At 67.2% G+C, this 55,462-nt stretch carries 54 protein-coding genes, 1 tRNA gene, 1 other RNA gene and 1 riboswitch (2 of these 57 cut by a window edge); of the genes, 32 read left to right on the top strand and 24 right to left on the bottom strand.

The window, feature by feature from the left end:
- From KR541_RS12895 to KR541_RS12850, 10 genes are all read left to right on the top strand, one after another.
- Nucleotides 1–642 carry the final stretch of an ATP-dependent nuclease gene (locus KR541_RS12895; protein ID WP_216089574.1) on the top strand. 1,179 nt of this gene lie to the left of the window's left edge, so the window shows 642 of its 1,821 coding nt (coding positions 1,180–1,821); its start codon lies off the left edge, out of view; it ends in the stop codon at nt 640–642.
- On the top strand, nt 624–2,405 hold the full coding sequence (locus tag KR541_RS12890; protein WP_080334157.1) for a UvrD-helicase domain-containing protein: 1,782 nt from the start codon (nt 624–626) through the stop codon (nt 2,403–2,405). Before KR541_RS12895 ends, KR541_RS12890 begins: the two co-directional genes overlap by 19 nt.
- A gap of 739 nt (nt 2,406–3,144) precedes the next feature.
- Nucleotides 3,145–3,420: a helix-turn-helix transcriptional regulator gene (locus KR541_RS12885; protein WP_235356156.1), complete on the top strand. Its 276-nt coding sequence runs from the start codon at nt 3,145–3,147 to the stop codon at nt 3,418–3,420.
- Nucleotides 3,417–3,941, top strand: a complete 525-nt coding sequence (locus KR541_RS12880; protein WP_050012086.1) for a hypothetical protein — start codon at nt 3,417–3,419, stop codon at nt 3,939–3,941. Before KR541_RS12885 ends, KR541_RS12880 begins: the two co-directional genes overlap by 4 nt.
- 330 nt (nt 3,942–4,271) lie before the next feature.
- A complete protein-coding gene (locus tag KR541_RS12875; RefSeq protein WP_017432173.1) occupies nt 4,272–4,448 on the top strand; it encodes a hypothetical protein in 177 nt (58 codons plus the stop codon).
- Complete coding sequence (locus KR541_RS12870) at nt 4,441–4,743, top strand: hypothetical protein (RefSeq protein ID WP_050012085.1); 303 nt, start codon at nt 4,441–4,443, stop codon at nt 4,741–4,743. The genes KR541_RS12875 and KR541_RS12870 overlap by 8 nt, the downstream gene beginning before the upstream one ends.
- Nucleotides 4,736–4,948: a hypothetical protein gene (locus KR541_RS12865; protein WP_050012084.1), complete on the top strand. Its 213-nt coding sequence runs from the start codon at nt 4,736–4,738 to the stop codon at nt 4,946–4,948. The genes KR541_RS12870 and KR541_RS12865 overlap by 8 nt, the downstream gene beginning before the upstream one ends.
- Entirely contained in the window at nt 4,941–5,288 is a 348-nt protein-coding gene (locus tag KR541_RS12860; RefSeq protein WP_011545898.1) for a hypothetical protein, read from the top strand. The genes KR541_RS12865 and KR541_RS12860 overlap by 8 nt, the downstream gene beginning before the upstream one ends.
- 9 nt (nt 5,289–5,297) lie before the next feature.
- Nucleotides 5,298–5,624: a hypothetical protein gene (locus tag KR541_RS12855; protein ID WP_011545897.1), complete on the top strand. Its 327-nt coding sequence runs from the start codon at nt 5,298–5,300 to the stop codon at nt 5,622–5,624.
- Nucleotides 5,625–5,751: 127 nt separating this feature from the next.
- On the top strand, nt 5,752–8,613 hold the full coding sequence (locus KR541_RS12850; RefSeq protein WP_050012083.1) for a DUF927 domain-containing protein: 2,862 nt from the start codon (nt 5,752–5,754) through the stop codon (nt 8,611–8,613).
- Nucleotides 8,614–9,229: 616 nt separating this feature from the next.
- Here KR541_RS12850 and KR541_RS12845 read toward each other — a convergent pair.
- From KR541_RS12845 to KR541_RS12830, 4 genes are all read right to left on the bottom strand, one after another.
- On the bottom strand, nt 9,230–10,444 hold the full coding sequence (locus KR541_RS12845) for a tyrosine-type recombinase/integrase (protein WP_050012082.1): 1,215 nt from the start codon (nt 10,442–10,444) through the stop codon (nt 9,230–9,232).
- Between the two features lie 172 nt (nt 10,445–10,616).
- Nucleotides 10,617–10,701 (bottom strand) — tRNA-Leu (locus KR541_RS12840).
- A 95-nt stretch (nt 10,702–10,796) separates the two neighbouring features.
- The gene (locus KR541_RS12835) at nt 10,797–11,972 is read right to left on the bottom strand and encodes an ABC transporter substrate-binding protein (protein ID WP_216089573.1); all 1,176 of its coding nucleotides are present in this window, start codon (nt 11,970–11,972) and stop codon (nt 10,797–10,799) included.
- A 64-nt stretch (nt 11,973–12,036) separates the two neighbouring features.
- Nucleotides 12,037–12,978, bottom strand: coding sequence for a CysB family HTH-type transcriptional regulator (locus tag KR541_RS12830; protein WP_006478072.1), 942 nt, complete (start codon nt 12,976–12,978; stop codon nt 12,037–12,039).
- 214 nt (nt 12,979–13,192) lie between these two features.
- Here KR541_RS12830 and KR541_RS12825 point away from each other — a divergent pair, with 214 nt between their 5' ends.
- The 6 genes from KR541_RS12825 (at nt 13,193) to cobA (ending at nt 19,370) form a co-directional block, all read left to right on the top strand.
- A complete protein-coding gene (locus tag KR541_RS12825) occupies nt 13,193–14,872 on the top strand; it encodes a nitrite/sulfite reductase (RefSeq protein WP_050012080.1) in 1,680 nt (559 codons plus the stop codon).
- 25 nt (nt 14,873–14,897) lie between these two features.
- Entirely contained in the window at nt 14,898–15,440 is a 543-nt protein-coding gene (locus tag KR541_RS12820; RefSeq protein WP_050012079.1) for a DUF934 domain-containing protein, read from the top strand.
- Nucleotides 15,437–16,183, top strand: coding sequence for a phosphoadenylyl-sulfate reductase (locus KR541_RS12815; protein WP_050012078.1), 747 nt, complete (start codon nt 15,437–15,439; stop codon nt 16,181–16,183). The genes KR541_RS12820 and KR541_RS12815 overlap by 4 nt, the downstream gene beginning before the upstream one ends.
- Nucleotides 16,184–16,258: 75 nt before the next feature.
- Nucleotides 16,259–17,221: a sulfate adenylyltransferase subunit CysD gene (gene cysD / locus KR541_RS12810; RefSeq protein WP_050012077.1), complete on the top strand. Its 963-nt coding sequence runs from the start codon at nt 16,259–16,261 to the stop codon at nt 17,219–17,221.
- A 22-nt stretch (nt 17,222–17,243) separates the two neighbouring features.
- Complete coding sequence (locus KR541_RS12805) at nt 17,244–18,560, top strand: sulfate adenylyltransferase subunit 1 (RefSeq protein WP_050012076.1); 1,317 nt, start codon at nt 17,244–17,246, stop codon at nt 18,558–18,560.
- 60 nt (nt 18,561–18,620) lie between these two features.
- Nucleotides 18,621–19,370: a uroporphyrinogen-III C-methyltransferase gene (gene cobA / locus KR541_RS12800; RefSeq protein WP_050012075.1), complete on the top strand. Its 750-nt coding sequence runs from the start codon at nt 18,621–18,623 to the stop codon at nt 19,368–19,370.
- A gap of 84 nt (nt 19,371–19,454) precedes the next feature.
- Here the strand turns inward: cobA and KR541_RS12795 are convergent, their stop codons facing one another.
- From KR541_RS12795 to lptF, 3 genes are read right to left on the bottom strand one after another with little or no spacing between them, the layout of a single operon-like run.
- Nucleotides 19,455–19,835 carry a sirohydrochlorin chelatase gene (locus tag KR541_RS12795; RefSeq protein ID WP_050012074.1) on the bottom strand — a complete coding sequence of 127 codons (381 nt, stop codon included), beginning with the start codon at nt 19,833–19,835 and terminating at the stop codon, nt 19,455–19,457.
- 27 nt (nt 19,836–19,862) lie between these two features.
- Nucleotides 19,863–21,011 carry an LPS export ABC transporter permease LptG gene (gene lptG, locus KR541_RS12790; protein ID WP_050012073.1) on the bottom strand — a complete coding sequence of 383 codons (1,149 nt, stop codon included), beginning with the start codon at nt 21,009–21,011 and terminating at the stop codon, nt 19,863–19,865.
- Nucleotides 21,012–21,014: 3 nt separating this feature from the next.
- Nucleotides 21,015–22,109 (bottom strand): LPS export ABC transporter permease LptF, encoded by a 1,095-nt coding sequence (gene lptF / locus KR541_RS12785; RefSeq protein WP_050012072.1) that lies wholly within the window; start codon nt 22,107–22,109, stop codon nt 21,015–21,017.
- 122 nt (nt 22,110–22,231) lie between these two features.
- Here lptF and KR541_RS12780 point away from each other — a divergent pair, with 122 nt between their 5' ends.
- The 3 genes from KR541_RS12780 to KR541_RS12770 are packed head-to-tail and all read left to right on the top strand — an operon-like array spanning nt 22,232 to nt 24,975.
- Nucleotides 22,232–23,743 (top strand): leucyl aminopeptidase, encoded by a 1,512-nt coding sequence (locus KR541_RS12780; protein ID WP_050012071.1) that lies wholly within the window; start codon nt 22,232–22,234, stop codon nt 23,741–23,743.
- A gap of 34 nt (nt 23,744–23,777) precedes the next feature.
- Nucleotides 23,778–24,194, top strand: a complete 417-nt coding sequence (locus KR541_RS12775; protein WP_050012070.1) for a DNA polymerase III subunit chi — start codon at nt 23,778–23,780, stop codon at nt 24,192–24,194.
- A 25-nt stretch (nt 24,195–24,219) separates the two neighbouring features.
- The gene (locus tag KR541_RS12770) at nt 24,220–24,975 is read left to right on the top strand and encodes a DUF2486 family protein (RefSeq protein ID WP_050012069.1); all 756 of its coding nucleotides are present in this window, start codon (nt 24,220–24,222) and stop codon (nt 24,973–24,975) included.
- A gap of 145 nt (nt 24,976–25,120) precedes the next feature.
- Here the strand turns inward: KR541_RS12770 and KR541_RS12765 are convergent, their stop codons facing one another.
- Together KR541_RS12765 and ilvD are read right to left on the bottom strand one after the other, a co-directional pair.
- Nucleotides 25,121–25,447, bottom strand: coding sequence for a c-type cytochrome (locus KR541_RS12765; RefSeq protein WP_050012068.1), 327 nt, complete (start codon nt 25,445–25,447; stop codon nt 25,121–25,123).
- Between the two features lie 125 nt (nt 25,448–25,572).
- Complete coding sequence (gene ilvD, locus KR541_RS12760) at nt 25,573–27,246, bottom strand: dihydroxy-acid dehydratase (protein ID WP_050012067.1); 1,674 nt, start codon at nt 27,244–27,246, stop codon at nt 25,573–25,575.
- A gap of 136 nt (nt 27,247–27,382) precedes the next feature.
- Between ilvD and KR541_RS12755 the strand changes: the two genes are divergently transcribed.
- Both KR541_RS12755 and lgt read left to right on the top strand, forming a co-directional pair.
- Nucleotides 27,383–28,297, top strand: a complete 915-nt coding sequence (locus KR541_RS12755) for a LysR family transcriptional regulator (RefSeq protein ID WP_050012066.1) — start codon at nt 27,383–27,385, stop codon at nt 28,295–28,297.
- 89 nt (nt 28,298–28,386) lie between these two features.
- Nucleotides 28,387–29,283 (top strand): prolipoprotein diacylglyceryl transferase, encoded by an 897-nt coding sequence (gene lgt, locus KR541_RS12750; protein ID WP_050012065.1) that lies wholly within the window; start codon nt 28,387–28,389, stop codon nt 29,281–29,283.
- A gap of 144 nt (nt 29,284–29,427) precedes the next feature.
- Here lgt and KR541_RS12745 read toward each other — a convergent pair whose 3' ends face one another.
- From KR541_RS12745 to KR541_RS12725, 5 genes are all read right to left on the bottom strand, one after another.
- A complete protein-coding gene (locus KR541_RS12745; RefSeq protein WP_050012064.1) occupies nt 29,428–30,168 on the bottom strand; it encodes an SIMPL domain-containing protein in 741 nt (246 codons plus the stop codon).
- A 181-nt stretch (nt 30,169–30,349) separates the two neighbouring features.
- Nucleotides 30,350–30,811: an EVE domain-containing protein gene (locus KR541_RS12740; protein ID WP_006478090.1), complete on the bottom strand. Its 462-nt coding sequence runs from the start codon at nt 30,809–30,811 to the stop codon at nt 30,350–30,352.
- 252 nt (nt 30,812–31,063) lie between these two features.
- A non-coding RNA gene (gene ssrS, locus KR541_RS12735) (6S RNA) lies at nt 31,064–31,245 on the bottom strand.
- 81 nt (nt 31,246–31,326) lie between these two features.
- The gene (locus tag KR541_RS12730; RefSeq protein WP_006478091.1) at nt 31,327–31,641 is read right to left on the bottom strand and encodes a cell division protein ZapA; all 315 of its coding nucleotides are present in this window, start codon (nt 31,639–31,641) and stop codon (nt 31,327–31,329) included.
- Nucleotides 31,638–31,988, bottom strand: coding sequence for an ATPase (locus tag KR541_RS12725; RefSeq protein ID WP_006478092.1), 351 nt, complete (start codon nt 31,986–31,988; stop codon nt 31,638–31,640). Before KR541_RS12725 ends, KR541_RS12730 begins: the two co-directional genes overlap by 4 nt.
- Before the next feature lie 154 nt (nt 31,989–32,142).
- Nucleotides 32,143–32,391: riboswitch (cobalamin riboswitch) on the top strand.
- A gap of 42 nt (nt 32,392–32,433) precedes the next feature.
- Between KR541_RS12725 and KR541_RS12720 the strand changes: the two genes are divergently transcribed.
- The 5 genes from KR541_RS12720 to cobC all read left to right on the top strand — a co-directional run bounded on the left by KR541_RS12720 (nt 32,434) and on the right by cobC (nt 36,816).
- The gene (locus tag KR541_RS12720) at nt 32,434–33,549 is read left to right on the top strand and encodes a FecCD family ABC transporter permease (RefSeq protein ID WP_050012063.1); all 1,116 of its coding nucleotides are present in this window, start codon (nt 32,434–32,436) and stop codon (nt 33,547–33,549) included.
- Entirely contained in the window at nt 33,546–34,364 is an 819-nt protein-coding gene (locus KR541_RS12715; protein ID WP_050012062.1) for an ABC transporter ATP-binding protein, read from the top strand. Before KR541_RS12720 ends, KR541_RS12715 begins: the two co-directional genes overlap by 4 nt.
- A 61-nt stretch (nt 34,365–34,425) precedes the next feature.
- On the top strand, nt 34,426–35,481 hold the full coding sequence (gene cobT, locus KR541_RS12710; RefSeq protein ID WP_050012061.1) for a nicotinate-nucleotide--dimethylbenzimidazole phosphoribosyltransferase: 1,056 nt from the start codon (nt 34,426–34,428) through the stop codon (nt 35,479–35,481).
- 13 nt (nt 35,482–35,494) lie between these two features.
- Complete coding sequence (locus KR541_RS12705) at nt 35,495–36,247, top strand: adenosylcobinamide-GDP ribazoletransferase (RefSeq protein WP_050012060.1); 753 nt, start codon at nt 35,495–35,497, stop codon at nt 36,245–36,247.
- Nucleotides 36,232–36,816 (top strand): alpha-ribazole phosphatase, encoded by a 585-nt coding sequence (gene cobC / locus KR541_RS12700; protein WP_124631627.1) that lies wholly within the window; start codon nt 36,232–36,234, stop codon nt 36,814–36,816. The genes KR541_RS12705 and cobC overlap by 16 nt, the downstream gene beginning before the upstream one ends.
- Nucleotides 36,817–36,920: 104 nt before the next feature.
- Here the strand turns inward: cobC and KR541_RS12695 are convergent, their stop codons facing one another.
- Genes KR541_RS12695 through cobU form a run of 4 tightly spaced genes read right to left on the bottom strand, consistent with a single transcriptional unit; the run spans nt 36,921 to nt 40,339 of the window.
- Nucleotides 36,921–37,838, bottom strand: coding sequence for a cobalamin-binding protein (locus KR541_RS12695; protein ID WP_050012058.1), 918 nt, complete (start codon nt 37,836–37,838; stop codon nt 36,921–36,923).
- Nucleotides 37,835–38,854 (bottom strand): threonine-phosphate decarboxylase CobD, encoded by a 1,020-nt coding sequence (cobD, locus tag KR541_RS12690; RefSeq protein ID WP_204383363.1) that lies wholly within the window; start codon nt 38,852–38,854, stop codon nt 37,835–37,837. Before cobD ends, KR541_RS12695 begins: the two co-directional genes overlap by 4 nt.
- Entirely contained in the window at nt 38,847–39,791 is a 945-nt protein-coding gene (cbiB, locus tag KR541_RS12685) for an adenosylcobinamide-phosphate synthase CbiB (protein ID WP_050012056.1), read from the bottom strand. The genes cobD and cbiB overlap by 8 nt, the downstream gene beginning before the upstream one ends.
- Nucleotides 39,785–40,339: a bifunctional adenosylcobinamide kinase/adenosylcobinamide-phosphate guanylyltransferase gene (gene cobU / locus KR541_RS12680; protein ID WP_050012055.1), complete on the bottom strand. Its 555-nt coding sequence runs from the start codon at nt 40,337–40,339 to the stop codon at nt 39,785–39,787. The genes cbiB and cobU overlap by 7 nt, the downstream gene beginning before the upstream one ends.
- A gap of 74 nt (nt 40,340–40,413) precedes the next feature.
- On the opposite strand from cobU, the gene KR541_RS12675 reads away from it, so the two are divergent.
- From KR541_RS12675 to KR541_RS12660, 4 genes are all read left to right on the top strand, one after another.
- The gene (locus tag KR541_RS12675; protein WP_050012105.1) at nt 40,414–41,916 is read left to right on the top strand and encodes a cobyric acid synthase; all 1,503 of its coding nucleotides are present in this window, start codon (nt 40,414–40,416) and stop codon (nt 41,914–41,916) included.
- Nucleotides 41,917–41,998: 82 nt separating this feature from the next.
- On the top strand, nt 41,999–42,136 hold the full coding sequence (locus KR541_RS12670) for a hypothetical protein (protein WP_162838115.1): 138 nt from the start codon (nt 41,999–42,001) through the stop codon (nt 42,134–42,136).
- Nucleotides 42,137–42,288: 152 nt separating this feature from the next.
- A complete protein-coding gene (locus KR541_RS12665) occupies nt 42,289–42,702 on the top strand; it encodes a DoxX family protein (protein ID WP_050012054.1) in 414 nt (137 codons plus the stop codon).
- Between the two features lie 146 nt (nt 42,703–42,848).
- Nucleotides 42,849–43,511 (top strand): ParA family protein, encoded by a 663-nt coding sequence (locus KR541_RS12660; RefSeq protein WP_050012053.1) that lies wholly within the window; start codon nt 42,849–42,851, stop codon nt 43,509–43,511.
- 132 nt (nt 43,512–43,643) lie between these two features.
- Here the strand turns inward: KR541_RS12660 and panD are convergent, their stop codons facing one another.
- From panD to KR541_RS12640, 4 genes are all read right to left on the bottom strand, one after another.
- Nucleotides 43,644–44,030 (bottom strand): aspartate 1-decarboxylase, encoded by a 387-nt coding sequence (panD, locus tag KR541_RS12655; RefSeq protein ID WP_006484038.1) that lies wholly within the window; start codon nt 44,028–44,030, stop codon nt 43,644–43,646.
- A gap of 43 nt (nt 44,031–44,073) precedes the next feature.
- The gene (gene panC, locus KR541_RS12650; RefSeq protein WP_089488927.1) at nt 44,074–44,913 is read right to left on the bottom strand and encodes a pantoate--beta-alanine ligase; all 840 of its coding nucleotides are present in this window, start codon (nt 44,911–44,913) and stop codon (nt 44,074–44,076) included.
- A gap of 259 nt (nt 44,914–45,172) precedes the next feature.
- Complete coding sequence (locus KR541_RS12645) at nt 45,173–46,045, bottom strand: segregation and condensation protein A (protein ID WP_021164248.1); 873 nt, start codon at nt 46,043–46,045, stop codon at nt 45,173–45,175.
- Nucleotides 46,046–46,049: 4 nt separating this feature from the next.
- Nucleotides 46,050–46,238: a DUF3460 family protein gene (locus KR541_RS12640; RefSeq protein WP_006478107.1), complete on the bottom strand. Its 189-nt coding sequence runs from the start codon at nt 46,236–46,238 to the stop codon at nt 46,050–46,052.
- Between the two features lie 249 nt (nt 46,239–46,487).
- Between KR541_RS12640 and KR541_RS12635 the strand changes: the two genes are divergently transcribed.
- Both KR541_RS12635 and KR541_RS12630 read left to right on the top strand, forming a co-directional pair.
- Complete coding sequence (locus KR541_RS12635) at nt 46,488–48,302, top strand: autotransporter assembly complex protein TamA (RefSeq protein ID WP_050012051.1); 1,815 nt, start codon at nt 46,488–46,490, stop codon at nt 48,300–48,302.
- 39 nt (nt 48,303–48,341) lie between these two features.
- Nucleotides 48,342–52,382, top strand: a complete 4,041-nt coding sequence (locus KR541_RS12630; protein WP_216089572.1) for a translocation/assembly module TamB domain-containing protein — start codon at nt 48,342–48,344, stop codon at nt 52,380–52,382.
- A 90-nt stretch (nt 52,383–52,472) separates the two neighbouring features.
- On the opposite strand, the gene metG is transcribed toward KR541_RS12630, so the two are convergent.
- Together metG and KR541_RS12620 are read right to left on the bottom strand one after the other, a co-directional pair.
- Nucleotides 52,473–54,629 carry a methionine--tRNA ligase gene (gene metG, locus KR541_RS12625; protein WP_050012049.1) on the bottom strand — a complete coding sequence of 719 codons (2,157 nt, stop codon included), beginning with the start codon at nt 54,627–54,629 and terminating at the stop codon, nt 52,473–52,475.
- Nucleotides 54,630–55,008: 379 nt separating this feature from the next.
- Nucleotides 55,009–55,462 carry the 3' portion of a YiaD family glycine zipper/OmpA-like lipoprotein gene (locus KR541_RS12620; RefSeq protein ID WP_050012048.1) on the bottom strand. The gene runs 194 nt beyond the window's last position, so the window shows 454 of its 648 coding nt (coding positions 195–648); the start codon falls outside the window, past its right edge; the stop codon is at nt 55,009–55,011.

The raw sequence follows: 55,462 nt of genomic DNA, 5'->3' as shown, positions 1-55,462 counted from the left end.
TTGGATGCAACCAAATCGGGCCTGCTTTTCGCAAGAAAGGTGATCTTGGTCGAGGGGCCCGCTGAACTGCTCTTGATTCCCGCCCTAGTGAAGCAGGTGCTGGGGCGCGACCTAGACCGTGAAGGCATTACCGTAATTCCCATCTACGGGGTTCACTTCGACGTCTACGCAAAGCTCTTCTCAAAGCATGGGCTACCGAAGAAATGTGCAATCATCGCCGATGGTGACCTAACGCCTTCAGACGCCGCCGAGTCGGGGCTCAGTGAAGAGGAGGCCCCGTTTAACGCGCCGGACCTCTCTAGACTCGAAAGCAAGTACGTAAAGGTGTTCGCGAATGCCACCACGTTTGAGCGTGCCGTTACGATGTCTGGAAATATCGAGATGTTCGCGCTGACGGCTTCATCGCTCGGCGCAGTCGCGGTGGCGGCACAACTGCGCCGTTGGCGTGAGGAATGGAAAGCGCTCGAATCTGGAAGTGACGGGGCGAAAGAGCTTGCCGAAAGATGCAGGGTCAAGGTCCTTAGCACAGCGAAGCGGTATGGGAAGGCTCGCTTCGCGCAAGTCGCAGCGCGAAACATCGCGGCAGCAACGTCCATTCCCGCGTATATCCGGGACGCTGTTGAATGGTTGTCTCAACCATGAGACTCACGAACGAACAGCGTGACGCCGTTGGGTGCGATAGCTCGGTGTTCCTCACCGCGTGTCCGGGTTCCGGAAAGACGAGTGTAATTACCGCCAAGCTGGGGCGCTGTCTCGAGGAGGTGGAACCCACTCCACGGAGCGTTGCCTGCATCACGTACACAAATGCGGCAGTTCACGAGATTGAATCGCGTGTGAGAAGATCGTTGGGCGTCCGCGACGAATGGGCTTTAGACATTTCTACTATCCACGCGTTCTGCCTTAACAACATTTTTCGACCATACTCACACCGACTCCCTCACTTTCAGCACGGATTCAAGGTCATCGGGCAAGATAGCGAAGAGTTCGAAAGTCTTGTCCAGGAGACGCGATCTGCGTTTAGTAAACGTGCTACTGGGCGCGATACCGATGAATTCGGCCAACTCCGAATCACCGCTGAAAAACTTACTGTCGGTCCTCCCATCGTGTCTGGGACCATCAGCGCCGCAGAAGCTAGCCATTTTTGGCGGTTAATGTATGAGCGTCGACAGGTCGACTTCGCGAGTCTGTTGTATCACTCTCTGACACTCTGCCTAACTTATCCGGAAATCTGCGACCACCTTTCGGCCCGCTTTGCCTGGATCCTGGTGGACGAGTTTCAAGACACAACGGACCTCCAGGTTGCCATCTTCGAAGAGGTTCACAGGCGAGGGAACACCAAGTTCTTTTTGGTGGGGGACCTTTACCAGTCCATTTTTGGTTTTGCGGGTGCCGCACCGGCTCTGGCGGAAAGTTTTGCTGAGCGCATCGGCGCGCTTCGCGACTTCGCACTGTCGGGAAACTTCCGGTCTGCTCCCGCAATCATTGACGATGCCAATGCGATTTTCCCCCGGGTCCCAGCGATGACGGCGGAGGGCCGACATAAAGGACTTGCTCTCCAGACGGAGTTAGTAATCGCCAGTAACCCAACCCAGGCCGTGACCGATTGTTTCTTACCGCGAATTGCGGAATTGGGTATCCCACTTGGTGAGTCGGCGGTTCTGGCCAACTCCTGGTTCAAGTTGATGCCAATCGCGAAAGAGCTGCGAATCCGGGGCATACCTGTTCTCGGACCGGGCGCTCGGCCCTACAGGCGACAGAGGTTATTCGCAACGGTCGCAGAGAGAATCTGCGGTCACCTGTGCGAGCCAGATTTTGAAGCACTGGTGGGTGTCGAACGGTCCCTCTACGACATGATATTAGAAGTCACAAATCGGGCACCTCACCGACTCTTCACATATGACGGTCGAAGGCTGATCTACCAAATTTTGTCTGATGCCGCCAATGCTAGAGATCGTTCTGCTGGCGGAATGGAGTTCTTGTATTTACTTGCTGCACGCGTATCAGCACACCTTTTGACCGAAAATTACATCCGCACACCCGAAGCTGAGACGCTTCGCGAGTCCGTGGAGGAAATGGAACGCGATGTCCGCAAAAACAATATTGATCCAGAGTCTCTCTCTATTGAGGAAATGGGGATTCTCGCGCGACCAAAGCGCGCGGTAAAGCTCTTGACGTTTCACGCCGCAAAAGGCCGAGAGTTCAGTGCAGTTGCGATGGTTGATCTGAACGAAGGGAGCATTCCCTTCTATCAACTCAGGACCGAAGAGGAGTTTGCTGAAGCTCAGCGACTGTTCTATGTAGGGCTGACTCGAGCTCAAAAATACCTGATGTACGCCCCAGACACACGCGATTACAGGAATACTCCAAGTCGGTTTGTTGGGACCGGATTTTTAGGCAAACAATGAAACATTGACCGTGTTGTCGGTAAGCTCGGCGCGCTTGGCGGATACTCCTGCTGTGACCACGGAGCGGGAACTCTCGAGGCCGATCCATAACGACGGGCATCTACGAATACTCCTCGGCGTTCGACCTGCTTTACATCGTCCAGGCCGCCGGCATCTACAACCTGATGGGTGGTAGTCGTGAACATGGCGGCCGCCGCAATTGTGACGCGGCCCGAACGTCAGCGAACGTAGATCAAAATATTCGTCCGGCTTCTCCCAATACGGGCGCAAACCTTGCGCGAGCATGCAAATCTATTGATCGAGCGAAGCGGCCGCTCGAGAGACCGTGTATTTTCGTTCACGGGCGGTCGTAACTGGTCGAACAGTGACACCATGTATTGCGGTCTTAGATAATCCGAGACAAATCTTTTGTGGGGGCAGACCTTTCGATATAATTGCGGTACTTGTTAGCACCTAATCGAACACGGTTCTAGGAATCTGTGGGCGATGCAAGGAAAAGGCGGGGAATGCTCAATCGTTGAGCATATTTCGTCGCGCTGACGAGAGGGTGCCGGGGGTGTGCTACCAACACATCCCGCCGGCGATTTTTGGCTTGGCTGCCTGTTCCATAATTGGAGGAACCACAAGAGCCACCGCGCCTAGGAAACGCATAGCTCTTGTTAGGACGAATGATACCGCGCGCGGCGCGCCGTGCAAAGTAACTTTGCAAAGTTACTTTGCGCGTCTCCCCCGAATTTCATTGCGCCCGTACTTTGATAGTACGGCGTGGTTTATTGCCGCCGCTTTCCTCCTTCTTGCGGAACAGGCCATTTCTGAACAGAAAATGGCTCTTAAGATTCTTCGACTTATTGGTGTGCTGGATTGCGTCGGCGTCAAGAAAACGACGCTGTATCGCTGGATTCGTGAAGGCAAGTTTCCAGCGCCGGTCCAGTTAGGGGCCAGGAGCGTCGGCTGGCGCGCGCTAGACGTCCAGAACTGGGTCGAATCCCGCCAATCGACGCGGGAGCAAGCATGAGCGCGCCCTCCCTTATGATCGATCGCGGCGGCCCGTATGGTCGCGCGATGGGCACGGCCGTCACGGCGCGCGACGCCGCGTTCGTGCGTTGCCGCGACGCCCGCCTCCGCAAGCTCGCAGGAATCCTCGATGACATCGAGGGTTGCTTCTGGAATCGTGGCGATGACGCCGGGAAGCTCGTAGCGATCGCCGTCACGCTCGCCTCGACGCTCGCGCTCGAAGCCCCGCATCTGACGACAAAGCAACTTGGCACCGCCTGCGAGAAGTTCGTCCAGGCGATCGCCGCTGCTGAACAGGATTCGGCGAACTATCGTCGTCGGCAGTATCGACAGCTGCGGAAAGCCTATCGTGCGCTTTACAACGACATCGATGCGCAGTGCACGGACGGGACGCGCCGCTTGCAAGTTAGTGCCCTGCTGCGGGGTGTCGCGCTCGGCCAATCACTGGCGCAGGGCAGCTCGCGACTGGATATCGAACAGCTCAAGCTGGCGACCGCCGTGCTCAAGGGGGAGGCCGCCTGATGCTCGCCCAAAGTCGCTTTGCACTAGGCAATATACGGCGTGGGCGTCGCGATTTGCGTCGTCCAGCATCGCGCGGTATCCTGTGCGCGTCGCTGAGACAACAGCGACCGGGATTTGCAGCCCGACAGTTCCAAGGCGGACGACCGCCGCAGTGCGGTTTTTTTACGTCCGTGTGCCTTCGCGCGCCTCTACGATCAATGGGTGGGCGACGGTGGGGAGGCTTCGGCCTGCCGGTTCCCTTGGACGCCGGTCTGCAAACCCTGCCGTCTGCCCGCCCACCCCAATTTGCAGTGGGGAGCGGGTTCAACCCGTCCAAGGAGGTCGCATTCAATGCGCCAGTCCACGCACGCCCGTACCGGGCAGCAATCCCACCTCATTCAATCCATCGTCCGCGCAGCACTGCGCGACGCGGCAACCGCCAGCACGTATCAAGACGCGCTCGACGCAACCGGCGCGGCACTGGCCGCGATCGCCGCGCTCGTCCGTGCGGAGGTGCGTCATGGCTGAGCTGCGCTGCAAGATTGGCGATCTGGCGATCGTCACGAAGTGCGATGCTCGCTCGCGTATCGGCATGCTGGTCGAGGTGGCATCGGCTCGCCCGACGCCCGATCACGATTGGCGCGTGCGGATCTTGGGCGGCCCTGTCTCGGGGCGTAGCGTCTGCGGTCGCCGGTCCGGCGATTTCGCGCACGCGGCCGTCTTTGACTGGAACCTCACGCCGATTCGCGGCGAAGCGGAGCTGGACTGCGCGATCGACGTCGGGCAACTCCTCGCGTCGATTCTGGAGGTGCGCCATGTCTAAATTCCGCCTGCCGAACGAAGTCACGATGATTGCCATGTGTGCGGCCCATCAGTTCGCCCAGCTCGAAGCGCTGTTCGATGCTGTCCGTTCGCATCTTGCTGAGGGCACCTACGAGCGCGCGCTCGTCGACATGGGGCAAAGCGTTGCGAGCCGCTATTCGGCCGAAATGCGCCGCACCGCGCAGCCGGAGGCGTGCCATGACTGACCAGCGCATCCGAACCGCGGTTATCAACGGATTCGACAACGCACCGCCACTCGATACCGGCGCACCGATCGAGCTGCAATTCGCTGTCGACCTGGGCGCGATCTGCGCCGACGCATGGCTCGACCTGAAAGGCGACGTGCGGCTGCACGACTACGCGGCGCATCAAGCCGCCGCGTTCGCACGCGGCATGGAATCCGCCATGCAGGACGCGGGCGACGTCGACGCGCACCGCGTGACGATCAGCCGTCAGGCGTTCGCGGCCGGCCTGATGGGGCGCGTGCAACAGCATCTGTTCGCGGCACTCGGGCTCGTTACGCGCGAACCGCGCACGACGCATTGAGGGGCGGCCATGGCAAAGACGAACAAGAATGCCGTGCAGCCGCTCGCGTCGCACTTCGTGGCCGAGGTGAACCGCCCCGATCACAACCGCATCGGCACGCGGATCAGCGATGCCATGGAGCTGCTGGACAGCCTGCATTGGGCGGCCGACAAGGCTATGTCCGATGACGACTACTGGCTTGTGCTGAGCCTGTTCCGTGCGTCCCTGCCGTCGATCGGCGCGGCGCTGGAGGCCGCCAACGACGCCCTTGGCGAGTCGCGGCTCGGCCGCTACGTCTACAGCAACGACGTCACGGCCGGCGGGGCGGTTCTATCGGTGCCTCGCGCGGCCGGCTGACGCTGCGCCGCTAGGCATCGTCACATCATTCAATTCTTCGCGCGTCGGGTAGCTGCTTACCCGATATGGACTACTAATCGGGAGTCTGCCGACGCGCGTCCAGTGGGAACCTATGAGTAACGCACCCATGTCCGAATTCGAGCGGGCGAGAGTCGCGCTCGGCTATGTTCCGCCCGACGACCGCGACACGTGGAGTCAGGTGGGGATGGCGCTCAAGGCCGAGTTTGGCGAGGAGGGCTTCGCTCTCTGGAGCGAATGGAGCCAAGGCGCGCAGAACTACAACGGCAAGGACGCGCGCGATGTGTGGAAGTCGTTCAAGGGCGGCAAGATCACCATCAACACGCTGTTTCACCTTGCCAAACAAGGCGGCTTCGATCCGCGTGCGCATCGAGCCAAGCCCATCGACCCAGCGGAGCGTGAGCGGCAGAAGGCCGAGCGCGCGGCCCGCGAAGCGGCCGAGCTGGCCGAACTGGCCGAGAAACAGCAAACCGCGTCGGCACTCGCTGAATCGATCTGGTCGGCGGCCGAGCCTGCGCCGGCCGATCACCCGTACCTCGTTCGCAAGCGCATCCCGGTCGACGCGCTGCGCGTCTATCGCGGCGGCTTGTGCATCGGCACGGCCGCATGCGACGGCGCACTCGTCATTCCGGCGCGCGACGCGAACGGCAAGCTGTGGACGCTGGAGTTCGTCCTCACGGACGGCCAGAAGCGCTATCTGCCGAACGGCCGCAAGGCGGGCTGCTTCTCGCTGATTGGCGGGCCGCTATCTTCCGCGCCGTCCACGCTGCTGATTGGCGAGGGTTACGCCACGTGCGCGACGCTCGCGGCCGCGACGGGCTATCCGGCCGCCGTCGCGTTCGACGCCGGCAACCTGCACGCGGTCGCGACGGCGCTACGCGGGCAGTATCCGGACGCCCGCATCGTCATGTGCGCCGACGACGATCACACGACGAAGGGCAATCCGGGCGTGACGAAGGCTCGCGCGGCGGCCGAAGCCGTCGCCGGCATCGTCGCGGTGCCGGACTTCGGTCCGAACCGTCCAGCGGCCGGGACCGACTTCAACGACCTGGCCGCGCATCTTGGCCCGGATGCGGTAGCCGCCGCCGTGCGCGCTGCGCTCGCGCCGGCCGGCTCGGCGGATGCTGGCAAGGGCAAGGCCGCTCCAGCCGCCGCGAAGCCCGCCAAGCGCCCGAAAACGGCCCGTGCGCAGGACGGCAAGTCGCGGTTCGTCGTCGACGACAAGGGCGTGTGGTTTCACGGCTTCAACAATCAGGGCGATCCGCTCCCGCCGCATTGGGTCAGCACACGGATCGACGTGATTGCGGAGACGCGAAACGAGATGAACAGCGAATGGGGCTACCTGCTCGAATTCACGGACCGCGACGGCATCCTGAAACGGTGGGCGGTGCCGGCCGGACTGTTTGCCGGCGATGGTACGGAGCTGCGCCGCATGCTGCTCGATATGGGCGTGAAGCTCGGCGTGACGCAGATCGCCCGCACGCAGATCGCGAACTATGTGCAGATGGCGCAGCCGGACGAGCGCGTGCGCTGCGTGCCGCGTGTCGGCTGGCATCACGGGGCGTTCGTGCTGCCGGATCGCGTCATCGGCACCGGCAAAGAGGCGCTGATCTATCAGGCCGACACGCCGATCCAAAGCCAATTCAAGGAGCGCGGCACGCTGGACGACTGGCAAAGGGAGGTCGCGGCCTACTGCGTCGGGAATAGCCGGCTGCTGTTCTGCGTCGCTACCGCCTTCGCTGGTCCGTTGCTGCATTTCTCCGGGCTTCAGTCGGGCGGCTTCCACCTGCTCGGCACGACGTCGAAAGGCAAGTCGACGGGCGGCGTCATCGCCGCGTCCGTGTTCGGCTCGCCGGACTACGTGCGGAGCTGGAAGGCGACCGACAACGCGCTCGAAGCGGTCGCCACGCAGCATAGCGACGCGCTGCTGATCCTCGACGAAATCGGGCAAGTCGAGCCGCGCCTGGTCGGCGATGTGATCTACATGCTTGCGAACGAGTCGGGCAAGGCCCGTGCGTCGCGTAGCGGCTCGGCAAAGCCGGTTCTCACGTGGCGGCTGCTGTTCCTGTCGAACGGCGAAAAGAGCGTGTCCGCGCTGATGGCCGAGGGCAACAAGCCTATGAAAGGCGGTATCGAGGTGCGCTTGCCCGCGATCCCGGCCGAGGTCGGCGAAATGGGCGTCGTGGAGAGGCTGCACGGATTCCCGACGCCGGCCGCGCTGATCGAGCATCTAGAGCGGCACGCCGGCATGCACTACGGCACGGCCGGCCCCGCGTTCATCGAGTGGGCGTCGTCGCAGGCCGGCGAGCTGGCCGAGCATCTGCGCATGCGCGTCGACGAGCTGGTCGGGCAATGGGTGCCGGACGGCTCGCATTCGCAGGTCGCGCGCGTCGCTAAGCGGTTCTGTCTCGTTGCGGTGGCCGGCGAGCTGGCGACGGCGCACGGCCTGACCGGCTGGCCGCGTGGCGAAGCGGTCGAGGCCGCACGTCGCTGCTTCGAAGGCTGGCTCGAACTGCGCGGCGGCACGGGCAACTCGGACGAGGCCGAAGCCGTGCGGCAGGTACAGCATTTCCTCGCCGCACACGGCGACAACCGTTTCGTGTGGATGAACCGTGCGCAGGACGACCATCGGCCGAACGTGCCGCATCGAGCGGGCTTCAAGCAGCACGTGAAGCGCGACGAGCGGCGCACGCCCATCGCATCCGATCGCGAGTATTACGCCGAGTTCGGCGGCAAGATGAGCGCCGACGATGCGGAAAGCGTCGAGACGGAATACCTGATCGAAGCAGCCGTATTCCGCAAGGACGTGTGCGCCGGCTTCGATCACAAGATCGTCGCCAAGGCACTGATGAAGCGGGGCGTGCTGATGCCGCGTAGCGACGGCTATCCGTACCGGCAGGAGTACATCCCCGGCCACGGCAAGTTCATGGTCTATCGCGTGCTGCCTTCCATCTTCACGCTTGAGCTGTGAAATGCACCGCCGCCGTCCGGGAGGGCGGTGGCGGGCATTCCTTTGCGCGGCATTTTTGGCCCGCGCGTCAAAGTTACTTTGATCGATGCGCACCAGATGGAACTGGGCGGGCGGCTGCCGCGAATCTTGCCGCAGCCGTAACAATTCAGCCCGGTTTATCTCCAGTATCTCCAGCGTTCTCCAAATCGTTTGGAGACACACGAAGCCTTACCCCACAAGGCTTTGCGGCCGATTCAGGCGTTTATCTCCAAATCTCCAACTCGTTTTGCACTGAGCGGACGGGCATTGACCGACTGCATCAACCTTGAAGCCAAGCCGGGCGCGGCTCTCCGGGATTCCAAGGGCATTGACGACGTGTTTTCGAGGGGGGTGTCCGCGATGCGCCCAGATCCGGCATTGTTACGCCGACCGCAAGTGTCGCGGCGGCCGGAAAGCGGGGGACCCTGCGTCTAGGGCAAAGACGCGGGGGCTCACACCCGCGTGTTTTTCCTACTCTCGGCGCGCCTAAGGGGGGTCATATTCATACCGAAATGCATGGAGCCGGCAGAGCGATGCCAACTCTGAAAAATCGGTGGGAGGTGCGCAGCAAGGGGGTCATACGCGTGGCGGTACGGATCTATCTTGCCGCCGCGATCGGAATGATTTCCGCACCGGCTTTGAGCTTGTCGAGGTAGTCCGCCCACTGTTGCATCATCGAACGTCGTGCCTTGATGAATTTTGTTCGGTTGTACGCCCGCCCAAGGCTGTCAGGGACGGTATGCGCTAGTTGGTGCTCGATCACTTCCGGCTTTTCCTCCAACTCTTCATGCAGGATCGTCCGTGCCATTGCCCGGAAGCCGTGACCCGTAATCTCGGTGCGAGTGTCGTAGCCGAGCCGACGAAGGGCTGCATTGATAGCGGCCTCGCTCATCGGCCGATTTCGGTCGCGAGCACCGGGGAACACGTAGACGCCTTCGCCAGTCAGGGCGTGAAGCTCGCGCAAAATCGTGACAGCCTGCGCGGCCAGCGGAACAAGGTGATCCGTTTTCGTTTTGTTGACGAAATAGCGCCATTCGCCTTTGTCGAGGTCGAATTGCGCCCATTCTGCCTTCCGCAACTCGCCCGGCCTAACGAACAGCATCGGGGCTAGCTTGAGCGCGCAGAGAACCGGGAACGTGCCGGTGAAGCCGTCGAACGCGCGAAGCATCTCGCCCACTTTCTCCGGCTCAGTGATCGAGGCAAAGTGTGTTGTCTGCGCGGGCGGGATTGCATCTACCAGATCGCGGGCCGGATCGGCCTTGCAGTGCCCCTCTTTGATGCCGTAGCGGAATACCCGGCTAATTTCGCTGCGGATGCGATGGGCGGTAAATCTGGCTCCACGCCCGTCTACGCGCTTCAGCACGGCCAGTATCTCCGGGGCGTCGATTTCAGCGATAGGGCGCTTGCCGAGCCATGGGAATACATCGTTCTCCATGCGGGCGAGCGTCTTGGCATGCTGCGCTGGCTCCACGGTCGTCTTACGCTCGGCCATCCAGCCACGGGCGACAACCTCAAACGAATGGGCGGCCGCGAGCAGGCTGGCCCTTTTTTCCGCCTTCTTCGCTTCACCCGGATCGATGCCGGCAGCGAGCTTTTCACGGGCTTCGTCGCGCTTCTTCCGTGCGGTCGCCAATGTAACTTCCGGGTAGACGCCGAGCGAGTAGCGCTTTTCCTTGCCCCCAAATCGGTATTTGAGGCGCCACCACTTGCCCCCGCTCGGGGCGACTTCCAGATAGAGGCCGCCTCCGTCGAACAGGCGCACGGGCTTGTCGGCTGGCTTGGCGTTCCGGATGGCTGTATCGGTTAATGGCACGGGGGCAACTCCTGACGGGTAAGGCAACTTCGGATCGGTTGCCCCCAATGTTGCCCCCTCTTGCCCCCGGCTGTCTACGCACTACACGGCACTTTGCCGGAATGAAAAAACCCGCGAAGCCTTGTGCTGTCGCGGGTTTTGGGACTTCCGGGAATTTCTCGGAACTATGTCATGGTGCCCAGGGCCGGAATCGAACCGGCACGCCTTGCGGCGGGGGATTTTGAGTCCCCTGCGTCTACCAATTTCACCACCTGGGCTTGATCCTGGCCGCGCATACGGTGGTGCGCGGCGAAACGCGGATTATGGCGGAAAACGGGGCACCGGGCAAGCAGCCCGGTGCCCGGCATGCAAGTCACTGGCTCAGATAGACGAACCGGCCCTGTTTCACGATCCCCATCACGCTCGCGCGCTGGTCGAGCCCCACGTGATCCTTGTCGCTCGTATTGACGACGCCGTTCGGCACGACGAGCTCGTGCGCGCGTTCGAGTTCGCGCCGCAGCGCCGTGCGGAAGGCCGGCGTGCCGGGCTGCGCGGCCTTCAGCGCACGGCCGACCGCATCGGCGAGGCGCGGATACACGCCCGCCGCATCGCCCGCGAACTGCGTGACCGTGCCGGCGCCGTACTTCGTCTCGTACGCATCGACGAACGCGAGCGCGGCCTGGCGGGCCGGATGGTCGGCCGGCAACGTGCGCGCGACGACGACCGGCTGGGTCGGGAACAGCGTCCCGTCCACATCCTTGCCGCCGAGCTTGATGAATTCCGGCGTCGCGATCCCGTGCGTCTGGTAGATCGCGCCCTTGTAGCCGCGCTCGATCAGCGTGCGCTGCGGCAGCACGGTCGGCGTGCCCGCGCCGGCGATCAGGATCGCGTCGGGTTTCGCCGCGATCAGCTTCAGCGCCTGACCCGTGACGCTCGCGTCGGTGCGGTTGAAGCGCTCGGTCGCGATCACGCGGATCTTGCGCAGGTCCGCGAAGCGCGTGAATTCGTTGAGCCAGCTGTCGCCATAGCTGTCCGCGAAGCCGATGAAGCCGACCGTTTTCACGTCGTGGTTGGCCATGTAGCGCGTCATCACGTCGGCCATCGCGCGGTCGCTCTGCGCCATCTTGAACGCCCAGGTTCGCGCGCCTTCCTGCGGCTCGACGATCGAGCCCGAGCCGACCAGCGTGATCATCGGCGTCTGCGCGGCGGCCACCGCGTCGAGCGCCGCGAGCGCGGCCGGCGTGATGTTCGGGCCGACCACGACGTCGACGTGATCCTCGTCGACCAGCTTGCGGATGTTGCGCACCGCGGCGCCCGGATCGGACGCGTCGTCGAGCACCGTGACCTGCACGGGCTGCCCGGCGATCGTCTTCGGCCACATCAGGATCGCGTTCTTGCTCGTGATGCCGATCGCGGCGGCCGGGCCGGTCGACGACAGGTCGACGCCGACCTTCAGGTCGGCATGCGCGGCCGCGCAGGCCAGTACGAGGGCGGCGCCGGCGGCGCGGCGCAACGAGGCGGGCAGCCGTGGCAGGGCGGGAAGCGTCATGCGGGAATCTCCGTCGGGCAACAAAACGGGGCGCGACAGGCGCCCCTGTGTTCATACCTGTCCGTCAAAGCTCATACGATTCGGCTTCGCCCTTGAGCGCCTGTTCGATCAGCTTGCGGTTCAGCGTCGGCGACAGCAGTTCGACGAGCGTATACACATAGCTGCGCAGGTAGGCGCCCTGCTTGAGCGCGACGCGCGTCACGTTGCTGCCGAACAGGTGGCCGACCGGGATCAGCCGCAGGCCGCGATCGCGCTCGGGATTGAACGCGATGTCGGCCATGATGCCGACGCCGAGGCCGAGTTCGACATAGGTCTTGATCACGTCGGCGTCGATCGCCTCGAGCACGATGTCCGGCGACAGCCCGCGCAGCGCGAACGCATGATTGATCTTCTTGCGGCCCGCGAACGCGTCGTCGTACGTGATCAGCGGGTATTGGGCGAGATCGTCCAGCGTGACCGGCTTGCGTTCGAGCAGCGGATGGTCGGCCGGCACGACGGCCGCGTGATGCCACTGGAAGCACGGCAGCGACACGAGCTCCTTGTAGTCGGAGATCGCCTCGGTCGCGATCGCGAGATCGGCCTGGTCGTGGATCACCATCTCGGCTACTTGCGTCGGGCTGCCTTGCAGGATCGACAGGTGCACCTTCGGGAAGCGCTTCTTGAACTCGGCGATCGCGGCCGGCAGCGAGTAGCGGGCCTGCGTGTGGGTCGCCGCGATGGTCAGGTTGCCCTGGTCCTGCGCCGCATAATCTTTTCCGACCCTTTTCAGGCTTTCCACTTCCTGGAGAATCCGCTCGACCGACGCGAGGATGATCCGGCCCGGCTCGGTGAGGGAGCGCACGCGCTTGCCGTGCCGCGTGAAGATCTCCACGCCCAGCTCGTCCTCGAGCTCGATGATCGCCTTCGACACCCCTGGTTGCGACGTGTAGAGCGCCTTGGCGGCCTCGGTGAGGTTGAAATTCTGCCGGACGGCCTCGCGCACGAAGCGAAATTGGTGCAGGTTCATTTATAACCCTTCCGCATATCAACAGAATTTTTTAGTCGTTTGAAATATAAGGCGAGTTTATTACGATTCACCGGAGTTTTTCAAATATGGATATCTGTTTTCGTCATTAGCAATCCAGCCGGCCTCGGTTGGCGGCGATGACGATGGAACGGAGATTCGGGCGCGACGTGGCTAGGACGTCGCGCGGTCACCACGAAAACCCTGGGGTCCCCGAATGTATCAGTACGACCAATACGACCAGACGATCGTCGACGAGCGAGTCGCGCAGTACCGCGACCAGGTGCGCCGCCGGCTGTCGGGCGAGTTGAGCGAAGACGAATTCCGTCCGCTGCGTCTGCAGAACGGCCTGTACATGCAGCGCCATGCGTACATGCACCGCATCGCGATTCCGTACGGCAACCTGCGCAGCGACCAGCTCCGGATGCTGGCCCGCATCGCCCGCGAACACGACCGCGGCTACGGTCACTTCTCGACGCGCTCGAACATCCAGTTCAACTGGATCGAGCTCGAAGACACGCCCGAGATCCTCGCGAAGCTCGCGTCGGTGCAGATGCACGGGATCCAGACGTCGGGCAACTGCATCCGCAACATCACGGCCGACCAGTTCGCCGGCGTCGCCCAGGACGAAGAGATCGATCCGCGCCCGTGGGCCGAGGTCCTGCGCCAGTGGTCGACGTTCCATCCCGAATTCGCGTGGCTGCCGCGCAAGTTCAAGATCGCGGTGTCGGGCTCGAAGCACGACCGCGCGGCCGTGCAGATCCACGACCTCGGCGTGTACCTGAAGAAGAACGCGCAGGGCGAGGTGGTCGCGAGCATCCTCGCGGGCGGCGGCCTCGGCCGCACGCCGATCATCGGCGCGGTGATCAAGGAAGACCTGCCGTGGCAGCACCTGCTCACGTACTGCGAAGCCGTGCTGCGCGTGTACAACCGCTACGGCCGCCGCGACAACCTGTACAAGGCGCGGATCAAGATCCTCGTGAAGGCGCTGTCGCCGGCGAAGTTCGCGCAGCAGGTCGAGGAAGAGTGGCGGCACCTGAAGGACGGCCCGTCGACGCTCACGCAGGCCGAAATCGATCGCGTGTCGCAATACTTCAAGCCGCCCGTCTACGAAAAGCTGCCCGACACCGACGCATCGTTCGAACAGCATCTGCTCGAGAACAAGGCGTTTGCGCGCTGGGTCGAGCGTAACGTCGCGCCGCACAAGGTGCCGGGCTATGCGGCCGTCACGCTGTCGCTGAAGGATCACCGCGTGGCCCCGGGCGACGCGACCGACGCGCAGATGGACTTGGTGGCCGACTGGGCCGACGCGTACTCGCTGGGCGAGCTGCGCGTGTCGCACGAGCAGAACCTGATCCTCGCGAACGTGAAGAAGCGCGACCTGTTCGCGCTGTGGGAAAAGGCGAAGGCGGCCGGTTTCGCGACGCCGAACGTGGGCCTGTTGACCGACATCATCGCGTGCCCGGGCGGCGACTTCTGCTCGCTCGCGAACGCGAAGTCGATCCCGATCGCGCTGGCGATCCAGCAGCGTTTCGACGATCTCGACTACGTGTACGACCTCGGCGAACTATCGCTGAACATTTCCGGTTGCATGAACTCGTGCGGTCACCACCACGTCGGCAACATCGGCATCCTCGGCGTCGACAAGGACGGCGCCGAGTGGTACCAGGTGTCGCTCGGCGGCGAGCAGGGCACGGGCCGCAACGGCGCGCGCCTCGGCCGCGTGATCGGGCCGTCGTTCTCGGCGGAAGAAGTGCCCGACGTGATCGCGAAGCTGATCGATACGTTCGTCGAGGCACGCATCGACGGCGAGCGCTTCGTCGACACGTACGACCGCATCGGCATCGCACCGTTCAAGGAGCGCGTGTATGCGGCGCGCCAGGCAGTGAACGCGTAACCAACCGGGTAGAGGGAATTTGCAGATGGCTTCGATTATCAAGAACCGCGCAGTGATCGACGACGCATGGCAGGTCGTGCGCGCGGCGGAAGACGGTGCGCTGCCCGCGGTCGACGCATTGCCGGCCGGCAAGGTGCTCGTGCCGTTCGCGTGGTGGCAGGCCGAGCGCGCGGCGCTCGTCGCCGCGAAGACGAAGGACGAGCTCGGCGTGTGGCTCGCGCCGGACAGCGAACCGGCCGATCTCGTGGCCGACTTCGGCGCGATTTCGCTGATCGCCGTGGATTTCCCGCGCTTCGCGGACGGCCGCGGCTACAGCATCGCGCGCCTGTTGCGCGAGCGCCATGGCTGGACCGGCGAGTTGCGCGCGATCGGCGACGTGCTGCGCGACCAGCTGCTGTACATGTCGCGTTGCGGCTTCGACGCATTCGCGGTGCGTGCCGACAAGGACATCCACGACGCGCTGAATGCGTTCACGGAATTCACGCAGCGTTACCAGGGCGCGTTCGACGAGCCGGCGCCGCTGTTCCGCCGCCGCGAGGCGGCGGTCGACACGAAGGTGAGCGCATGAGCACCGTCACCGCGCTGACGCCGGAGCTTGCCGCGAAGGTCGAGCGCCTCGACGCGCTGCTCGCGCAGATCGGCGAGCGTCACGACAAGGTGAAATTCGCGAGCAGCCTCGCCGCGGAAGACATGCTGCTCACGCACGCGATCCTGTCGAAGGGCGTGTCGATCGGCATCTTCTCGCTGAACACGGGCCGCCTGCACGCGGAAACGCTCGGCATGATCGACCGCGTGCGCGAGCGCTACGGCTACGAGATCGAGCAGTTCCATCCGCGGCAGGACGCGGTCGACCAGTACGTGGCCGAGCACGGTCTGAATGCGTTCTACGAGAGCGTCGAGCTGCGCAAGTCGTGCTGCCACATCCGCAAGGTCGAGCCGCTGAACCGCGCGCTGGCCGACGTCGGCGCGTGGGTCACGGGCCAGCGCCGCGAGCAGTCGGTCACGCGCGCGGAGCTGCACGAGGAAGAACAGGACGAAGCGCGCGGGATCGCGAAGTACAACCCGCTCGCCGACTGGACGGAAGCCGACGTGTGGACGTACCTTAAGGCGTTCGACGTGCCGGTCAACCCGCTGCATGCGCGCGGCTACCCGAGCATCGGCTGCGAGCCGTGCACGCGCGCGATCCGTCCGGGCGAAGACAGCCGCGCGGGCCGCTGGTGGTGGGAGTCGCGCGACACGAAGGAATGCGGGCTGCACATCACGACGATCACGCCGATTCCCGCGAACGCCGAAGCCGGCGCCGCGCACTGAAGACCGACAAGAAACTGAATATTGCGCCGCCTGCGACAGCGCGCGGCACGAACCCAGAAGAGAAGGACTGAAATCATGAGCACGACGCTCGAGCAATCCGCCTTTGCCCCGCCCACCGGCGACAGCAGCCGCATGGGCCACCTCGACTGGCTCGAAGCCGAGTCGATCCACATCCTGCGCGAACTCGTTGCCGAATGCAGCAAGCCGGCGCTGCTGTTCTCGGGCGGCAAGGATTCGGTCGTCGTGCTGCATCTGGCGCTGAAGGCCTTCGGCCTCGGCGCGAGCCGCAAGACGTCGCTGCCGTTCCCGCTCGTGCACATCGACACGGGCCACAACTACGAGGAAGTGATCGACTTCCGCGATCGCCGTGCGCAAGAGCTCGGCGCCGAGCTGGTGGTCGGCCACGTCGAGGATTCGATCAAGCGCGGCACGGTCGTGCTGCGCCGCGAAACCGATTCGCGCAATGCCGCGCAGGCCGTCACGCTGCTGGAAACGATCGAGCAGCACGGTTACACGGCGCTGATCGGCGGCGCGCGTCGCGACGAAGAGAAGGCACGTGCGAAGGAACGCATCTTCTCGTTCCGCGATGAATTCGGCCAGTGGGACCCGAAGGCGCAGCGCCCGGAACTGTGGAGCCTGTACAACGCCCGCCTGCACAAGGGCGAGCATCTGCGCGTGTTCCCGATCTCGAACTGGACCGAGCTCGACGTGTGGCAGTACATCGCACGCGAGAATCTCGAACTGCCGTCGATCTACTACGCGCACCAGCGCGAGATCGTGCGCCGCAACGGGCTGCTCGTGCCGGTCACGCCGCTCACGCCGATGCGTGACGGCGAGACGAGCGAGCTCGCGCAAGTGCGCTTCCGCACGGTCGGCGACATCAGCTGCACGTGCCCGGTCGAGAGCGACGCGGACGACGTCGAGAAGATCATCGCCGAGACGGCGGTGACCGAGATCACTGAGCGCGGCGCGACCCGGATGGACGACCAGGCATCCGAAGCCGCGATGGAACAGCGCAAGAAGCAAGGTTATTTCTGAAGCACACGAGGACATTCACATCATGAGCATCATCGAGAACAACGAAGACCTCGGCGTGTTGCGCTTCATCACCGCGGGCAGCGTCGACGACGGCAAGAGCACGCTGATCGGCCGCCTGCTGTACGACAGCAAGGCCGTGCTGTCCGACCAGCTGTCCGCGCTGTCGCGCGCGAAGAACAAGCGCACGGTCGGCGACGAGCTCGATCTCGCGCTGCTGACGGACGGCCTCGAAGCCGAGCGCGAGCAGGGCATCACGATCGACGTCGCGTACCGCTACTTCGCGACCGCGAAGCGCAAGTTCATCATCGCCGACACGCCGGGCCACGAGCAGTACACGCGCAACATGGTGACGGGCGCGTCGACCGCGCACGCGGCGATCGTGCTGATCGACGCGACGCGCATCACGGTCGAGAACGGCGTCGTGCAACTGCTGCCGCAGACCAAGCGCCACAGCGCGATCGTCAAGCTGCTCGGGCTGCAGCACGTGATCGTCGCGATCAACAAGATGGACCTCGTCGACTACAGCGAGGCGCGCTTCAACGAGATCCGCGACGCGTACGTCGCGCTCGCGAAGCAGCTCGGCCTGACCGACGTGCGCTTCGTGCCGGTGTCGGCGCTGAAGGGCGACAACATCGTCGGCGCGAGCGAGCGCATGCCGTGGTACGCGGGCGAGCCGCTGCTCGACGTGCTCGAGTCGCTGCCGGTCGAGACGCAGGCGCATGACGCGCTGCGCTTCCCGGTGCAGTGGGTCGCGCGCCAGGACGGCAGCTCGGCCGACGATTTCCGCGGCTACATGGGCCGGATCGAGTCGGGCGAAGTGAAGGTCGGCGACGCGATCGTCGTGCTGCCGTCGAACCGCACCGCGACCGTTGCCGAGATCGTCGCACCGGTGCCGGGCGGCACCGCGTCGGTCGCGCATGCGTTCGCGGGCCAGACGGTGACGATCCGTCTCGAAGAGGACGTCGACGTGTCGCGCGGCGACATGTTCGTCACGACGGCCGAGCCGGTCGAGCCGGCCAAGAAGCTGGAAGCCGACCTGTGCTGGTTCGACGACGCGCCGCTGTCGCAGCAGCGCAAGTACCTGCTGAAGCAGACCACCAGCACGGTCTTCGCGAAGATCGGCGCGGTCAAGCAGGTGCTCGACGTGCATACGCTGTCGCACGCGACCGACCGTCAGGAACTGAAGATGAACGACATCGGCCGCGTGGCGCTGACGCTGCAGAAGCCGATCGTCTGCGACACCTACGATGCGCACCCCGGTACGGGCGCGTTCGTGCTGATCGACGAGGCGACGCATCACACGGTCGCCGCGGGCATGATCCGCGCGTTCTCGGCGTAATCGTCAATCTGCGCGGCGGCGAACCGGCCGCCGCGGCAGGACCCTAGCGAAGCGACAAACATGGGCAAGGTATATCTGATCGGAGCAGGGCCGGGCGCCGCGGATCTCATCACGGTACGCGGCGTGCGGCTGCTCGAGCAGGCCGACGTCGTGCTGCACGACGCGCTCGTCGAGCCCGCGATGCTCGACTATGCGCCGAGCGCGCGCAAGATCGCGGTCGGCAAGCGCTGCGGGCAGCGTTCGACCGCGCAGCATTTCATCAACAAGCAGATCGTCGATGCGGCGCGCGAGCATGCATGCGTCGTGCGGCTGAAGGGTGGTGATCCGATGCTGTTCGGCCGAGCCGAAGAGGAAATGCGGGCGCTCGAAGCGGCCGGCATCGACTACGAGGTCGTGCCGGGCATCACCGCAGCGCTGGCCGGCGCGGCGACGCTGAAGCGTTCGCTGACGTTGCGCGGCGTGTCGCGCAGCGTCGCGTTCGCGACGCACAGCCGCGCACCGGGCAGCGACGAGATCCGCGAAGCCGCACGCGCCGATTCGATCGTCTACTACATGGGCCGCGACAGCGCGCCCGGCATCGCGCAGGAGCTGATCGACGCCGGCCGTGCGCCGGCGACGCCGGTGGCGATCGTCGAGGCCTGCAGCACCGCGCGCGAACGCACGCTGACGCTCACGCTCGCGCAGATGGCGGCCGGCGACGCGCAGGCGTGGCTCGATCCGGCGGAGCCGAGCCTGCTGATGATCGGCGATGCGTTCGCCGAACGCGCACGGCTCGCGCAGGCGGGTGATCCAATCCGCAATGCCGCCTGAGCGCGGCTCGAACGCAGTCCCAAACGAAAAAAGCGCTGGCGGATGCCGGCGCTTTTTCGTTGGGTACGACGAATGCGCCGGCTGCTACGTGTCGTCGCCGACCTGCTCGATGCAATAGCGCGCGACCGCGTCGAGCACGCCGTCGTCTTCGCCGACCGCCGTCGCGCAACGGATCTCGACGCCCGGATGCGCGGCGCGGCATGCGTCGACGAGCTGCGGCAGGTCGCGGCGGACATGGCCGCCCTGGCCGAAGAATACGGGCACCACGGTGATGCGCGCGCAGCCGGCCGCGACTTGCGCGGCCACGGCCTCACCGAGCGACGGCGTCATCAGTTCGAGGAACGCGAGCGACACCTGCGCGGCCGGGGAGGCGCCGCGCAGCCGCGCGGCGAGCCGCTCGAACGGCTCGGCCCAGCGCGGGTCGCGGGCGCCGTGGCCGAACAGGACGATACCGTGCGAATGCATGTCGAAGCCTCCGTCGCGACGCGGCGCTCAGTGCCGGTCGACCCATTTGAGCGCGAACAGGCCGAGCGCGAGATAGATGAGGCCCGGCGTCGCGGCGGTGAGCGGCGCGGGCCACGTGTTCAGCGTGCCGATGTGCGAGAACAGCGTGTTGAGCAGCTGGAAGCTCATGCCGAGCATGATGCCGCCGAACACCTTCACGCCGACCACGCCGGCCCGCGTGTGCAGATACGCGAACGGCAGCGACAGCACGAGCATCACGAACACCGCGAACGGATACAGCAGCTTGCGCCACAGCGCGATGTCGTAGCGCTGCGTGTCCTGCTGGTTCTCGCGCAAGTGCTGGATGTAGCGGAACAGGTTGATGATCGACATGCGCTCCGGCGACACGAGCAGCACCGACAGAATCTGCGGCGTCAGGTCGGACCGCAGCCGGTATTCGGGCAGCGACACCTGCTGCGACCGGTACACGGGGTTCAGCGCATCGGCCGGCTGGCCGCTGATCGGCTTGATCGGTGTCAGCTCGGTTTCGGTGACGCCCGTCAGCAGCCAGTGGCCGGGCGGCTCGTAGCGGCCGGTCTGCGCGATCCGCACGTTCTGCAGCTGGAATTTCGAGTCGAATTCGTAGATGCGCACGTTGCTGATCGTCGAGTCGGGCGACAGGCTGCCGACGTTGACGAAGCGCGTGACCTGCTCGCCGTTCTCGCGGGCCGCGAGCGTGTCCTTCACCCACACGCCCGACTGGAAGTTCGACGACACCGATGCGCCGAGCGCCTGCAGCCGCACGCGTTCGGACAACTGGTCGGCGTACGGGCCGACGAATTCGCCGATCAGGTAGGTGACGATCACGAGCGGCACGCCGATCTTCAGCAGCGAGCGCAGCGCCTGGTTGGTCGCGAGGCCCGACACGCGGAAGATCGTGAATTCCGAGTTCGCGGCCATCTGCGCGAACACGTAGATCGCGCTGATCAGCGCGGCGACCGGGATGATCTCGTAGAAGCGCGACGGCGTCTGCAGCGCGACGCGCAGCACCGCGTAGCCGAACTTGTAGTTGCCGTGCCCGACCGAATTCAGTTCGCTGATCAGGTCGAAGAAGAAGAACAGACCGGAGAACGCGAACAGGATGAAGACGAACGTGACGTAAATTTGCCGCGCGAAGTACTTTTCATAGAGCCGCATCGATCATGCTCCCGAGCGGCCGAACAGCGCGCGTGTCAACAGCGGACGATTGCGCACGCGCAACCAGAAAATGAATGCGACGATCGCCGCGACGAGCACGTGCAGGCCGACCAGACCGACGCCGAACGACATCTTGCCCTGCTCGATCTGCGCCTGCACGACGTTCAGCAGGTTCGAGTACGTGAGGTAGATCAGCACGGCCATCACGAGGTTGATCGTGCGGCTGCGGCGCGGGTTCTGGTACGAGAGTGGGATGCCGAGCACCATCAGGTTGATCGCGATCAGCGGCAGCCCCGCGCGCCACGCGAATTCCGCGAGGTTGTCGCGCGTCGGGTTGCGCAGCAGGTCGGGCGTGGGCGTGCTGTTGGTGGTCTGCACGTTGACGACCGGCTTGCTCGTGATCTTCACGCCGTAGCGCTCGAACTCCATGATCTTGAAGTTCGGCTGGCCGGGCGTACCGTCGTAGCGGCGGCCGTCCTCGAGGACGACGAAGCGATCGCCGTCCTTCGAGGTTTCCGTATGGCCGGTTTGCGACACGACCACGTTGAGCTTGCCGTTTTCCGTCGACGTGACGAAGACGTTCTGCACCTTGCTCTGGTCGGGCGACATCTTCTCGATGAAGAACACCCGATGGTTCGCGGCCGATTCGCGGAACTGGCCGGGCGCCAGCAGCGAGATTTCGTCGCGCTGCTGGAAGCGCGCCTTGATCAGCTTGCTCTGCTGGTTCGACCACGGCCAGCCGACGAACGCGAAGAACGTGATCAGCAGGATGATCGGCGCGGCGAACACGCCGATTGGCTTGATGAGGCGGGTGAGGCTCACGCCAGACGCGAGCCACACGACCATTTCGGAGTCCCGGTACCACCGGGTCAGCACGAACAGGATCGACACGAACAGCGTGACGACCAGCATCACGGCGAGATAGCCGATCACGGTCAGGCCGATCAGCACGAGCACGTCCCGCGGATCGATTTCGCCGGACGCGGCGTAGCCGACGATGCGAATCATCATCGTCGTGAGCATGATCGTGAGCAGCACCATGAACACGGCGCCAGCCGTATACGCAAGCTCGCGCTGGAGGGAGCGTTCGAAGATCATTCTTGATGAGAAGAGGGCGGGAGGCTGCGCACGCGTGGTGGGGCGCTCGCGCCGCCACGGGAAAAATAGCGGATAATTGCGGCTTTCATCCTTAGCCCAGATTTTATCCGAGGACAAGCGCGATGGACTTTAGCATAAAAGGCTGTGATTGGAGCAAAGGCGAAGCCAAGGGGTTCCTGACCGGGAAGTCCGACTGCATCGTGCTCGGCATCTTCGAGGCGCAGACGCTGTCGGGCGCGGCGCTCGACATCGACACGGCCACCAAGGGGCTGATCTCGCGCGTGGTGAAGGCCGGCGACATGGACGGCAAGCGCGGCAAGACGCTGTTCCTGCACGAAGTATCGGGCATCGGCGCGTCGCGCGTGCTGCTCGTCGGGCTCGGCAAGCAGGATGCTTTCAATCAGAAAGCCTACAACGATGCGGTGACGGCCGCGTGGCGCGCGCTGCTGGCGACCAAGGTCGTCCAGGTCACGTTCTCGCTCGCGCAACTGCCGGTCGACGAGCGCAGCTCCGACTGGGGCGTGCGCGCCGCGATCCTCGCGCTGCGCAACGAGACGTACCGCTTCACGCAGATGAAGAGCAAGCCGGAACCGGCGTCGCACACGCTCAAGCGCGTCGTGTTCAGCGTCGATCCGGCCGACGAAAAGGCCGCGAAGGTCGCGATCAAGCAGGCCGTCGCGCTCGCGAACGGGATGGATCTGACCCGCGACCTCGGCAACCTGCCGGGCAACGTCTGCACGCCGACCTACCTGGGCAACACCGCGAAGCAGATCGCGAAGGATTGGGGCCTGAAGGCCGAAGTGCTCGGGCTCAAGCAGATCCAGGCGCTGAAGATGGGGTCGTTCCTGTCGGTCGCGCGCGCATCGGTCGAGCCGCCGCAGTTCATCGTGCTGCACTACCAGGGCGGCGCCGCGAAGGCCGCGCCGGTCGTGCTGGTCGGCAAGGGCATCACGTTCGATACGGGCGGCATCTCGCTGAAGCCGGGCGAAGGCATGGACGAGATGAAGTACGACATGTGCGGCGCGGGCTCGGTGCTCGGCACGATCCGCGCGGTCGCCGAGATGGGCCTGAAGATCAACGTCGTCGCGATCGTGCCGACCTGCGAGAACATGCCGGGCGGCAACGCGACGAAGCCGGGCGACATCGTCACCAGCATGAAGGGGCTGACGATCGAGGTCCTGAACACCGACGCCGAAGGCCGCCTGATCCTGTGCGACGCACTCACGTATGCCGAGCGCTTCAAGCCGGCCGCCGTGATCGACGTCGCGACGCTGACGGGCGCGTGCGTGATCGCGCTGGGCGGCCACAACAGCGGGCTGTTCTCGACCAACGACGCGCTCGCGGGCGAACTGCTCGACGCATCGCGCGAGGCGAACGACCCGGCATGGCGCATGCCGCTCGACGACGAATACCAGGATCAGCTGAAGTCGAATTTCGCGGATCTCGCGAACATCGGCGGGCGTCCGGCCGGCGCCGTGACGGCCGCATGCTTCCTGTCGCGCTTCACCGACAGCTATCCGTGGGCTCACCTCGACATCGCGGGCACCGCATGGAAGGGCGGTGCCGCGAAGGGCGCGACGGGGCGTCCGGTGCCGCTGCTCGCGCAGTTCCTGATCGACCGCGCCGGCCAGTGATGGCGGGGCTGACGACGCCGCGGGTGCGCGGGCAATGACGCGGATCGATTTCCACTCGAACGTCGGCGATTCGCTCGCGTACGCGTGCCGGCTGCTGCGCAAGGCCTATCTGGCCGGGCAGCCAGTCGTCGTGCTCGCCGAGCCCGCGCGCCTGCGCGCGCTCGACGAGCGGCTCTGGACGTTCTCGCCGCTCGATTTCATCCCGCATTGCGGCGTCGACAGCGAGCACGCAGCCGGTACGCCGATCGTGCTGGCCGCCGATCTCGACCGCGCGCCGCATCATCACGTGCTGCTGAACCTCGGCGCGACCGTGCCCGCGCAGTTCGCCCGCTTCGAGCGCCTGCTCGAAGTGGTCGGCAACGCGCCGGACGAGCTGGCCGCGGGCCGCGACCGCTACCGGTTCTACCGCGACCGCGGCTACGCGCTGAACAACTACAAGCAGGGCGGCTAGCCGCAACCGTCGACGGAGTGTTCCCGTGACAGAAGCCGATTCATCCTCGATCCCGACGCTGACCGACGTGCTGGTGCCCGGCAAGCCGGCGCCGGCGCGCTCGCCCGCGTCTGCCGCACCCGGGCCGCACGGAAGCGCGGCGATTCCGGTGCTCACCGACGTGATCGCACCGGGCGCCGCCGCGGCCGCGCCGGCCGAATCCCGTCAAACCGAAGCCGACCCCGATTCCGTCGTGGTCGAACCCGTGCCGACACCGCACGTGCCGACCGTCGAACTGCCGGGCGACGTGGCGATGGCCGCCGCTGCGGGCGACACCGATGCGCCGGCCGGACCCGGCGCATCGGAGCACGTAGTTGCCGAAGAGGTGGCGGTGATGACGGCGCCGCTGCGCTCGTCGCTGGTCGAAGACGGTCTGCCGCAGCACACGTTCGCTCCGATTGCGCACGAAGCGGCCGGGCACGCGCCGGACGCGGCAATGCCGGAGGCGGTCCTGCCGAGCGCAGCGCTGCAACCGGAAGCATCGGACGCCGCCGCGCTGACGCCGGAAGATGCGCAGCACATCGCCGAACGGCTTCGCAATCGCCTGACGAACTATCTGACCGGGCCGGGGCGCGAGGCCATCGAAGCGCGTTGTCGCGATGCGCTGCACGAGCATTCGGCCTGGCTGGTCGGCCAGGTCACGCGCGAAGTCGCCCTCGCGCTGGAAACAGAGGTGATGGACTGGGTACGCGATGCGGTCGATGAAGAGATCGCCCGCCGCCGCGCCGGTCACTCCGGCTGAACGGCAATCGCTCGCGGCGGTGAAAAGGGGGCGGTCCAGTAAGGGCCTGCGAAGCCGGCGGTGATGTGCCGCCGGTCGGGCGGTACGCGGTTGCCTGCCTGCCACGCCCTGCACACCGCGTCGGTGCGTCGCGCGGATATCCGATTCAGCGAACCGACAGCACCCACTGGGCGAGCGTGCGGGCTTCGGTGCCCGTCAGTTGCGTGTTGGCGGGCATCGGCACGCTGCCCCATACGCCGACGCTGCCTTTCACTATCGATTGCGCAAGATAATCGGCGGCGTCGTTGCGCGTCGCGTACTTGCCGGCGATGTCGTGGAACGACGGACCCATCAGCGGCTTGCCGATCGCATGGCAGGCCATGCAGTTCTTGCGCTGCGCGAGCGCGAGCCCGTCGGCCTGGTCGGCGCGCGCCGCCGCCGCGCCGCCGGTCAGCAGCGTCGCGAGCAGCACGCGCAATATCGTCTGTTTCATGCGGTTCTCCGCCGGCGGGGATGGCCGGCTTCATGGTCCGCGCATTATAGAAGCAAAGGGGAAGCACGTTTTGCGCGTTCCCCCGGTGGCCCGTTTATCGGGGTCGCATGAGATGGTGCCCTGCCTCAACCCGTGACCGCCCCTTGGTTCGCCGGCCGGGCAAGCGCCGCGAATTTCGCGAGCACGCCGCGCGTATAGCGCGGCGCGGGCTGCCGCCACGCGGCGCGGCGGCGTGCGAGTTCCGCATCGTCGACGTTCAGTTGCAGCAGCAGCCGGTGCGCGTCGATCGTGATCGAATCGCCTTCCTGCACCAGTGCGATCGTGCCGCCGACGAACGCCTCCGGCGCGACGTGGCCGACCACCATGCCCCAGGTGCCGCCCGAGAAGCGGCCGTCCGTGATGAAGCCGACCGATTCGCCAAGCCCCTTGCCGATGATCGCGGACGTCGGTGCGAGCATTTCCGGCATGCCGGGGCCGCCCTGCGGGCCGAGGTAGCGCAGCACGAGGATGTCGCCCGCCCGGATCCGGTCGCCGAGGATCGCATCCATCGCGCTCTGCTCGTCGTCGAACACGCGCGCCGGGCCCGTGATCACCGGGTTTTTCAGGCCGGTGATTTTCGCGACCGCGCCGTCTTCCGCGAGATTGCCCTTCAGGATCGCCAGATGGCCTTCCTTGTACAGCGCGCGGTCGATCGGAAAGATCACGTCCTGATCCGCGCGCGGCGCGGCCGGCACGTCCTTCAGCTCGTCGGCGATCGTGCGGCCGGTGATCGTCATGCAGTCGCCGTGCAGCAGCCCCGCATCGAGCAGGATCTTCAGCACCTGCGGAATCCCGCCGGCCCGGTGCAGGTCGGTCGCGACGTACTGTCCCGACGGCTTCAGGTCGCAGATCACCGGTACCCGCTTGCGGATGCGTTCGAAGTCGTCGATCGTCCAGTCGACCTCGGCCGCGTGCGCGATCGCGAGATAGTGCAGCACCGCATTGGTCGAGCCGCCGGTGGCCATGATCACCGACACCGCGTTCTCGATCGATTTCTTCGTGATGATGTCGCGCGGCTTCAGGTCGCGTTTCACGGCCTCGACCAGCACGCGCGCCGATTCGGCGGCCGAATCGACTTTCTCCTGGTCGGGATTCGCCATCGTCGACGAATACAGCAGCGACATCCCGAGCGCCTCGAACGACGAGCTCATCGTGTTCGCGGTGTACATCCCGCCGCACGAACCCGACGTCGGGCACGCGTTCTTCTCGACGCCTTCGAAATCCTCCTGCGACATCCGGCCCGCGGTGAATTCGCCGACAGCCTCGAACGACGACACGATCGTCAGGTCGCGACCTTTCCAGTTGCCCGGGCGGATCGTGCCGCCGTACACGTAGATGCCCGGCACGTTCAGGCGCGCGAGCGCGATCATGCCGCCCGGCATGTTCTTGTCGCAGCCGCCGACGACCACCACGCCGTCCATCCACTGGCCCTGCACGCAGGTTTCGATGCAGTCGGCGATCACTTCGCGCGACACGAGCGAGTACTTCATCCCTTCGGTGCCCATCGACATGCCGTCCGAAATCGTCGGCGTGCCGAAGATCTGCGGGTTCGCGCCGGCCGCCTTCACGGCGTCGACCGCCGCGTCCGACAGCCGCTGCAGGCCGGAATTGCACGGCGTGATCGTCGAATGGCCGTTCGCGATGCCGATCATCGGCTTGTCGAAATCGTCCTTCTGGTAGCCGAGCGCGTAGTACATCGAGCGGTTCGGCGAACGGGCCACGCCTTGCGTGATGTTTTTAGAGCGGCGGTTGTACGACATGGGGAGCTCCATCGTTGTTTTGGCGACGCCGGCGCGAACAGTGCGCCGGGTGGGTCGATCAAGCATGGAGTTTCCGTTCTGGGATGTCCAATATATTATTTGTCACCTATTAAGTCGTTTTACGAATGAGTCGAGCATGGCCGATCCGATCCCCGACCTGCGCCAGTGGCGCTATTTCGCGACCGTCGCCGACGAGCGCCATTTCGGCCGCGCGGCCGAGCGGCTGTCGATGACGCAGCCGCCGTTGTCGCAGGCGATCCGCGCGCTCGAGGACGCGCTCGGCGTCGCGCTGTTCGTGCGCACCAAGCGCTCGGTCGCGCTGACGGCGGTCGGCGCGGCGCTGCTGCCGGAGGTGCGCCGGCTGCTCGCGTCGGCCGATGCGCTGCCGCCGATGGCGCGGCGGCTCGCGCGCGGCGAGGCCGGCTCGCTGTCGCTCGCGTTCGTGTCGACCGCCGATTACGGGCTGCTGCCGTCGTTGCTGCGCGCGTTCGGCGCGCGCTATCCGCAGGTGCGGCTGCAGCTCACGGAAGCGACGAGCGACGTGCAGATCGACGAACTCGTCGCCGGGCGCATCGACGCCGGGCTTATCATTCCGCCCGTGCCGCCGCGCCACGCGGCCGGGCTGTCGTACCTGCCCGTCGTGCGCGAGCCGCTGGTGGTCGCGATGCCGGCCGGGGCGTCCGACGCGCCCGAGGACGAGCCCGTGCAGCTCGCCGACGTCGCCGCGTTTCCGCTCGTGATCTTTCCGCGCCGTTTGGCGCCCGGCTTTTATGACATCATTACGGGCTGCTACGGCGCGGCGGGGGAAACTCCGCGCATCGGCCAGGAGGCGATCCAGATGCAGACGATCGTCAGCCTCGTGTCGGCCGGCATGGGCGTCGCACTGGTGCCGCAATCGCTGCGTAACCTGCGGCGCACCGGCGTGGTCTACCGGCCGCTCGCCGGTCACGCGCCGGTCGTCGAGACGGGCCTCGTGTGGCGCACCGGCGACGTGAGCCCCGTGCTCGCCGGCTTCATCGACGTCGTGCGCGCGCAGGGTCCGGCCGCGTGACGTGAACGATGGCGCGCGGGCGCCGTCCAACGCGCGGTCCTGCACGTGTGCGACGGCCGTACCGTATTCGAAAACTTCTTCGCTAACCCATGATCATTCACCCGAATTTCGACCCCGTTGCGATCCATCTCGGGCCGCTGGCCGTGCGCTGGTACGGCCTCATGTATCTCGTCGGCTTCATCGCGGCGATCGTCGTCGGCCGGATCCGCCTGAAGCTGCCGTATGTCGCCGCGCAGGGCTGGACCGCGAAGGACATCGACGACATGATGTTCTACGGCGTGCTCGGCACCGTGCTCGGCGGCCGGCTCGGCTACGTGCTGTTCTACAAGGCCGATTTCTACTTCTCGCATCCGCTCGACGTGTTCAAGGTGTGGGAAGGCGGCATGTCGTTTCACGGCGGCTTCCTCGGCGTGACGCTCGCGATGATGCTGTTCGCGTGGCAGCGCAAGCGGCACTGGCTGCAGGTCACCGATTTCGTCGCGCCGATGGTGCCGTTGGGGCTGGCAGCGGGGCGGCTCGGCAATTTCATCAACGGCGAGCTGTGGGGCCGCGTGACCGATCCGACGGCGCCGTGGGCGATGCTGTTCCCGGGGGCGATGCGCGACGACGCGGCATGGCTGCCGAAACATCCGGCACTCGTCGAGAAGTGGCATCTCGCCGACGTGTTCATGCAATACCAGATGCTGCCGCGCCATCCTTCGCAGCTCTATGAAATCGCGCTCGAGGGCATCGCGCTGTTCTTCGTGCTGTTCCTGTTCGCGCGCAAGCCGCGGCCGATGGGCGCGATATCCGCGCTGTTCCTGATCGGTTATGGCCTCGCACGTTTCACGGTCGAGTTCGCGCGCGAGCCCGACGACTTCCTCGGCCTGCTCGCGCTCGGCCTGTCGATGGGGCAGTGGCTGTCGCTGCCGATGATCCTCGCGGGTATCGCGATGATGGTCTGGGCGTATCGCCGTCGCGCGGCGAACGCGAATGCGGCTGCTTGAAGTGGCTGCGTGAGGTCGCTGCATGACGCGGTATCGATGTACGCGCGATCGGCGTGCGCATCGGTTACCCGGATGCACATGAAAAACGCCGGCCCTCGGGCCGGCGTTTTCGTTTCCGACAACGGCGCGATGCGCGTTACTGCGTTACTTCATCTGCACGGAGCCGTTGACGGTGACCGACACGGTGGCCTTGCCGCCTTCGACCGCGATCGGCGCACTCATCTTCGCGCTGTCCATCGGCGCCGCGGCCATCGCCATCATGCGCGGGTACGGCTGCACGTTGCGGCCGCTGCCGACGTTCACGTCGCGGATCGTGTAGCTGTTGTAGCCGAACGCCTTCGCGGCTTCGTCCGCGCGGGCGCGGAACGACTTGATCGCTTCGGTCGTGAGCTTCTGCTCGGCCGTGCGCTGCGCTTCCGGCGACAGCGAGAACTCGACGTTCGCAACCTGCATCAGGTTCGACAACTGGCCTGCCAGCTTCGACGCCGCGGCGAAATCGCGCGATTCGAGCGCGACCTCGGTGCGGCCGCGCCATGCGGAGATCTTGCCGTCGCGATCGGTGCTCGGATACACGGAGAACGCGCCCGTGTGCGCGGTGACGCCCGACACGCCCTTCGCCTGCGACAGCGCCGCATCCGCGCGCTGGTTCAGCTGCGCGGTGAGGCTGCCCGGGTCCTTGGCCTGCTGCTCGTAGAACAGCGTGATGTGGATGATGTCCTGCGGCACGTCGGCGCTGGCCTGCGACGAAAGCGACAGCACGCCGGCCGGCTCGGGAAAGTGCGGGTTCGCCGTCTGGGCGTGCGCGGCGGGCGACGCGAGCGTCAGCGCGACGGGAACGGCGGCGGCGAGAGCGAGCGACAGCGCGAGTGCGGATTTCTTGGTCATTGTTGGACTCCTTGTGCGAGGGCGCGCACGCGGATCACGCGTGCGCGACGCGGGCGTACCGCGCGACGAAAAAAACGACGGCCGGCCGATCGGCCGACAGCGGTTGCTTAGGCTGCGCGAAAGCGCCGCGAGTTCCGTTGCGGCAGTGCGTACTGAACAGATTTGACCTTTTGGCCGGTGCCTACTTCATCAACTTTTCGGTGATGAACCGCCATTCCGCGCGCGTGACGGGCGTGATCGACAGCCGGTTGCCGCGGGCGAGCACGCGCATGTCGGCGAGCTCGTCGTGCTCGCGCAGCGCGGCGAGCGGCACGAGCGGCGACTTCTTCACGAAGCGCACGTCGACGAGCAGCCAGCGTGGCGCTTCCTGCGTCGATTTCGGGTCGTAATAGGGGCTTTTCGGATCGAACTGTGTGGGATCGGGGTAGGGCGTGGACGATACTTCGGCGAGGCCCGCGATGCCCGGCTCGGGGCAGCTCGAGTGATAGAACAGCACGCCGTCGCCGATCTTCATCGTGTCGCGCATGAAATTACGCGCTTGATAATTGCGCACGCCGGTCCACGGCAGCGAGCGCTGCGGTGCGTTGGCGAGATCGTCGATGCTTGCTTCGTCCGGTTCGGACTTCATCAGCCAATATTGCATGGATCGTAATCGACGCAGAAGGGGCATGAGGGTCTGTTTGCATGCGGAACGCGCACCCCAAACGAAAAATACAATTCACGGGAATGCCCGAAATCGCCCGCATGGCGGCGTCGCTCGTCACTTGTTTGGCTCGGCCAAACGGCGCTCCTCACTTCTTGCCCTGCGAGCGATTTCGGGCATTCGCATGCGCGTTCCGCATGCAAACAGCCCCTCAAAAAGGAAACGGCATCGGGAGTTCCCGATGCCGTTGGATAGGCCCCCGCCTTGGCCGCTAGGCCGGCATCCTGAACCTGAGGTTCAGAATTGGTCGCAGTTAGCAGCACTTCGGGTACATCAGACAGAGTGACGCGCGCGCCCGTGCTACAAATTTCCGCAACCGTGCACATGGCATTGGTTCAAGGAATATATGACCTTGGCGAACCAGGCAGGGAAGCTGACTGAACTGTGTTTCGATGCGCCAATTTGACCACCGTTGACCGTCGAGATCAAGCGGAATCGACGCATCGTTTCAAACGTTACTGCGTCTCGTGCTGTGCGAGCACCGCGCCGAGCTGTTCGTTCATCTGATGCATTGTACGACGGATTTCTTCCGCCGGAAATGCTTCGCCGTGCCGCACGCTCGTTTGCAGCCGCAGCAATTCCGATGCAAGCGACAGCGCCGCCATCACCGCGATGCGATCGGTGCCGCGCACCGAGCTGTTCGAGCGGATTTTCGACATTTCGGCATCGACGCGCGCGACCGCTTCGAGCAGCGCCGCTTCGGTCTCGGCCGAACAGGCGAGCCGATAGGGCTGACCGAGAATCGAGACTTCGATCTGCTTGGTGCTCATGCATGTTCTCCGTGGCTGGCCGCGTCATCGCCATCCGTGCGCGCCTGCGCATCGAGCAGGTCGAGCTGGTTGTCGGCTTGCTCCGCGCTCTTCGAGCGCGGCAGCTTTTCGAGAATCGCGTTCAGTTTCACCTGGGCGTCGTCGATCTTCGCCGACAGCGTGTCGCGCTCTGCCGCGAGCGCATTGCGTTCGTCGCGCAGCTGCGCGAGTTCCGCGCGGACCGTATCCGCTTCCGCGCGCAATTGCGCGACCTGCTCCTCGAGCGCGAGCCGTTCCGAGTGATAGCGCTTGTTCAGCGAAATCAGACGGCCAATATTTTGAGACAGGGTTTCGAGTTCGTTGAGCATTTGCTGCGTCCTCTAAAGACCCAGCATTTTAGCGCGGAATACCGCGCAATCCGACATCTGTAACGTTTCCAGTCGTAACACCCCTGCTTCTTGCCGCGAATAGGCATGTCCGACGCCGGTCCGGACGCTTCCTTGACGCTCGCGCGACCGGCTCCTAAACTGGCGCCGCCTCGGTGCTCGCGCGCAGGATGCGCGGTTAAACGGGAAGCAGGGGGCGGGCTCCGCGAGCGCGCCAACCTGCGCTGCCCCCGCAACGGTAAGCGGCCGCGTCGCGTGACGCAGGCCGGCTCGGGCGCGTTTCGCGTGCAGGTCGCACGCAGGCGCGGGCCACTGCGCGTCATCGCGCGGGAAGGCGAGCCGGACCGCCGCCAGCCCGGATACCGGCCGAGACGGGGAGCCCGCAAGGGCTCCATGACGCGCGGCCTGCGGGGAAGCGGGGCGCGCAATGCTTCACGGAACGTTCTTCGATGCCGACCCCAATCGTTCGCCACGCGCCCCTGTCGCGCCCGGCCGGCCACCGCAAGCGGATGCACCGCGCGTCGGGCGCGCGGCCGTGCGCCGCATGAGCGCCGCGCGCGCCACCGTCATCTGGGCCGCGCTGGCCGCCGTGGTCGCGCTGCTGTTCGTCGCGTCGCTGTCGATCGGCAGCGTGCCGATGTCGCCGTGGCAGGCGCTTGCGTCGCTCGTGCCGCACGGCGGCGATACCTTGTTTGCCGATATCGTCCGGACGCTGCGCCTGCCGCGCGCGCTCGCGGGTTTCGCGTGCGGCGCGCTGCTCGCGCTGGCCGGCGCGTTGTTGCAGGTGCTGCTGCGCAATCCGCTCGCGGAGCCGTACGTGCTGGGCGTGTCCGGCGGCGCGGCCGGCTTCGCGCTCGTCGCGATGATCGCGGGCGGCGCGTGGTGGCTCGTCGACGCATCCGCATTCGCCGGTTCGCTCGTCTCGGTCGCGCTCGTGCTCGGTCTCGCGAGGCGGGAGCTGTGGCGCGGCGAATCGCGCGACGCATCGCCGCGGCTGCTGCTCACGGGCGTCGTGATCGCGGCGGGATGGGGCGCGCTCGTCACGCTGTTGCTGTCGCTCGCGCCCGATGCACGGCTGCGCGGCATCATCTTCTGGCTGACCGGCGACCTGAACGGCGCGACGGCGCCGTGGTTCGCGTGGGGCGCGCTGTTGCTGAGCGCATGCGCCGCGCTGCCGGCCGCGCCGCAACTGAACGTGCTGCTGCGCGGCGACGCGACCGCGCAGGCGCTCGGCGTGCCGGTCGCGCGGCTGCGCGTGCGGATCTATCTCGTCGCGTCGCTGGCCGCCGCGGCCGCGGTCACGACGGCCGGTACGATCGGCTTCGTCGGCCTCGTCGTGCCGCACGCGTTGCGGCTCGCGTTCGGCAACGACCAGCGGATGCTGCTGCCGGCCGCGATGCTCGCGGGCGGTGGCGGCGTGATGGCGGCCGACCTGCTCGCGCGCACCGCGATCGCGCCCGCACAATTGCCGGTGGGCGTGATGACCGCGTTGATCGGCGTGCCCGTGTTCCTGTGGATGTTGCTGAGGAGGCCGATGCGATGACAGGCACCGCAGCACCGCACGCCGCTGCCGGCGACATGCGCTACATGGCCGTCGACCTGACGCTGAAGGCCGGCGCGCGCACGCTGCTCGACCGCTTCACGCACGCGTTCCGCCCCGGCGAGATCTGGTGCGTCGCCGGGCCGAACGGCGCGGGCAAGACGACGCTGCTCGCCACGCTCGCGGGACTGCAGCCGCCCGCCGGCGGACACGTCGAGATCGACGGTCGGCCGCTTGCCGCATGGCGTCCCGAGCAACTCGCGCAGCGCCGCGCGCTGATGCCGCAGCAACTGCACGATGCGTTCAGCGCGACCGTGTTCGACACGGTGCTGCTCAACCGCTTTCCATATCTCGGCGGCTGGGGTTGGGAGCGCGACGGCGACCGCGCGGCCGCGCGCGAGGCGCTCGCGACATTCGACCTGAACCCGCTCGCGTCGCGCGACGTGATGTCGCTGTCGGGCGGCGAGCGGCAGCGGGTCGCGCTGGCCGCGACGCTGTGCCAGGATGCGCCGCTGATGTTGCTGGACGAACCGCTCGCGCATCTCGACCTGCATCACCAGATCGACTGCCTGACCGCGCTGGCCGCCTGGCTCGCGGCGGGCCCGCGCACGGTGATGTTTTCGTGTCACGACCTGAATCTCGCGCGGCGTTTCGCGACGCATGCGCTGTTGCTCGACGGCCGCGGGCATGCGTGGGCCGGCCGCGTGCATGATGTGCTGACGCCCGAGCGCGCGAGCGACGCGTTCGGCTATCCGCTCGTGCTGATCCGCGAGAACGGCCGCGATGCGCTGTTGCCGGCGTGGCCCGCGCGACAATGATCTTTCCCGTTCCGAATTTTCCGATGCGCGGCGCATGCCGCGCCCACCATACGGCCCCTCGATGACCACTTCGACCCAATTCCCGCCCGCGATCGCGCCGCTAGACGACGCGCTGCGCACGCGCCTGCAGCATGTGATCGACCACAAGACCAAGCCGCCCGGCAGCCTCGGCCAGCTCGAGGCGCTCGCGCTGCAGATCGGCCTGATCCAGCGCACCGAGCGGCCGGTCGTGCAGCGTCCGGTGACGATCGTGTTCGCGGGCGACCACGGGATCGCGGCCGAGGGCGTCAGCCCTTATCCGCAGGCGGTGACCGCGCAGATGGTCGCGAACTTCCTCGCCGGCGGCGCGGCGATCAACGCGTTCTCGGGCGTCGCGCAGAGCACGCTCGAGATCGTCGATGCGGGCGTCGCGTCGCCGCTGCCGCTGTCGGACCGGCTGGTGTCGGTTCCGGTCGCGCGCGGCACGCGCAACTTCGCGGCGGAACCCGCGATGACGCGTGAAGAAGCGATGACGGCGCTGGCCGCGGGCGCGGCGCGCGTGCGCCTGCACGCGTCGCTCGGCACGAACGTGATCGGCTTCGGCGAGATGGGGATCGCGAATACGTCGTCGGCCGCGTGCCTGATGAGCCGCCTGCTCGACGTGCCGATCGACGCCTGCGTCGGCCGCGGCACGGGCCTTGACGATCAGGGCCTCGCGCACAAGCGTGCGGTGCTCGGTCGCGCGCTCGTCAAGCACTCGCATGCGATCGCGCCGCTCGACGTGCTCGCGACGTTCGGCGGCTTCGAGATCGCGATGATGACCGGCGCGTACCTCGCGGCCGCGAGCGAGCGGATGACGATCCTCGTCGACGGCTTCATCGCGACCGCCGCGCTGCTCGTCGCCGAGCGCATCGCGCCCGGCGTGCGCGACTACTGCGTGTTCTCGCATACGTCGCACGAGGCCGGCCACCGGCGCATGCTCGAGCATTTCGGCGCGAAGCCGCTGCTCGCGCTCGACCTGCGGCTCGGCGAAGGCACGGGCGCCGCGCTCGCGCTGCCGCTGGTGCGCGCGGCGGCCGCGTTCCTCAGCGAGATGGCGAGCTTCGAATCCGCCGGCGTCGACGATCGTGACGCCTGAGCGCGTGCGCGGCATGCGCGCCGAGCTGCGCTACTTCTTCGTCGCGCTCGGCTATTTCACGCGCGTACCCGTGCCGCGCTCGATCGGCTACGCGGCCGGCGATCTCGACCAGGCCGCGCGCTATTTCCCGCTCGTCGGCGCGTGCGTCGGCGCGTGGGGCGCGCTCGTCTATCTCGTCGCGCTGCGCGTGCTGCCGCCATCGATCGCGGTCGGGCTGTCGATGGCCGCGACGCTGCTCGCGACCGGCGCGTTCCACGAAGACGGCCTCGCCGACAGTTGCGATGCGTTCGGCGGCGGTTACACGCGCGACGACGTGCTGCGCATCATGCACGATTCGCGGATCGGCACGTTCGGCGCCGTTGCGCTCGTGATCGCACTCGGCCTGAAATGGCAGGCGCTGGCGTCGATGCTGCCGCTGCGCGCCGCATGGACGATGATCGCCGCGCACGCGGCGAGCCGCGCGATGGCCGTGAGCTTGCTGATGACGCTCGACTACGTGCGGCCCGAAGGCAAGGCGAAGCCGGTCGCGCAACGAATGGACGCACGTGCGGCGTGCGTCGCGGCGGTGTTCGGACTGCCGTGGCTGTTCTGGCCGGACTGGCGCATGGGCGTTGCCGCCTGCGTGGCGCTCGTGCTCGTGCGCGCGTGGGCGGCCCGCTATTTCGTGAAGCGGATCGGCGGTTATACGGGCGACTGTCTCGGCTTCGCGCAGCAACTGGGCGAACTGGCGATCTATCTGGTGGTGCTCGGATGGACGTCGTCCTGATCCGTCATCCGGCCGTCGGCATCGAGCCGGGCGTCTGCTATGGGCGCAGCGACGTGCCGCTCGCCGAATCGGCCGATGGCGGCGCGCAGGCCGTGCGCATGCATCTGGCGGAACTAAGTGCGCCGTCGCCCGAACAGGTGCGGACGAGCCCGCTGACGCGCTGCGCGTCGGTTGCCGAACGGCTCGCGCGGGCATTCGACGTACCGCTGCTGGGCGATGACGACTGGCAGGAAATGGATTTCGGCGCGTGGGAAATGCAGCGCTGGGACGATATCGATCGCGCGGCGCTCGATGCGTGGGCGGCCGACCTGATGCATGCGTGCGCGCACGGCGGAGAAAGCGTCGCGCGATTCGTCGCGCGGGTGGCGCGGCAGGCCGATGCGGTTGCGGCGTTCGACGGACCGCAATGGGTCGTCACGCATGCGGGCGTGATCCGCGCATTCGCGTCGCATGTGTTGCGCGTGCCGCTCGACACGTTGCTGTCGCGGCCGGTGCCGACGGGCGGGGCGGTGTGGCTGCGCAGGGAGGGCGCCGCGCGAACGTGGGAAGTCGTGCACTGGGATGCATAGGCGCACTTGCGTCTGCATGTGAACTGCGCTGCGCACGGAGCGATCTGTTTCGAGCACCGCACGCATCCGGCACCGGTGCACGATGCACCGCAACCCGCCGGAAATCAGCGCGCCGGCCGCCGCGCACGCGCGGCCTCCAGATCCTCGCACAGCGCGGCCGCACCCTGCGCGATCCGCGGCGCCGGCCGCGTCAGCAGATCGCCGTCGATTGCGAACAGGTTGTTGCGCGCCACGGCCGTCAGCGCGGGCCACGCGCGCCAGCGCGCGAGGCTCGGCAGCGGTTCGTTCGAGCGGGTCGCGCCGGCACTCGTCGTCACGATCGCTTCCGGATTCGCCGCGAGCACCGCCTCGTCGGTCACGGTCGGCGCAAGCGGCTTGAGCGACGCGAACACGTTGCGGCCGCCGCAAAGTTCGAATACTTCGTTGATCAGGTGCGTGCCGTTGAGCGTCGTCAGCGGGCGGTCCCACACCTGGAAGAACATCGCGACGGGCGGGCGTGCCGCGTAGCGTGCGCGCAGTGTCGCGATGTCCCGCGTAAAGGCGGCCGCGGCGGCATCGGCGGCCGGTTGCGTGCCGAGCAGCGTGCCGAGCCGGCGCAACGACGACGACACGTCGTCGAGATGCTTCGGTTCGCTGAAGAACAGCGGGATGTGCAGCGCGCGCAGCGCGTCGGTCTGCCGCTCGGCGTTGCCGTGCCGCCAGACGACGATCAGGTCGGGCTTCAGCGCGGCGATGCGTTCGAGATCGAGCGCCTTGTTGTCGCCGACGCGCGGCACCGCTTGCGCGGCGGCCGGATAGTCGCTGTACGTGACGGTGCCGACGAGCTTCGCACCGCCGCCGGCCGCGTAGACGAGCTCGGTCGCGTGCGGCGCGAGGCTGATCACGCGCTGCGCGGGCGCGGGCAGCGTGACCGTATTGCCGGCGTCGTCGCGGGTCGTGACGTTGGCGTGGACGAGCGGCGCGTGAGCGAGCGCGACCAGCAGCGCGGCTGGCGTCAGCCGACGGAACACGCGTGAACTCATGCGGAGGCCCGCTGCAGCAGCGGTGCGCAATGTGCGAGCGCATCGCCGAGGCGCCGCCATTCGGCTTCGCTGCCCGGCAGGCCGATGCGCACGCTCGACGGCGTCGGGAAGTACCGCGTCCAGATCCCGCGCGCCGCGAGCGCCGCATGCAGCGCCGCGGCGCGCGGATCGTCGGTCCAGCTGAACAGCGGCGTCGCGCGCACCGCGAAGCCGTGCGCGCGCAGCAACGCGGCCAGTCGTTCGCCGTCGGCCCCGAGCCGCTCGCGCGCGGCGGCCTGCCATGCGCGGTCGGCGAATGCCGCGGCGACCGCATGGCGTGCGGGGCCGCTGACGGTCCACGCGCCGAGCACGTCGCGCAGCGCGGCGATCAGCAAGGGATTCGCGAGCACGAAGCCCGCGCGGATCCCGGCCAGCCCGAAGAACTTGCCGACCGAGCGCAGCACGACGAGCCCTGGACGATCGACCTGCGGCGCGAGCGATGGCGTCGCGCCCGTATCGGCGAACGCTTCGTCGACGATCAACGCGCCGCCGCGTGCCGCCAGTTGCGCGTGCCAGCCGAGCAAGCGCGCGGTCGGCACGAATTCGGCGGTCGGATTATTCGGATTCCCGACGATGACGTGGCGCAGCGTCGCGGGCAGCGTATCCGCGCGGATGTCGAGCGCGACGACGCGATGGCCGTGGCGCGCGAACGCGGGCGCGTATTCGCCGTACGCGAGCGCCGCGACGCCTGCGTCGCCGGCCGACAGCAACGCCGGCAACGCGCGGATCGCGGCCTGGCTGCCGGCAACCGGTAGCACGTGCGCGGCGTCGGGCGCGTGGTAGTACCGCGCGGCGCAGGCCGCGAGGCCGTCGCCGTCGTCGGGCAGCCGGCGCCACGCGTCGGCCGGCACGGGCGGAACCGGGTAGCCGACCGGATTGATGCCGGTCGACAGGTCGAGCCACGCGTCGTACGGAATGCCGTGGCGGCGGGCGGCTTCGTGCAGGTTGCCGCCGTGCGCGATGGATGAATCAGACATGATGGGAGGCCATGACGAGTGCGCCGCTCGCGACCAGCAGCGCGAGCCACAGCGCGAGCGTGCGCGTGACGAGCGACAGCGCGGCGACGATGTGAAGGGCGGTGGCCGTGGCGCCGGTGCCGAGCGCCGGCCGATCCTCGATCTCGCCGTGATAGACGGCCGGGCCGCCGAGCTGCACGTTCAGGCTGCCGGCGCCCGCGGCCATCACGGGGCCCGCGTTCGGGCTGTCCCAGTGGCGCGCCTGCGTGCGCCAGCAGCGCCACGCGGCGGCCGTGTCGCCGAGCAGCGCGTAGCTCGCGGCGGTGAGGCGCGCGGGAATCCAGTTCAGCGCATCGTCGAGGCGCGCGGCGGCCCAGCCGAAGGTCAGGAAGCGCGGCGTGCGGTAGCCCCACATCGCGTCGAGCGTGTTCGCGAGCCGGAACAGCAACGCGCCGGGGCCGCCCGCGACGACGAACCAGAAGAGCGCGCCGAAGATCGCGTCGTTGCCGTTTTCGAGCGCCGATTCGACGGCCGCGCGCGACAGCGCACCTTCGTCCGCGTTGCTCGTGTCCCGCGACACGATGCGCGCGGTCAGCGTGCGCGCCGCGTCGAGGTCGTGCCGCAGCAGCGCGGCGGCGATCGGCGCGACGTGGTCGGCGAGGCTCTTCGCGCCGAGCGCGAACCACAGCAGCGCGACGTGCAGCGCCGCCGCGAACGGCCAGGGCAGCACGGCGACGAGCCATGCCGCGACGGCCACCGGCGGCACGACCGCCGCGAGCCACGCGGCGACGCCGACTACGCGGCCGCGCCGGCCCGTGTTCAGCGCGGCTTCGATGCGCGCGGCGACGCGGCCGAACGCGACGAGCGGATGCCAGCCGGCCGGCTCGCCGATGGCGCGGTCGACGATCGCGGCCGCGACCGCCAGCATCGCGACGACGGGCAGCGACAGCATCAGCATGACGGCGCGCCCGCCTTGAGGTCGAGCGGCAGCCCGGCAACCAGCAGCGTGACGCGCGTCGCGAGCGCGGCGACGCGCTGGTTCAGGCGGCCGAGCTCGTCGACGTAGCGGCGCGTGACCGACCCGAGCGGCACGACGCCGAGCCCGATCTCGTTGCTGACGACGATCACCTTCGCGTGCGCGCCGCGCAGCGCGTGCTCGAGCCGCTCGACCTGGGCCGCGTACTGCGCGTCGTCGAGCGGTGCGCCGTCGGCGGGGCACAGCAGGTTCGTGAGCCACAGCGTCAGGCAGTCGACGAGCAGGCACGCGTGCGGATCGTCGAGCCGCGCGAGCGTGCCGGCGAGATCGACGCTCGCGTCGGCGAACCCCCAGTCGGCCGGCCGGCGCGCGCGGTGATGCGCGATGCGCTGCGCGAATTCGGGATCGGCGGCGGTCGCGGTCGCGATGTAGGTGACGGGGCGGCCGCTATCGGCGGCGAGCCGCTCGGCATGCGCGCTCTTGCCCGAGCGCGCGCCGCCGAGGACGAAGGTGAGGTCGTGCGGAATCATCGCGTGATTGTAACGGCGCGGGCGACCCGGCGCGGGCGATAATGCCGCCTTTGCTTCGCGACACCTTTCACACGATGAATGCACCCGAGCCGCGGCCGCGCGGCACGCTGATGATCCAGGGCACGACGTCCGACGCGGGCAAGAGCACGCTCGTCGCGGGCCTGTGCCGCCTCGCGCGACGCGGCGGCGTGCGCGTCGCGCCGTTCAAGCCGCAGAACATGGCGCTCAACAGCGCGGTGACGGTCGACGGCGGCGAGATCGGCCGCGCGCAGGCGTTGCAGGCGCTGGCCGCCGGCGTCGCGCCGCATACGGATTTCAATCCGGTGCTGCTGAAGCCGACGAGCGACCGCGGCGCGCAGGTGATCATTCACGGCAAGGCGCGCATGAACCTCGACGCGCGGGCGTATCACGACTACAAGCCGGTCGCGTTCGATGCGGTGCTCGAGTCGTATGCGCGCCTGCGCGCCGGTTACGACACGGTGATCGTCGAAGGCGCCGGCAGCCCGGCCGAGATCAACCTGCGCGACGGCGACATCGCGAACATGGGCTTTGCCGAGCGCGTCGACTGCCCGGTCGTGCTCGTCGCCGACATCGATCGCGGCGGCGTGTTCGCGCATCTGGTCGGCACGCTCGCCTGCCTGTCGGACAGCGAGCGCGCGCGCGTGCGCGGCTTCGTGATCAACCGTTTCCGCGGCGACCTCAAGCTGCTCGAACCGGGGCTCGACTGGCTGCGCGCGCAGACGGGCAAGCCGGTGTTCGGCGTGCTGCCGTATCTGCACGGGCTGCTGCTCGACGCCGAGGACATGCTGCCCGCGCAGGCGCGCAGTGCCGCCGCCCGCGGCGATGCCGGCGTGTTGCGCGTCGTCGTGCCCGCGCTGCCGCGCATCAGCAACCACACCGATTTCGATCCGCTGCGCGCGCATCCGCAGGTCGAATTCACGTACTGGAAGAGCGGCCCCGTGCCCGACGCCGACCTGCTGATCCTGCCCGGTTCGAAGAGCGTGCAGCGCGATCTCGCGTGGCTGCGCGATGCGGGCTGGGACGCGCTGATCCGGCGCCATCTCCGCTACGGCGGCAAGGTGATCGGCATCTGCGGCGGCATGCAGATGCTCGGCGGCACGCTCGACGATCCGCTCGGCCTCGAAGGCGCGCCCGGCAGCGTGCCGGGGCTCGGGCTGCTCGAGTTCGACACGACGCTGCAGCCCGACAAGACGCTGAAGAACGTGACCGGTCGACTCGCGCTGCCGGGCGCGGCGGCCGTGCGCGGCTACGAGATTCACATGGGCGACACGCGCGGGCCGGCGCTCGCGACGCCCGCGCTGACGCTGGCCGCCGATGCCGCGCAGGACGGCATGCGTCCCGACGGCGCGAGATCGGCCGACGGCCAGATCCTCGCGACCTACGTGCACGGGCTGTTCGACGCGCCCGACGCCTGCGCGGCGCTGCTCGCGTGGGCGGGGCTCGACGGCGCGGCCCGCATCGACTACCCGGCGCTGCGCGAGGCGTCGCTCGAGCGGCTGGCCGACACGTTCGCCGAGCACCTCGACCTCGACGCGCTGTACGCCGAGTTTCGTTGAAACCGCGCCGGTCGACTCTCGCTTTTTCCGCGCGATCGCGTACAACAGAGGAGGGCGGAGGTCCGCCCGAAGGAGGGCGACGATGAGGGCTCGATGGTGGTGGAGCGTCCTGCTCGCGGCGCTGCTGGGCGCGTCCGCGGCCGCGCATGCCTGCGATTCGTATGCGCCGGGCGGCGGCCAGTCCGGCGGTGACGCCACGCAAGGCAAGAGCGGTTACTGAGCAGGAAGGACGCAGGGCATGATCGGTCATGCCCTTTTTTTTGCGTCGATTCATTCCTGAATGGATGTAATTTAAGCGGGCTGGTGCGTTTATCGGCCGAATGGATTCGAATAGAGTGCGATCCATTCCATCCACTCACCAAGGAATCCGTCATGAACGCCAACCGCCTGAACGATTTCGCCGCGACGCTGCTGCGCGTCGCCCTCGGCGTGCTGTACCTCGCGCACGTCGCACAGAAAATATTCGTCTTCACGCTGCCGGGCACCGCGCAGTTTTTCACGTCGATCGGCCTGCCGGGCTGGCTCGCGTACCTGACCACGTTCGTCGAACTGGCGGGCGGCCTCGCGCTGCTCGCGGGGTTCCGCGTGCGCATCGCCGCGCTGGTGCTGCTGCCGTTCATGCTCGGCGCGGTCGCCGCGCATCTGCCGAACGGCTGGGGCTTCTCGTCGCCGCACGGCGGCTGGGAATATCCGGCGTTCTGGGCCGTCACGCTGGCCGTGCAGGCCCTGCTGGGCGGCGGCGCGTTCGCGCTCGGCGCGCGGGAGGCCGCGGTCCAGCGCGCGTGACGTGAAGGAAAGCAGACGAAAGGGGCACAGGTTCGGTGCGACCGGTTCCGGTGACCCCCCGTTTGCCGATATCATCGCTCCCTGTATCCGCAATCGAGCGGCGCCTGCCATGCGGCCGGCGCCGCGCGGCTTTTTCGGGGGAATTCATGACGGTCATCGTGGTGGCGAATCCGAAGGGCGGCGTGGGCAAGAGCACGCTGTCCACCAATCTAGCCGGCTATTTCGCGGCGCAGGGCGCATGGGTCGCGCTGGCCGACCTGGACCGGCAGCAGTCCGCGCATGCGTGGCTCGACCTGCGGCCGGCCGGCTTGCCGGCGATCGAGGCGTGGGCGCTCGATCCGGAGGCGCCGTCGAAGCCGCCGCGCGGCCTCGAATACGCGGTGATCGATACGCCGGCCGGCCTGCACGGCACGCGGCTCAACGTCGCGCTGCAACTGGCCGACAAGGTGATCGTGCCGCTGCAGCCGTCGATGTTCGATATTCTCGCGACCCAGCAGTTTCTGGAACGCCTTGCCGGCGAGAAGGCCGTGCGCAAGGGCAGCGTCGAGGTCGGGATCGTCGGGATGCGGGTCGACGCGCGCACGCGCTCGTCCGACCAGCTGCACCGGTTCGTCGAAGGGCTCGGCCTGCCGGTGCTCGGCTACGTGCGCGACACGCAGAACTACGTGCAGATCGCCGCGCACGGCCTGACGCTGTGGGATGTCGCGAAAAGCCGCGTCGAGAAGGATCTCGAACAGTGGCGGCCGATCGTCGAATGGGCCGAGCGCCGCGCGCCGAAGGCCGAGAAGGCCGTCAAGGCCGCGTCCTGAACGCCCGGCCGTCCGGCCGGCGCGACATCCAATGAGAAGGGCCGGATCCCGTCGCGTACGGTGTCCGGCCCTTCGGTCGCAGGCGGCATCGCTGCACCGCATGCCGCGGCATGCGGGCGTGCCCCGCTCAGGTCACGTCCAGTTCTGCGTCGGCACGTGATCGCGGTGGCCCTTGATCTTGTTGCCTTCGTCGATGAACACGAGCTTCGGCTTCCAGCCGGCCTGCAGTTCCGCTTCGTCAACCATCGCGAATGCCGCGATGATCACGAGGTCGCCGAGCTGCGCGCGGCGTGCGGCCGAGCCGTTCAGCGAGATCATCCCGCTGCCGCGCTCGCCCTTGATCGCGTAGGTCGAGAAGCGCTCGCCGTTGTTGATGTTCCAGATGTCGATCCGTTCGTTTTCGATGAGGCCCGCCGCTTCGAGCAGGTCTTCGTCGATCGCGCACGAACCTTCGTAGTGCAGTTCGCAGTGCGTGACCGCCGCACGGTGGATCTTCGATTTGAGCATGTGGCGCTGCATGGTGTCTCCGTGATGCGTCGTGAGAGGCGCGGCGGGCCGCGCGTCAGATTTCCAGGTTGTCGATGAGGCGCGTCGCGCCGAGCTTCGCGGCCGCGAGCACGACGAGCGGTTCGCCGGCTTCGAGTTCGGCTGCGCTCGGGGCGATCAGGTTCGCGCGGCGGCGGATCGCGATGTAGTCGGGCACCCAGCCGCGTTCGGCCAGGTGCGCGTGCGCATGCTGCTCGAGCTTGCCGAGATCGCGTTCGCCGCCGAGCACGCTGTCGCGCACGCGCTGCAGCGTTTTCGCCAGTTCGGGCGCTTCGTTGCGCTCGTCGGTCGTCAGGTAGCGGTTGCGCGACGACAGCGCGAGGCCGTCGTCGTCGCGCACGGTTTCGGCGGCGATGATGTCGACCGGCAGCGCGAGCTGCTGGCACATCCGGCGCACGATCATCAACTGCTGGTAGTCCTTCTTGCCGAACACGGCGACGCGCGGCTGCACGCAGGACATCAGCTTCGTGACGACCGTGCACACGCCGGCGAAGAAGCCGGGCCGGAACTCGCCCTCGAGGATCCCGCCGAGATCGTCCGGCGGCAGCACGCGGTATTCCTGCGGCTCAGGGTACATGTCGCGCTCGGTCGGCGCGAACAGCACGTACACGTTTTCCTGCTGCAGCTTCTCGATATCGTCCTGGAGCGTGCGCGGGTACTTGTCGAAATCCTCGTTCGGGCCGAATTGCAGCCGGTTGACGAAGATGCTCGCCACGACCGGGTCGCCGTGCTGGCGCGCGAGGCGCATCAGCGACAGGTGCCCTTCGTGCAGGTTGCCCATCGTCGGCACGAACGCCGTGCGGTTCTGTCCGCGCAGCTGGTCGCGCAGTTCCTGGATCGAGCTGATGACTTTCATGATCGGGTAGCGGGTTCCTCGCGCAGGCGCGCGTTGACGCCGCGGCAGCGGCATCGGGGTCGAAGCGGAGAACGCCGGCGCGCGGGCGGCGCATCGGGTGTCGGCGGATTGTAGAGGATTTGGCCGCGCGACGCATCGATAAAAGAACGATCGTTCACTTTATAGTGGGACGTGCCGGATACCCGCCGGACGGCCATTCGCCGCGGCGAAGCGTCGAGCGTCGGGATACACCGGGGAACGGGGAGCGGCGGGGCGGCCCTTACGCGGGCAGGTAAGCGAGACGCACGTAGATCGGCGCGAACGGTTCGGCCTGCGTGATCTCGAGCAGCGATTCGCGCGCGAGTTCGAGCATCGCGATGAAGTTCACGACGACGACCGGCACGCCGCGCGACGTGTCGAACAGCTCGGCGAATTCCATGAAGCGCGCGTTCTGCAGCCGGCGCAGGATCAGGCTCATGTGTTCGCGCACCGACAGCTCCTCGCGGGAGATCTTGTGGTGCTGGACGAGCTTCGCGCGCTTGAGCACGTCGGCCCACGCGGCGCGCAGGTCGTCCGAATTCACGTCGGGAAAGCGCGGCGTGACGCTCTGCTCGATGTAGACCTCGGCGCGCAGGAAATCGCGGCCAAGCTGCGGCAACTGGTCGAGCCGCTGCGCGGCGAGCTTCATCTGCTCGTACTCGAGCAGCCGGCGCACGAGTTCGGCGCGCGGATCCTCGGCTTCCTCGCCGGTGTCGGCCTTCTTGACCGGCAGCAGCATCCGCGACTTGATCTCGATCAGCATCGCGGCCATCAGCAGGTACTCGGCCGCGAGCTCGAGGTTCGACGTGCGGATCTGGTCGACGTAGCCCAGATATTGCGCGGTGACCTGCGCCATCGGGATGTCGAGCACGTTGAAGTTCTGCTTGCGGATCAGGTACAGCAGCAGGTCGAGCGGGCCTTCGAACGTCTCGAGGAACACCTCGAGCGCGTCGGGCGGGATGTACAGATCCTGCGGCAGCTTGAACAGCGGCTCGCCGTACAGGCGAGCGAACGCCGCGACACCGTCGACCGTGTCGGGCGTCGAATCGGCGCCCGCGGGCGCGGCGATCGCGTCGTCCTGCCGGGCGGCGCTGGCCTCGTCGGCGGCGCTCACGTCGTCAGAAGTTCTGGTAGTAGACGTACGACGTTTGCTTCACGCGCGATTCCTGCTGCTCGGCGCGCTCTTCGAGATCGATCGGCTGCTTGTCCCACAGCAGGGAACGGCCCTTGCGTTGCTCTTCCTCGAGCGTCGGCTTCTGCTGCTTGAGCTGGTTCAGGAACTGCGTGACGTCGGACTGGTACGGCATGGCTGGATCTTCCGTTTCGGGCGGCGCACGATGCGCCGGATTCTCGATGGCGGGATTTTACCGCATCGCGGGGAACAGCCGGCGCCAATCGAGCGTCGAATCCGCGGGCCGGCGCTGGCGGGCGTCGTGCGGTGGCCCTGCCGCGGCCTTGGCACTCTTTCACAATCGTTTGGCCGTGACGTCGGCGCCCTGTGGTCAAATACAGGGTTTTCCACGAAACCGTAACACACCAGGACGGCGAGGTCATATTTGGCGGGGCAGTCGAACCAGCAAGCACACACGGCGCATCACGCGGGCCGGCGCGCGGCACGCGATCGCGCCGACGCCGCGGCCCGCGTCGCGCGGGCGGCCCTCGCGGGTTGCCTGGCCGCGTGCTTCGCGCTGCCGGCCCACGCGAAGTACGACGTCGACATCGACGCGCCGCGCTCGATCCGCAAGCTCCTGAAGACGCATCTCGACATCGCCCGCTTCGCGAAGCGCGACGACATCAGCGACGACCAGTTCGACTTCCTCGTGACCGCCACGCCGCAGCAGGTGCGCGACCTGGCCGCGACGGCCGGCTATTTCTCGCCGGTCGTGCGCACCGACGTGCGCACCCGCGACGGCAAGCGCGACGTGCGCATCGCGGTCGATCCGGGCAAGCAGACCGTCGTGTCGACGGTCGACCTGACGTTCAAGGGGCCGGTGGAAACCGAGGATCCGAAGCAGGAGACCGCGACGCGGTTCGCGTTCTCGATGAAGCCGGGCGACCCGTTCACGCAGTCCGACTGGGACGACGCGAAGGGTGCGGCGCTCCGGCAACTGCAGTCGCGCCGCTATCTCGGCGCGAAGATCGCGTCGTCCGAGGCGCGCATCGATCCGCGCACGCAGCGCGCGACGCTCGCGGTCGCGTTCGACAGCGGTCCGACGTTCACGATCGGCAAGGTCGACGTCGACGGCGTGCGCCGTTATCCGGAAAGGATCGTCACGAACGTCAATCCGCTGTCGGAAGGCGAGATCTACGACGTGCGGCGGATCACCGAACTGCAGCGGCAGCTGCAGAACACGCCGTACTACGCGAGCGTCGCGATCGACGTCGGCGACGATACGTCGAAACCCGATCGCACGCCCGTGCACGTGAAGGTCAGCGAGTTTCCGTACAACAACATCCGCGGCGGCGTCGGCTTCGCGACCGACACCGGGCCGCACGTGCAGGGTTCCTATACGTATCTCGACACGTTCGGCGCCGCGTGGCCGCTGACCGTGTCGGGCCGGGTCGACCAGATCCAGCAGTACGGGCAGGTCCAGCTGTCGATGCCGCCGGGCGAGAAGGGCTGGACCAACAGCGTGCTCGCGTCGTACACGAACACCAACGTGTCGGACACGCGCATCTACAGCGCGCGGGTCGGCGTGCAGCGCACGCGCACCGGCCAGTTCATCGATTATGCGTATTCGCTGATGTACTACCAGGACCGGCTCGACCAGAACGGCGCGGGGCCGACCACGAGCCGCGCGCTGGTGCCGCAGTGGGCGTGGACCCGCCGCAACGTCGACGATCCGCTGTTTCCGCGCTCGGGCAACCTGATTCACGCGGAGGCCGGCTTCGCGGTCAAGCACGTGCTGGCCGACGAAACCTTCATCCGCGGCTACGCGCGCGGGCAGCAGTATTTGCCGATCGGCAAGCGCGACCTGTTCGTGTTCCGCGCGGAGCTCGGCGGCGTGTTCACGAGCGGCAGTTCGACCGGCGTGCCGGCGTCGCTGCTGTTCCGCGCCGGCGGCTCGAATTCGGTGCGCGGTTACGGCTACCAGAGCATCGGCAACAGCGTCGACGGCTCCGTCTTGCCGACCAAGTACCTGATGACGGGGACGGCCGAATACCAGCACTGGTTCAACCGCGACTGGGGCGCCGCGACGTTCTTCGACATCGGCACCGCGACCGATGCGTGGGGCGAGCGCGTGTTCTACCCGGGCGTGGGCGTCGGTGCGCGCTGGCGCAGCCCGGTCGGCCCGATCAACGTCGACGTCGCGTACGGGTTGCGCAACCACAGCGTGCGCCCGTACCTGACGCTCGGCATCGCTTTCTGAACCTGCCGCCCTATTGACGACGACCGCACGACGAACCGCATGACGAAGGACCCGAACGACACGCCGCCGCCTCACGATCCGGATTCGCCCGACGGCGCGCCCGGCACGCCGCCGCGCGTGCCGCGCCGCGGCCGCGCGTGGCGGGTCGTCGCGTGGACGCTCGCGACGGTCGTGCTGCTCGTCGTGCTGGTGGCGGGGCTCGTGCTGGGCGCGGTGACGACCGAGCGCGGCACGCGGCTCGCGTGGCAGGTAGCCAGCAAGGTGCTGGGCACGCGGCTCGCGGGCACGCTCGAAGGCGGCTCGCTCGCGACCGGCGTGCGCTTGCGCGGGTTCGCATGGACCAGCCCCGACGGCACCGGCACCGAGGTCCGCATCGACCGGCTCGACGGCCGCTGGGCACTGACGCGCGCGCCGTGGCGGCTGTCTGTCGCCTATCTGCGCGCCGGCACGATCGACGTGCGGATCGTGCCGGGGCCGTCGACGCCGAGTACGACGCCGCAGAATCTGAGCCTGCCGCTGCAGGTGCGGATCGACGACCTGCGCGTCGCTCGCCTCGCCATTCACGAAGGCACGTCGACGACGCAGCTCGACCATCTCGCGCTGAACGGCCGCAGCGACGGCCGCCACCATGAACTCGTGCTCGACGGCGTCGATACGCCGTACGGCGCGCTGACCGCGCGCGCGAAGCTCGACGGCGTGAAGCCGTTCGCGCTGACGGGCGACGCCACCTACGTGGGCAAACTCGCCGATGAACCGGTCAACGCGAGCGCGAACGTGTCGGGGTCGCTCGAAGCGCTCGTCGCCGACGTCTCCGCGAGCGGGATGAAGCTGAACGGGCGCGCGCACGTCGAGGCCGCGCCGTTCGGCACGGTGCCGCTCACGCGTGCGTCGCTCGCGTTCGACCACGTGAACCCGCAGGCGCTGTCGCCCGGCGCGCCTGCGGCCGATCTCGCGGTGCGCGCGGAACTCGCGCCGGTGAGCGCGCCGGCCGGCGCGGCGCCCGCGAAGGGCTTCGCGGTGACGGGCCCGGTGTCGATCGTCAACGCGAAACCCGGCACGCTCGGCGACCATCTGCTGCCGGTGATCGACGCGCACGCGAGCGTGCATCTCGACGCGCACGCGCAGCGCATCGACGGTCTCGCGCTGAAACTGATCCGCGACGGCAGCATGACCGGCGGCGGCACGCTCGCGGGCGGCAAGGGCCGCTTCGACCTGAAGGTCGCGAACCTCGACCTGAACGCGTTCGTCGCCGAGCTGCGGCCGATGCGCCTCGGCGGCCCGCTCGGCGTCACGCTCGCGGGCGACGTGACGACCGTCGATTTCAACCTGAACGACCCGAAGCTCGCGCTCGGCGCGCGGGCCAAGGTCGCGCTGACGCAGCAGCAGACCGTGCTGACCGATACGCGCGTGACTGCGGGCAAGGGCCGCATCGACCTGACGGGCGTGTTCCGCCACGACGCGCATTCGACCTATGACGCGAAGGCGACACTGACCGCGTTCGATCCGCTGCTGCTCGCCGCGATGAGCGCGCCGAAGGCGGGCGGCAAGGCGCCTGCGAAAGCGGCCAAGGCGCCGGCCAAGCGCGGCGAGACGCGCGTGTCCGGCACGCTGACCGCGTCGGGCGCGTTCGCGCCGCAGGTATCGACGAAGGCGACCTTCAAGCTCGCCGACAGCCTGTACGACGGCGTGCCGCTGACCGGCGCCGGCGTCGTGCAGCTCGCCGGCTCACGAATTCTGCCGAGCAACGCGAACCTGTCGATCGCCGGCAACCACGTCGACCTGCGCGGCAGCTTCGGCGCACCCGGCGACCGGCTGCGCTTCGTCGTCGACGCGCCGCAGCTCGACCGGCTCGGCTTCGGCGTCGAAGGGCTCGTGCAGGCGCAGGGCGACCTGACCGGCAGCTTCGCGCATCCGAACGTGACGGCCACCTACAAGGCCGAGCACGTCGTCGTCGGTTCGAACCGGATCGGCACCGCCCAGGGCCGCGCGGACATCCGCGACGGCGCGCACGGCGCGCTCGTGTTCACGGCCGACGCGGCCGACATCGCGCTCGGCTCGTTCAAGCTGAAGTCGTTGCGCGCGAACCTCGACGGCACGCGCGCGAAGCACACGCTCGACGCGTCGGCGCTCGGAATGGCCGGCGGCCGCGTGATCGACCTGACGCTGGCGGCGAACGGCGGCGTGGTCGAGAACCGCGACGGCATGCGCTGGGACGGCACCGTCACGCGGCTCGCGAATCGCGGCACGCCGGCGCTCGCGCTGCAGGCGCCGCTGACGATATCGGCCGGCGCCGGCCGCGTGACGCTCGGCGCGACGCGGCTCACGCTCGAAGGCGCGGCGATCGACCTGAAATCGTTCGTATTCGATCGCGGCCAGATGCGCTCGGCCGGTTCGGTGACCGGCGCATCGGTCGCGCGTTTCCTCGAGGTTCGCCAGGTGCTGACCGGCCAGCGGCCGCCGATGCGCACCGACGTCGTGCTCGATGCCGACTGGGATTTCTCGCTCGGCGCGAACGCGACGGGCTACGTGCAGGTGAAGCGTCGTGGCGGCGACGTGACGATCGAGACCGGGCGCGGCATCGCGTCGCTCGGCCTGACCGACCTGTCCGCCCGCGCGAGCTTCGCGCCCGGCAACCGGCTCAACGTGACCGGGCTCGCGAAGGCGAGCCGGATCGGCACGCTGGACGCGAACGTCACGGTGCCGTTCGCGCTGCGCGACGGCGTGTTCGGCATCGTCGACGACGGTCCGCTGTCGGGCCGCATCGATGCCGACATCCCGGCGCTGAAGACCACCGGCAACCTGTTCGGCCCGAGCTACCTGCTCGGCGGACGCGCGGCGCTGAAGCTGACGGTGTCCGGCACGCCGGTGAAACCGAACTTGTCGGGGACGCTGACGGGCGACGAGCTGTCCGCGACGTTGATCGACCAGGGCGTGCAGTTGAAGGACGGCATCGTGCGCGTGAAGCTGTCGGACAACCTCGTCGAATTCCAGCAGGTCGAGTTTCACGGCGGCGACGGCACGCTGCGCGCGCTCGGCCGCGTGCGCCTCGACGGCGAGGCGCCGGACCTGACCGCGAGCATCGTCGCGGACAAGCTCGAACTGTTCGCGGCGCCGGATCGCAAGCTGTCGCTGTCGGGCAAGGCTACCGTCGCGAACGACGGGCCGCGCGGCGCGCTGGCGATCGACGGCAAGTTCGTCGTCGATCGCGCGCTGTTCGACCTGCCCGAGCAATCGGCGCCGCATCTGTCGGACGACGTCGTGATCGTGCAGCCGGACGGCACGGTGCGCGGCGAGACGCCCACCGGCACCGCGGCCGCGAAGCCGAAGCCGGTCGAGAACAAGCCGGCGCCGTCGCTGGCGCCGCGCGCGAACATCGACGTCGGGCTCGGCAACAACTTCCGCTTCAAGGGCCACGGTGCGGATCTCGGGCTGCGCGGCACGATCACCGTGATGAGCGCGCCGGGCGTGCCGCTGCGCGCGATCGGCAACGTGCGCGTGACCGAGGGCTCGACGTACACGACGTTCGGCCGCAAGCTCGCGGTCGAGAACGGCTTCTTCACGTTCAACGGCCCGGTGGCGAACCCCGGCGTCAACATCCTCGCGATGCGGCGCAACCAGGAGGTCGAGGCCGGCGTGCAGGTGACGGGGACGATCCAGTCGCCGACGGTCAAGCTCGTGTCGGAGCCGAACGTGACGGACAACGAAAAGCTGTCGTGGCTGCTGTTCGGGCACGGCACCGACCAGGGCAACAACGTCGGTCAGCAGGGGGCGATGACGGCGGCGCTCGGGCTGCTCGGCAGCGTGACCGGCAAGCGGGTCGCGCAGACCTTCGGTCTCGACGAGGTGTCGGTCGGCCGCAGCGAAGTCGGACTGACCGATCCGCAGGTCGTGCTGGTGTCGAAGGCGATCAACGAGCGGTTCGTGCTCGGCTTCGAGCAGGGGCTGCAATCGGCGAGCAACGCGTTCAAGGCGACGATCAACCTGACGCGCTTCTGGTCGGTGTCCGCGTACGGTGGCACGTTCCAGGGCGTCGACTTGAACTACACGCGGCGCTTCGACCGGTGGTTCGGGCAGCGGTGACGGAGGGCCGGCGTACCGGACAGCGATAAAAAAGCCCCGCGCGATTCAAACCGTGCGGGGCTTTTTTGCGCCAGCAGCAGCGCGTTTCGCTTACTTCACGCGCATGCCCGGCTTCGCGCCGCTATGCGGCTCGAGGATGTAGAGGCCCGGTTCCGCCTTCTCGTCGGTGGCCGACGCGGCGAGCACCATCCCTTCGGACAGGCCGAACTTCATCTTGCGCGGCGCGAGGTTCGCGACCATCACCGTCAGCTTGCCGACGAGCTGCTCGGGCTGGTACGCGGACTTGATGCCCGAGAACACGTTGCGGGTCTTTTCCTCGCCGACGTCGAGCGTGAGCTGCAGCAGCTTGTCCGAGCCCTCGACGGCCTGGCACGCGACGATCTTCGCGATGCGCAGGTCGATCTTCGCGAAATCGTCGATCGAGATCGGTGCATCGTCGGCGCCGTTCGCGGCGGCCGGCTTCGCGTTCGCCTTCGCGTTGTTTTTCGCATCCTTCGCGGCGTTCGCGCTCGCGGCGGCCGCACCCGTTGCCTCGGCCTGCAGCGAATCGCGGTTCGCGGCGAGCAGCGCTTCGAGCTGCTTCGCGTCGACACGCGTCATCAGGTGCTGGTACGCCTTGATCGGCTGCGCCGACGACAGCGGCTTTGCGGCATCGGCCCACGCGAGCGGCGCGATCCCGAAGAACGCCTCGACCGCTTCGGCGACGCGCGGCAGCACCGGCTTCAGCGCGAGCGACAGCAGGCGGAACGCCTCGAGGCTCACGCTGCAGGTTTCGTGCAGCGCGACCGCGTTGGCTGGATCCTTCGCGAGATCCCACGGTTTCGCGCCGTCGACGTACGCGTTCACTTCGTCAGCGAGCTCCATCGTGTGGCGCAGCGCGCGGCCGTATTCGCGTGCTTCGTAGCTCGCGGCGATTTGCGGAATCGCATCGCGCAGCTTCGCGACGAGCGGATGATTCATCGCGCTGTCCTGCACGCGGCCGTCGAAGCGCTTGATCAGGAAGCCGGCTGCGCGGCTCGCGATGTTCACGTACTTGCCGACGAGATCGCTGTTCACGCGCGCCTGGAAGTCGTCGAGGTTCAGGTCGATGTCTTCCATCGTCGCGTTCAGCTTCGCCGCGAAGTAGTAGCGCAGCCACTCGGGGTTCAGGCCCGTGTCGATGTAGCTCTGCGCGGTGATGAACGTACCGCGCGACTTCGACATCTTCGCGCCGTCGACGGTCAGGAAGCCGTGCGCGAACACGTTGGTCGGCGTGCGATGGCCCGAGAACTCGAGCATCGCGGGCCAGAACAGCGTGTGGAAGTACAGGATGTCCTTGCCGATGAAGTGATACTGCTCGGCCGTCGAGCCCGGGCGGATCCACGCGTCGAAATCGATGCCGTTACGGTCGCACAGGTTCTTGAAGCTCGCGTAGTAGCCGACCGGCGCGTCGAGCCACACGTAGAAATACTTGCCGGGCGCGCCCGGGATCTCGAAGCCGAAGTACGGCGCGTCGCGCGAGATGTCCCAGTCGGCGAGCTTGGCTTCGCCGGCGTCGCCGAGCCATTCGCGCATCTTGTTGGTCGCTTCGGGCTGCGCGAGGCCGCTCACCCATTCGCGCAGGAACGATTCGCAACGCGGGTCGGACAGGCGGAAGAAGTAGTGCTTCGAGGTCTTGCGCACCGGCGTCGCGCCCGACACGACCGAATACGGGTTCAGCAGTTCGGTCGGCAGGTACGTCGAGCCGCACACTTCGCAGCTGTCGCCGTACTGGTCCTTCGCGTGGCACTTCGGGCACTCGCCCTTGATGAAGCGGTCCGGCAGGAACATTTCCTTGACCGGATCGTAGGCCTGCTCGATTTCGCGTTCGGCGATCAGGCCGGCTTCCTGCAGCGCGAGATAGATCTTCTCGCTCAGCACGCGGTTCTCGTCCGAATCGGTCGAGTAGAAGTTGTCGAACGACACGCCGAAGCTGTCGAAGTCGCGCTTGTGCTCGGTCCACACGCGGTCGATCAGCTGCTTCGGCGTCACGCCTTCCTTCTCCGCGCGCAGCATGACCGGCGTGCCGTGCGTATCGTCGGCGCCGATGTAGTAGACCTCATGGCCATGCATTCGCAGCGTCCGCACCCAGATGTCGGTCTGGATGTACTCGACCAGGTGGCCGATGTGGATCTGCCCGTTGGCATAGGGCAGTGCGGACGTAACGAGGATCTGGCGGCTGCCTTGCGGCGCCGCAGCCTGCACGGAGGTGAGGTCGGATGCGGACATAGTGTCTGGAGAAGAACAGCGGGAAAAACGACGGGAAACCGCGATTCTAGCAGGGGCGCGGGCCAGCGCGGCGGGCGGGCGCCGCGGACCGGGCGCCGGAACGGGCAGGGGCGCCCGCGCGGCGTGCCGGGGGGTGTTGTGCTGCAGCGCAACACGAATTCTGCGGGCAAAAAAAACCGGGGCGGATACGGCCCCGGAGCAACAACGACAAGAGGAGAATGGTGACGCGCCGGCAACACCAGCCGCGTACCGTAAATACTGACCACGGCCTGCGACAGAAGTTCGAAAATTTTTTCGATTTGTTACCGGCCCCGCCCAACGCCTTGTCAGGCGGGGCAGTGCGGGCGCGGCGCCCGCACATTTCCTCTCGTGGTCGCGCTTATTGATGCTGTTGCGGCGCGCGCAGGTAGATCTCGACGCGGCGGTTCTGCGCGCGGCCGGCTTCGGTCGCGTTGTCCGCGATCGGGTTCGACGGGCCCATGCCTTGCGCGGACAGACGGCCGCCGTTCACGCCGCGCTGCACGAGCGCGTTCACGACGCTTTGCGCGCGATTCTGCGACAGCGTCTGGTTCAGCTGCGCCGAGCCCGTGCTGTCCGTGTAGCCGACGATCGACGCCGTCACTTGCGGGTTCTGGTTCAGCGTGGTCGCCAGGTCGTTCAGCAGCGGCGTGAACGCCGGCGTGATCGCGTACTGGTTCGTCGCGAACGTGACCGAGCTCGGCACGTTCAGCTTCAGCGAGCCGTCCGGCTGCTCGGTGACCTGCGTGCCCGTCTGCGCTGCCGAAGGCGCGAGCTTGTTCTTGATCGCTTGCCAGTTGTAACCCGTCACGCCG

Origin of the sequence: Burkholderia sola, assembly GCF_905400185.1 — a bacterium.
GTDB classification, from domain to species: Bacteria; Pseudomonadota; Gammaproteobacteria; order Burkholderiales; family Burkholderiaceae; genus Burkholderia; species Burkholderia sola.
Note: the sequence above shows the minus strand (reverse complement) of the source record. Positions and strands in the feature narration are given on the sequence as shown.

What these genes read in the sequence shown, in the direction of transcription:
- KR541_RS12755 (WP_050012066.1), top strand. Translation starts at nt 27,383, where the DNA reads ATGGCCGATCCGATCCCCGACCTGCGCCAGTGGCGCTATTTCGCGACC.
- KR541_RS12745 (WP_050012064.1), bottom strand. Translation starts at nt 30,168, where the DNA reads ATGACCAAGAAATCCGCACTCGCGCTGTCGCTCGCTCTCGCCGCCGCC.
- KR541_RS12820 (WP_050012079.1), top strand. Translation starts at nt 14,898, where the DNA reads ATGGCTTCGATTATCAAGAACCGCGCAGTGATCGACGACGCATGGCAG.
- KR541_RS12740 (WP_006478090.1), bottom strand. Translation starts at nt 30,811, where the DNA reads ATGCAATATTGGCTGATGAAGTCCGAACCGGACGAAGCAAGCATCGAC.
- cobA (WP_050012075.1), top strand. Translation starts at nt 18,621, where the DNA reads ATGGGCAAGGTATATCTGATCGGAGCAGGGCCGGGCGCCGCGGATCTC.
- cobD (WP_204383363.1), bottom strand. Translation starts at nt 38,854, where the DNA reads ATGTCTGATTCATCCATCGCGCACGGCGGCAACCTGCACGAAGCCGCC.
- KR541_RS12725 (WP_006478092.1), bottom strand. Translation starts at nt 31,988, where the DNA reads ATGCTCAACGAACTCGAAACCCTGTCTCAAAATATTGGCCGTCTGATT.
- KR541_RS12715 (WP_050012062.1), top strand. Translation starts at nt 33,546, where the DNA reads ATGACAGGCACCGCAGCACCGCACGCCGCTGCCGGCGACATGCGCTAC.
- lptG (WP_050012073.1), bottom strand. Translation starts at nt 21,011, where the DNA reads ATGCGGCTCTATGAAAAGTACTTCGCGCGGCAAATTTACGTCACGTTC.
- cobC (WP_124631627.1), top strand. Translation starts at nt 36,232, where the DNA reads ATGGACGTCGTCCTGATCCGTCATCCGGCCGTCGGCATCGAGCCGGGC.
- KR541_RS12660 (WP_050012053.1), top strand. Translation starts at nt 42,849, where the DNA reads ATGACGGTCATCGTGGTGGCGAATCCGAAGGGCGGCGTGGGCAAGAGC.
- lptF (WP_050012072.1), bottom strand. Translation starts at nt 22,109, where the DNA reads ATGATCTTCGAACGCTCCCTCCAGCGCGAGCTTGCGTATACGGCTGGC.
- KR541_RS12775 (WP_050012070.1), top strand. Translation starts at nt 23,778, where the DNA reads ATGACGCGGATCGATTTCCACTCGAACGTCGGCGATTCGCTCGCGTAC.
- panD (WP_006484038.1), bottom strand. Translation starts at nt 44,030, where the DNA reads ATGCAGCGCCACATGCTCAAATCGAAGATCCACCGTGCGGCGGTCACG.
- panC (WP_089488927.1), bottom strand. Translation starts at nt 44,913, where the DNA reads ATGAAAGTCATCAGCTCGATCCAGGAACTGCGCGACCAGCTGCGCGGA.
- KR541_RS12765 (WP_050012068.1), bottom strand. Translation starts at nt 25,447, where the DNA reads ATGAAACAGACGATATTGCGCGTGCTGCTCGCGACGCTGCTGACCGGC.
- KR541_RS12720 (WP_050012063.1), top strand. Translation starts at nt 32,434, where the DNA reads ATGCTTCACGGAACGTTCTTCGATGCCGACCCCAATCGTTCGCCACGC.
- KR541_RS12675 (WP_050012105.1), top strand. Translation starts at nt 40,414, where the DNA reads ATGAATGCACCCGAGCCGCGGCCGCGCGGCACGCTGATGATCCAGGGC.
- KR541_RS12830 (WP_006478072.1), bottom strand. Translation starts at nt 12,978, where the DNA reads ATGAACCTGCACCAATTTCGCTTCGTGCGCGAGGCCGTCCGGCAGAAT.
- KR541_RS12670 (WP_162838115.1), top strand. Translation starts at nt 41,999, where the DNA reads ATGAGGGCTCGATGGTGGTGGAGCGTCCTGCTCGCGGCGCTGCTGGGC.
- cysD (WP_050012077.1), top strand. Translation starts at nt 16,259, where the DNA reads ATGAGCACGACGCTCGAGCAATCCGCCTTTGCCCCGCCCACCGGCGAC.
- metG (WP_050012049.1), bottom strand. Translation starts at nt 54,629, where the DNA reads ATGTCCGCATCCGACCTCACCTCCGTGCAGGCTGCGGCGCCGCAAGGC.
- KR541_RS12695 (WP_050012058.1), bottom strand. Translation starts at nt 37,838, where the DNA reads ATGAGTTCACGCGTGTTCCGTCGGCTGACGCCAGCCGCGCTGCTGGTC.
- cobT (WP_050012061.1), top strand. Translation starts at nt 34,426, where the DNA reads ATGACCACTTCGACCCAATTCCCGCCCGCGATCGCGCCGCTAGACGAC.
- KR541_RS12880 (WP_050012086.1), top strand. Translation starts at nt 3,417, where the DNA reads ATGAGCGCGCCCTCCCTTATGATCGATCGCGGCGGCCCGTATGGTCGC.
- KR541_RS12815 (WP_050012078.1), top strand. Translation starts at nt 15,437, where the DNA reads ATGAGCACCGTCACCGCGCTGACGCCGGAGCTTGCCGCGAAGGTCGAG.
- cbiB (WP_050012056.1), bottom strand. Translation starts at nt 39,791, where the DNA reads ATGCTGATGCTGTCGCTGCCCGTCGTCGCGATGCTGGCGGTCGCGGCC.
- KR541_RS12795 (WP_050012074.1), bottom strand. Translation starts at nt 19,835, where the DNA reads ATGCATTCGCACGGTATCGTCCTGTTCGGCCACGGCGCCCGCGACCCG.
- KR541_RS12875 (WP_017432173.1), top strand. Translation starts at nt 4,272, where the DNA reads ATGCGCCAGTCCACGCACGCCCGTACCGGGCAGCAATCCCACCTCATT.
- ilvD (WP_050012067.1), bottom strand. Translation starts at nt 27,246, where the DNA reads ATGTCGTACAACCGCCGCTCTAAAAACATCACGCAAGGCGTGGCCCGT.
- KR541_RS12855 (WP_011545897.1), top strand. Translation starts at nt 5,298, where the DNA reads ATGGCAAAGACGAACAAGAATGCCGTGCAGCCGCTCGCGTCGCACTTC.
- KR541_RS12665 (WP_050012054.1), top strand. Translation starts at nt 42,289, where the DNA reads ATGAACGCCAACCGCCTGAACGATTTCGCCGCGACGCTGCTGCGCGTC.
- KR541_RS12630 (WP_216089572.1), top strand. Translation starts at nt 48,342, where the DNA reads ATGACGAAGGACCCGAACGACACGCCGCCGCCTCACGATCCGGATTCG.
- KR541_RS12850 (WP_050012083.1), top strand. Translation starts at nt 5,752, where the DNA reads ATGTCCGAATTCGAGCGGGCGAGAGTCGCGCTCGGCTATGTTCCGCCC.
- KR541_RS12825 (WP_050012080.1), top strand. Translation starts at nt 13,193, where the DNA reads ATGTATCAGTACGACCAATACGACCAGACGATCGTCGACGAGCGAGTC.
- KR541_RS12870 (WP_050012085.1), top strand. Translation starts at nt 4,441, where the DNA reads ATGGCTGAGCTGCGCTGCAAGATTGGCGATCTGGCGATCGTCACGAAG.
- KR541_RS12780 (WP_050012071.1), top strand. Translation starts at nt 22,232, where the DNA reads ATGGACTTTAGCATAAAAGGCTGTGATTGGAGCAAAGGCGAAGCCAAG.
- KR541_RS12705 (WP_050012060.1), top strand. Translation starts at nt 35,495, where the DNA reads ATGCGCGCCGAGCTGCGCTACTTCTTCGTCGCGCTCGGCTATTTCACG.
- KR541_RS12860 (WP_011545898.1), top strand. Translation starts at nt 4,941, where the DNA reads ATGACTGACCAGCGCATCCGAACCGCGGTTATCAACGGATTCGACAAC.
- KR541_RS12640 (WP_006478107.1), bottom strand. Translation starts at nt 46,238, where the DNA reads ATGCCGTACCAGTCCGACGTCACGCAGTTCCTGAACCAGCTCAAGCAG.
- KR541_RS12865 (WP_050012084.1), top strand. Translation starts at nt 4,736, where the DNA reads ATGTCTAAATTCCGCCTGCCGAACGAAGTCACGATGATTGCCATGTGT.
- lgt (WP_050012065.1), top strand. Translation starts at nt 28,387, where the DNA reads ATGATCATTCACCCGAATTTCGACCCCGTTGCGATCCATCTCGGGCCG.
- KR541_RS12835 (WP_216089573.1), bottom strand. Translation starts at nt 11,972, where the DNA reads ATGACGCTTCCCGCCCTGCCACGGCTGCCCGCCTCGTTGCGCCGCGCC.
- KR541_RS12890 (WP_080334157.1), top strand. Translation starts at nt 624, where the DNA reads ATGGTTGTCTCAACCATGAGACTCACGAACGAACAGCGTGACGCCGTT.
- KR541_RS12805 (WP_050012076.1), top strand. Translation starts at nt 17,244, where the DNA reads ATGAGCATCATCGAGAACAACGAAGACCTCGGCGTGTTGCGCTTCATC.
- KR541_RS12730 (WP_006478091.1), bottom strand. Translation starts at nt 31,641, where the DNA reads ATGAGCACCAAGCAGATCGAAGTCTCGATTCTCGGTCAGCCCTATCGG.
- cobU (WP_050012055.1), bottom strand. Translation starts at nt 40,339, where the DNA reads ATGATTCCGCACGACCTCACCTTCGTCCTCGGCGGCGCGCGCTCGGGC.